Genomic DNA, 57,671 nt, shown 5'->3' with positions numbered 1-57,671 from the left:
GCCTGGACATGCACACCAAGGACGCGCTCGCGGCCGGTGAGCGCGTCGAGCGGATCGTCCAGCTCGGCGCGTGGGAGGAGTCGAGGCACTTCTACACGGAGAAGGAGCTCGCCGCCCTGGAGCTGACCGAGGCGGTCACCGTGCTGACCGACGGCTTCGTCCGGGACGAGGTGTACGAACACGCCGCCAAGCACTTCGAGGAGCCCGAGCTGGCGCAGCTGATCGCCGCGATCACGGTGATCAACGCGTGGAACCGGTTCGGCGTGACCTGCCGCATGGCTCCCGGCCACTACGAGGCGGGACAGCACAAGTGAGCCGTACGTCATGAGCAAGGTGGATGTCTTCCGTGCGCTGCACAGGCGCCGCACCCCGGACGACCCGCTCGTCCTCCCCGGACCCTGGGACGTGGTGAGCGCCCGGGTTTTCGTCGAGGCCGGTTTCCCCGCGCTCGCGACGCCCAGCGCGGGGATCGCCGCTTCCCTCGGACACGAGGACGGGTCCACACCGACCGAGGAGATGTTCGCTGCGGTGGCGCGCATCGCACGGACCGTGGACGTGCCGGTGTCGGCGGATGTCGAGGACGGTTACGGGCTCGCGCCCGAGGAGCTGGTGGAGCGGCTCCTGGAGGCGGGCGCCGTGGGCTGCAACCTCGAGGACTCGAACGGAGGTGTCCTCAAGGACCCGCACGAGCACGCCGAGTGGCTCGCCGGGGTGCGGTACGCGGCGGGCGACCGGCTCTTCGTCAACGCCCGCGTCGACACCTTCTGCCACGGGGACGGCGACCCCGAACGGGCCATCGAGCGGGCCGCGTTGTACGTCGCCGCGGGCGCCGACTGCATCTATCCGATCGGTGCCCCGGCGGACGTGCTGCCGCTGCTGCGGTCCGGGATCCAGGGGCCGATCAATGTGCACGGCACGCTGGACGGCAGGGGCCCCTCGCCCACCGAACTCGGTGAACTCGGGGCCACCCGCGTCACGTTCGGGCCCGGGCTGCAGCGCTGGGCTGCGCTGGCACTGCAGGGGATGGCCGAGCAGCTGAGGAAGCGGCAGTGATCAGGACAGCCACGCCTTCCATGTCGAAGCGTGGCTGTCCACCCACTTCTTCGCCGCCTGTTCCGGGGTCAGCTTCTGGTCGGCGATCATCAGGGAGACCTGGTTCTGGTCCTCGGTCGTCCACTTGAACTTCTTCAGGAAGGCCGCCGCCTTGCCGCCCCGCTTCGCGAAGTCGGCGTTGAGGTACTTCTGCAGCGGGGTGTGCGGGTAGGCGCAGGCGACCTTCGCCGGGTCCGTGTCGCAGCCCTCCTTGTACGGCGGCAGCTTCACCTCGGTCATGGGGACCTTCTTGAACAGCCACTGCGGCGCGTACCAGTACGTCAGGAAGGGCTTCTTCTCCTTGGCGAACTGTTTCATCTGGGTGATCTGTGCGGCCTCGGAGCCCGCGAACACCACCTGGTAGTCCAGCTTCAGGTTCTTCACCAGCGCCTTGTCGTTGGTGACGTAGGACGGTGAGCCGTCCATCAGCTGGCCCTTGCCGCCGCTCTCCGCGGTGCGGAACAGCGACGAGTACTTGTTGAGGTTCTTCCAGTCGGTGATGTCGGGGTGCTGCTTGACCAGGTACGTCGGCACATACCAGCCGATGTGGCCGGTCACTCCGAGGCCGCCGCCGCGCGCGATGGTCTTCTTGTCGTCGACGTAGCGCTTCTCCTGGTCGGGGTGGCCCCAGTCCTCCAGGATGGCGTCGACGCGGCCCTGGCTGAGCGCGTCCCAGGCGGGGACCTCGTCGACCTGGACGGTGTCGACGCGGTAGCCGAGCTTGTGCTCCAGGAGGTACTGGGCGACAGCCACGTTGGACTGCGCACCCACCCACGACTGGACGGACAGGGTCAGGCTCTTGGCGCCCTGCGCGTTGGCGAACGGGGACGCCTGCTTGGTCATGTCGGCGGCGCCGCAGCCGGTGAGCAGCACCAGGGAGCCCACCACGGCGGCCGTACTCAGAGCCGTACTCGTCTTCGTACGAAGTCGCATGTCACGCTCCCTTCTTCGCGCGGCGTTCGGTCGGCTGGGTCACCCGGTCGAGCATCAGGCCGAGGCAGACGATCGCGGCGCCCGCCACCAGGCCGGTCGCCAGGTCGCCCTGGGCCAGGCCGAAGACGGTGTCGTAGCCGAGCGCGCCACCGCCGACCAGGCCGCCGATGACGACGACGGCGAGGACGAGGACCACGCCCTGGTTGACGGCGAGCAGCAACGCCGGGCGGGCGAGCGGGAGTTGTACCTGGCGCAGCTGCTGGGCGGGGGTCGCGCCGAGCGAGCGCGCCGACTCCAGGGCGGCCGGGTCGACCTGGCGCAGGCCCTGCGTGGTGATGCGGGCGACGGCGGGCAGCGCGTAGACGACGGCGGCCGCCGCGGCGGGCGCGCGGCCCACGCCGAACAGCGCGACCACCGGGATCAGGTACACGAACTGCGGCATCGTCTGGAAGACGTCCAGGACGGGCCGGAGCAGACGCTCGAACCGGTCGCTGCGGGCCGCCGCGACACCGATGGCGAAGCCCAGGACCAGGGTGACGGCGACGGCCGCCAGCACCTGGGAGAGCGTGTCGAGCGAGGGCTGCCACACGCCGAGCACGCCGATCGCGGCCATGGCGAGGACCGCGGTGAGCGCGGTGCGCCAGGTGCCGATCAGCCAGGCCAGGGCGGCGACGACGAGCAGGACCGACCACCAGGGCAGCGACTGCAGGCCGCTGCGGACCGGGTTCAGCACCCAGGTGGTGAAGTGGCCCGCCCAGTCGGCGGTGCCGCCCACGACGGGCACGCCCGAGTACAGGTGCGCGGTCATCCAGTCGACGGCACGGTTGACCGGCGCGGCGATGTCGAACGTCCAGGAGTCGGGCCAGTCGAGGCGGCCCGCCAGCCGTCCGGCGAGCGCGACGGCCACGGCGGCGGCAGCGGCGTAGAGCCACGGCCTCAGGCTTCCGGGCTCCTCGCCGGCCAGCTCGCCCGCGGCGCCGGTCACCCGGTCCAGTACGACGGCGAGCAGCACGATCGGGATGCCGGCCGCGAGCGCCGCGCCCACGTCGACGGAGGCCAGCGCCTGGTAGACGCGGTCACCGAGGCCGCCCGCGCCGATGACGGAGGCGATGACGGCCATCGACAGCGCCATCATGATCGTCTGGTTGAGGCCGAGGAGGAGCTCCTTGCGGGCCAGCGGGATCCTGGCGGTCAGCAGGCGCTGGGGCGCGGTGGCGCCGAGCGAGTCGACGGCCTCCAGGACCTCCTTGTCGGCGCCCTGCAGACCGAGGGCGGTGAGGCGGGCCATCGGCGGGGCGGCGTAGACGACGGTCGCGAGGACCGCGGCGGGCACGCCCATGCCGAAGACCAGCACGACGGGCAGCAGATACGCGTAGGCGGGCAGCACCTGCATGGTGTCGAGGACCGGGCGCAGGCCGCGGTCGAGGCGGTCGGAGAGCCCGGCGGCGAGCCCGAGGACCACGCCGACCGCGACCGAAACGAGCACGGCGACCACCATCAGTGCCAGCGTCTGCATGGTCGGCACCCACATACCGAGCAGACCGCAGGCCAGGAACGCGGCGCCCGTACCGAGGGCGAGCCGCACTCCGGCGACGCGCCAGGCGACGAGGGCACCGATGGCCGTGACGCCGGCCCAGCCCGCGGCGAGGAGGACCAGATAGACGGCGCGTACGGAGATCACGACCGCGTTGCTGATGTAGCCGAAGAAGTAGAGGAACAGCGGGTTGCTGTCCCGGTTGTCGATGATCCAGTTGCTGGCGCCGGTCAGCGGCTTGGACAGGTCGACGGTGAGGGCGGCGGGCCAACTGCCGCTGGCCCAGCGGGCGTTGGCGAGCGGGACGAGGATCGCGGCGGCGAGGGCGAGGAGCAGCAGCTTCTGCACCGCACGGTGTTTCAGCAGACCGCCGGGCAGTGCGCGCGGGGCGGATGCGGTGACCGTGGCCATCAGGCCGCCTCCTTCCGCGGCTCCGTTCCGGCGACGACGCCGAGCAGCCTCTCGTGGTCGACGACCCCCAGGCAGCGGCCGTCGTCGACCACACACGCCGGCTTGCCGCTCGCGGCCACGACCTTGATCGCGTCGGCGACGAGCTCGCCGGGGGCGAGCGCCCCGGGATGCTCCGTGCCGCCGCAGTCCCCGGGCCGCATGGCCGTGCGTACGGTCATGACCTGCTCACGGGAGACGTCCCGGACGAACTCGCGGACGTAGTCGTCCGCCGGGCTGCCGACGATCTCCTCCGGAGTGCCCAGCTGGACGACTCGGCCGTCGCGCATCAGGGCGATGCGGTCGCCGAGCTTCAGGGCCTCGCTCAGGTCGTGGGTGATGAAGACCATCGTGCGGCCCTCCTCGCGGTGCAGGCGGACCACCTCCTCCTGCATGTCCCGCCGGATCAGCGGGTCGAGGGCGCTGAACGGCTCGTCGAACAGCAGGACCTCGGGGTCCACGGCCAGGGCGCGGGCGAGACCCACGCGCTGCCGCTGGCCGCCGGAGAGCTGGCTCGGACGGCGCTGCTCCATGCCGTCCAGGCCGACCTTGGCGACGACCTCCTGGGCGCGTGCCCGCCGCTCGGACCTGCCCACACCCTGGATCTCCAGGCCGTACGCCACGTTGTCGAGGACCGTGCGGTGCGGCAGCAGGCCGAAGTGCTGGAAGACCATGGCGGCGCGGTGGCGGCGCAGTTCGCGCAGCCGGGACTTGTCCATGGCGCGGACGTCCTCACCGTCGATGGCGATCGTGCCGGCCGTCGGCTCGATCAGCCGGGTCAGACAGCGCACCAGCGTGGACTTGCCGGAGCCGGACAGGCCCATCACCACGAACACCTCGCCCTTGCGCACGTCGAAGGAGACGTCACGGACTGCGGCCGTGCAGCCCGTACGGGCGCGGAGTTCGGCGGGTTCCAGCGAGGTCAGTCCGGCATCGGCGGGGACCCGGTCGGCCTTCGGGCCGAACACCTTCCACAGCCCCTCGACGGAGAAGACCGGCTTGTTCTTGACGTTCATCACGCACCACTTCCGATCAGGTCGACGGCTTTCTCCCCGACCATCAGCACTCCGATCATCGGGTTCACGGCGGTCATGGTCGGGAACACGGAGGCGTCCGCGATGCGGATCCCCTCCAGACCGCGGATCCTCAACTGCGGGTCGACGACGGCCAGTTCGTCGTCGCTCGCCCCCATCCGGCAGGTCCCCGCCGGGTGGTACACGGTGTGCGCGACACTGCGGGCGTACACGCTCAGCTCCTCGTCGCCGGTGATGTGCGGGCCGGGCGCCACCTCGCGCTTGAGCCAGCTCGCCAGCGGCTCCGTCCGCGCGATCTCGCGGGCGAGGCGGATGCCGTCGACCAGGGTGCGGCCGTCGTAGTCGTCCTCGTCCGTGAAGTACCGGAAGTCGAGGGCGGGCTTGGCCGACGGGTCGGCGCTGGTCAGGTACAGCCGGCCGCGGCTCTTCGGCTTCGGGATGTTGGGCGTCATCGAGACGCCGTACCTGGGCCGCTCGTATCCCAGCCGCTCCGGATTGTCCGTGAAGGGCACCTGGTAGAAGTGGAACATCAGGTCAGGGCCCTGGTGTTCGGGGTCGCGGCGCACGAACAGCCCGGCGTCGCTGTCCATCGCGGAGTTCTCCGGGAGGGGGCCGTGGGTCTCCCAGACGATCACCGACTCGGGGTGGTCGAGGAGGTTCTCGCCGACGCCCGGCAGGTCGAGCGCCACGGGTATGCCGAGCGCCTCCAGATCCTGCCGAGGACCGATGCCCGAGTGCAGCAGCAGCCGCGGGGAGTCGACGGCACCGGCACAGAGCAGCACCTCGCTGCGCGCCCGTACGAGGATCTCCTCGCCGTCCTTGGTGCGGACGTGCACGCCCTCGGCCCGGGTGCCGTTCAGCTCCAGCCGGTACGCCCAGGTCTCCAGGAGGATCGTCAGGTTCTCGCGCTCGTCCATCACCGGGTGCAGATAGGCCACCGAAGCCGACGACCGCTTGTTGTTCTCGGGGTGGTAGGCGAGGTCGAAGAAGCCCACGCCCTCGGTGAACGGCGAGCGGTTGAAGCCCTCGATCCGGGGCACGCCGAGCGCGTGCTGCGCGGCGTCGACGAAGTCGTTGGCGATGTCGTTACGGTCCTTCTCGTCGACCGGGACGATGTTGTTCAGCAGCCGGGCGAAGTACGCCTCCATCGGCACCGCGCCCCAGCCCTTGGCGCCGGCCTCCTCCCACTCGTCCCAGTCGGACGGCAGCGGCTTGAAGGCGATCAGAGTGTTGTGCGAGGAGCAGCCACCGAGCACCCGGGCCCGGCTGTGCCGGATGTGCGAGTTGCCGCGTGGCTTGCTCGGTGGTGGGGTAGTCGTAGTCCAGCTCACCGCCAAGAAGGCCCATCCAGCGGCGCAAGGTCAGTACGTCCTCACGCCCGACGTCACTGGGGCCGCCCTCGATGACGGCGACGGTGACATCGGGGTTCTCGGTCAGCCGGGAGGCGATGACGGAGCCGGCCGTTCCGCCTCCGATGACGACGTAGTCGTAGATCTGGGTGTTCTCGGACATGGGGTGTGGTAACTCCAGGTAATAAGTTCGAGGGGACGCGCCCCTTAAGGGGCGCGGGGAACTGCGCGACCAGCCACGACGCAGCCGCAGACAACCGACGGCCTACAAACGGCACCCAGCGGCGCGCAGCGCAGTCTCAGCCGCGGAACCAGCGCACAGCCCTGGGCGCCAGGTTCTGATACACGTGCTTGCTCTCGCGGTACTCGGCCAGCCCCGCAGGGCCCAGCTCACGCCCCACCCCGCTCTTGCCGAACCCGCCCCACTCCGCCTGCGGAAGATAGGGATGGAAGTCGTTGATCCACACGGTGCCGTGCCGCAGACGACCGGCCACCCGCCGGGCCCGCCCCGCGTCGGCGGTCCAGACGGCACCCGCGAGGCCGTACTCCGTGTCATTGGCGAGGGCGACGGCCTCGTCCTCGGTACGGAACGTCTCCACCGTGAGGACGGGCCCGAAGACCTCTTCGCGCACCACGCGCATCTCGCGGTGGCACTGGTCGAGGACGGTCGGCTCGTAGAAGTAGCCGCCCGCGGGGCGCTCCTCGGACGGCTCGGGGCGCCTGCCGCCGGTCCGCAGCACCGCGCCCTCGGCCAGCGCGGAGGCGACGTACGACTCGACCTTGGCGCGCTGCTGCGCGGAGACGAGGGGACCGCACTCGACGCCGTCCTCGGTGCCGCGGCCCAGGCGGATCCGGGCGGCCCGGCGGGCGAGCTCGGCGACGAAGCGCTCCCGTACGGACTCCTCGACGATGAGGCGGGAGCCGGCCGAGCAGACCTGGCCGCTGTGGATGAAGGCCGCGTTCAGGGCCTGGTCGACGGCGGTGTCGAACCCTTCGTCCGTCGCGCAGGCGTCGGCGAAGACGACGTTGGGGTTCTTGCCGCCGAGTTCCAGGGCGACCTTCTTGACGCTCGGGGCGGCGGCCTGCGCGACCTTGGTGCCGCTGACCAGGCCGCCGGTGAAGGAGACCAGGTCGACGTCGGGGTGCTCGGCGAGCCGGGCACCGACCGTGTGGCCGGGGCCGGTGACGATGCCCGCGACGCCGGTGGGGAGCCCGGCCTCGGAGAGCAGGTCGATGAGCGCGATGGTGGTGAGCGGGGTGATCTCGCTCGGCTTGATCACGAAGGTGTTGCCCGCCGCGAGAGCCGGAGCGATCTTCCAGCTGGCCTGGAGGAGCGGGTAGTTCCAGGGCGTGATCAGTGCGCAGACCCCGACCGGTTCGTGTACGACGACGCTGTGGATGTCGGGCGAGCCCGCGTCGACGACCCGGCCCGGGGCCTCGCCGGCCACCAGGTCGGCGAAGTAGCGGAAGGCGTCGGCGACGCAGTCGATGTCGACCCGGCCCTCTTCGACGGTCTTGCCGGCGTCGCGGCTCTCCAGCAGCCCGAGCCGCTCGCGGTCGCGCACGAGCAGGTCGGCGACGCGGCGCAGCAGCGCGGCGCGCTCGGCCACGGGGGTGCGGGGCCAGTCGCCGTGGTCGAAGGCGCGCCGGGCGGCAGCGACCGCCAGGTCGGTGTCCTTCTCGTCGCCCTCCGCAACCAGAGCGAAGCCCTGGCCGTCCGCGGGGTCGATGATCTCGCGCGTGGCACCGGAGACGGCTTCTCGCCACTCGCCTGCCACGTGGATGGTCGCCTGCGCGTCCAGCCCCTGGGTTTCCGCTCTCTCCGCCATGCCGTATTGCCTTCCGTTCCTGTTCGGTGCCCCTGAGTGACACGTGTGTCCCTCACGAGGACCGTGAGCGCCTGCCCCCCGCCTTCGGTTGCATGCGCAATCCATGGCGGAAAGTGCGCTGCGTCACTGAAAATGCGGGCAAAAGGTGCGAAAGAGGAGCGGATCGGAACGGAGAGCGGTCAGCCTGTGCCCGACTTCGCGTCACAGGTCGTGTAGGGCGGGCAGAACCAGGCCAACGCCGTGGTGAGCTGGGTGAGTTGGTCCTCGTGGCTGGCGGAGTCGGGGCCGTAGGAGGCGATGGCGTAGATGTTGCCGTCCGCCGCGACGAAACGCTCGTCGTAGACGTGCCAGGTGCCGATGTCGGGTTCGCCCTTGAGCGCGTCGGCCTGGTACTCCAGCCGTGAGCCGGTGAAGGCGCCGTCGTCGAGCTTCTGCAGATCGAGCTTCTTGAAACCGGCGGGCTTGGGCGTCTGGTCGGACAGATACAGCTGGAAGGAAGCGTCGGGGGACGACTCCTGCACCTGGTACACCTGCAGCCGGTGCTTCTGGTCGGCGCTGCGGTAGTTGACCACGGCCATCCCATACACCGAGGCGACGCTGCTGCGCGACCACCCCTCGGGTATCGCGATCCGGAACCCCTCGGTGTCGTCACGCAGCTCGTACCCCGCGGGCGGCGCGGAGGCCGACGGGGACGGCGACGCCGTGCCGTCGGCGAACGGCGACTGCGACACGTCCGGCGACGCGGAGGCCGTCGAGGACGGGACGGGACTCGCCGCCACGTGCTTCTTCCCCGACCCGTCGCCCTTGCCGACCACCAGGGTCAGTACGAGGCTCACGGCGACCCCGACCACGGCGGCACCGACGACCACGGACCAGACGAGCCGCCGGTTGAGCCCTGCGGCGGGGGCGGGTGAAGGGAGCGGCTCGGGGGGCGGCCAGGAGACATCACTGGACCACTCCGGCGCGGTGCCCTCGGCCCCCGGAGCGTGCCAGGCGCTGTCCACACCACTGCCGGGCCAGCCCTGCGCACCGACGGTGGGTGTCTCCGGCCCGACGGTGGGAGTCTCCGGTCCCACGGTGGGAGTCGATGTCGGAGGCTCCGGGTATTCCGGGGCCGTGACCGGCGCCCCCTCCTGCGCCGGCGTCGGCAGCGTCGGTTCGGCCGCCTGCGGGCCGCCCGTGCCGGCCTCCCAGCGCTGGGTGTCCTCGTTCCAGTACCGCTGTCCCCCGCTCATCGTGTCCCGCTCACCGCCCCAGGAGGCCGGCCAGGGCGCCGGCGGAGGAGAGGAAGGTGACCAGGGCCTGGGAGTCGGTGAGCAGTTCACGCAGACGCTGGCGGCGCGTGGGCGCCACCTGGCCGGTGCGGGTGATCTCGGTCTCCGTGTCGGCGAGCGCCCGACCCAGCGCGACCGTCTGGTCGGTGCTGTTCACCAGCGCCAGGTCCTCCCGCAACTTCCGCACGGCCACGAGGAGTTGCCGGGTCTCCTCGTCCGGCTGCGCCCCCGTGCCCTGGTGCACATGGCTCTCCGCGCTTGCGCCCCGGCCGGCGGCGACCGCGTTGTTGCTGCCCGAGATGTCACCGATGTTGATGCTCGGCTGTTCACTGGCCATTGCTGTCGGCCCCCTTCTGCGGCGCCGCGCCGCCCGAGACATTGGAACCGGAGGAGTAGGACGACGAGGCGGAGTTCTGCATGCCCGCCGCGATCGAGTTGTTGCTGCCCGAGATGTTGCCGATGTTGACGTCGCCGTTGCTGATGTTAACGATCTTCTGCATGAACTCGCCGGTCTCGTAACCGGCTTCGGCGAGCGCCGCCCGCACCCCGTTGGCGACCCGGTCCTGCACGCTCTTCAGATAGCGCGCCACGTCCATCTCCTGGAAGAGCGAACCGGTCTGCACCGAACCCAGTTCGCGCACCGACAGCGCCGGGCCGTCGGGCAGCGCGCCCGCGTACCCGCCGGTCAGCAGCCGCCACACGTAGACCAGGCCGCGGCCGAGCTGGGCGAACGAGCGCCCCGCCGAAGCGGGCACCAGCACGACGGCGCCGGCCGCCTTGCCCAGCACGTTGTTGTTGCGGAACCGGTGCGCCGTACGGTCGGCGTCCTTGAACTCCGTACGCACCGGCGTCAGCACATGCGGCGCGATCTCCAGCATCAGCATCCGGCCCTGGGTGTGGATGCGCACGAAGACCGCGACGACCAGCTCCTCCTCCCAGCCGCCGACGCGGATCCGCAGGAAGTGCCGCCGCTTCTCGGCGCCCTCCTCGACCGCCCGCGCCCGGTGCTCCTCGAAGGCCTGCGGGGTGTACGGCGCCTGGTCCCGGGTGAGCAGTCCCTCCGCGGGCAGGAACACGCACTCGTCGATCTCCAGCCAGCGCAGCCGGTCGCGGACGCCGGGGCCCGCGTACTCGGCCGGGACGCGAAGCTGTTCGAGCAGCGGGCGGACCCGCTCCAGAACCGCGCGGTTGCTGAGCGGCTGCTGCTTCTTCAGCTCGTCCCGCCGCAGTTCGACGGCGAGCACCCAGGTGTTGTACGCCGCTCCGGCCCCGCAGAACGGACGCGCCTCGTGGTACATGACCAGCGGCGCGTGCTGCTCGATGCGGATGCGCTGCTTCAGCCGCTGGAAGCGGGGGTTCTCGGCCTGCTCGGCGGGGTCGGAGGCGGCGTCCGGGAAGCGCTGCGGGGAGAGCTCGGCGGCCAGTGCGCGGCTGAACTGGTGGCGCTGGGAGTGCACACACCAGGCGATGAGCGCGAACACGGCGAGCGTGAGCCAGGCCTGCCACGGCTTGATCGCGTCGGCGAGGCTGGTCGGCGAGAGCGCTTCGCCGACGCTCGGCGAGTTCGAGTAGCCGTAGCCGTAGTCCGAGCTGTACGAACCGTAGGAGGAGCTGTTGTCCGAGCCGCCGCCGAACGCGGCGACGACCATCAGGACCAGTATCGTCGCGAAGAACGTACGGCCCCACCAGCGGACGAGGAACGCGGCGATCCGGCGGTACAGCGGCGGCTGTTCGCCGCGCCCCCTGACCCACGGCGCGAGGGCGAGCAGCACGCTCGGCCAGAGGAAGAAGAGCAGCAGCCCTCCGCTGAGGGCCGAGCCGACCACCCACAGCCCGAGGATCGCCCCGGCCCACAGCAGCTCCTGGCGGCGGGCGCGCAGGGCGTGCGCGAGGACCCGGGCGGCGTCGAAGCCGAGCGAGGGCGCCACGATCCGCTGCTCGTTGAGGTGCAGTTCCTCGATCACGCGGTCGCGGTAAGCGGAGTCCAGATAGGTGCCCGCGCACAGCAGCCGGGTCGCCTCGCTGGCGTGCGGCGGAGTGGGCGGTGGTGTGGGTGGCGCGCCTGCGGGCGTCGTCGGCTGTGGTTGCTGTGGCACAAATGCGGTGCTCACGCGAACTCCCCCGATGCGTGGAAAGACCGTTGTCAGACGTTCAGTTGACAAACCATCAGCATAGAGGGGCCGGTGGTGCGGGTGGAAGCGGAATGCCAAGGGACGGACACGGAGAGCAGGGATGGACGCCCCGATATTCTTTGACTAAGGTCAAAGAATGGAGCCAGGACATACGGAGCCGGTGTCGACGGAGCAGGTGGCGGCACTCCGCCGGTTCAACCGCTACTTCACACGCCGCATCGGGGCCCTGGACGACCACTACCTCGGCCAGGACCGCCCGCTCGGTGAGGCCCGTCTGCTGTTCGAGATCGCCGAGAACCCGGGCGGGGTCTCACTCCGGGAACTCAGGAGCCGCCTCGGCCTCGACGCCGGCTACCTCAGCCGCATGGCGAAGGCGCTGGAGACACAGGGCCTGGTCCGGCTCAGTGTCCACCCGGACGACAACCGGCTGCGCATGGTGGAGCCGACGCCCGCCGGACACGTCGAGGTCAAGGAGCAGAACCGCCGGGCCAACGCCCTCGCCGCCGGCCTGCTGGACGCCCTCGACCCCGGCCGGCGCGCGCAGCTGATCGAGGCGATGACCACTTCGCAGCGTCTGCTGCGCCTGGCCGCCATCACCGTCGAACTCGTCGACGGCGCCGCCCCGGACGCCCGCGCCTGCCTGGACGCGTACGCCGCCGACATCGACGCACGCTTCCCGGAGGGCTTCGACAAGTCCGACCTGGTTGGCCCGGAAGAGGTGTCCGGGGAGGCGGGCGCGTTCTTCGTCGCGTACGAGGAGGGCCGCCCGGTGGGCTGCGGCGCGCTGCGCCGCCTGGAGCCCGGCGTCGGCGAGATCCGGCATGTGTGGGTGCACCCGCAGGCCCGGCGCCTCGGCCTCGCCCGCCGGATCCTCGGCGCCCTGGAGCAGGCGGCGGCCGCGCGCGGCTGCACCGTCGTACGCCTCGACACCCACGCGACCCTCACCGAGGCCCAGGCGATGTACCGGGCGTCCGGCTACACGGAGATCCCCGCCTACGTCGATCACGTCTACGGCGACCACTGGTTCGAGAAACGGCTGTCGGACCCGGCCGGCTGACCACCGGGCCGGCAGCTCGCGCACGGTCCGCCGCAGCCAGGCGGGTGCCGGGCGAGGCCGAGGCGGGTGGCGACCGCCCCCACCACCCGCCGTTTCAGGCCGAGTTCGGCGAGGGCGGTGTCCACGGGCCCGTGCAGCTTGCCCCGCCGAGACACGGTCGGGTGCCGGTCCTCGTGCAGGGCCTCCACATGCACCTCGGCGGCCGTCGTGTCCACGACCCCGAGTCGAGATCGGCGGTCCTTTCGCGCAGGACCGGTGCGTCCACCCACCCCGAGCAGCCCGTCGCGTGACCGCGAGACTCCATCGAGCAGGCACCCGCACAGCGGACCCGCTGGAACGGATCGCACAGAGCGTCCCGTCAGCCGCCCGAAAACACCGGCCGACGACCTGACGGGCCGGCCGGAGATCCACCCCGAAGACACGCCGCGCGCAGCCACACAGCACTCAACACCGCGCCCCGGACGAGCAGAAGGAGCGCATCGCCATCCTCAGCGGCGGATCGCACAGAGCGTGCCGTGGACCGCCCGGAAACGGTGGTCGACGACCTCACGGGCCGGGCCCGTCGAGTAGGCCGGGTGAGGTCCGCCACGCAGGCGCGCGCAACCCGCAAAACACTCAACACCGCGCCCCGGCCATCCTCAGCGGCGCCCGGACCGGCTCCGGGTCCAGGGCCGCGGACCCGCTGGAACGGATCGCACAGAGCGTCCCGTCAGCCGCCCGAAAACACCGGCCGACGACCTGACGGGCCGGCCGGAGATCCACCCCGAAGACACGCCGCGCGCAGCCACACAGCACTCAACACCGCGCCCCGGACGGGCAGAAGGAGCGGACGGCCATCTTCAGCGGCGCCCGGACCTGCTCCGGGGCGAGGTTCGCGGGTCCGCTGGAGCGGATCGCGTAGAGCGTGCCGTCGGCTGCTCGGAAGCGGTGGTCGATGACCTGGCGGGTGCCCTTGTGCTGGTCGTCGTAGCGGTACGACAGCTCCGCCCAGGTGTCGCCGTGGTCGCGCTCGACGACCTGGTAGCCGGGCTGCTTGGCGAAGCCGTAGCCGGGGTCGGTCTCGGCGCGGGTCAGGGAGTCGTACGGGGTGGACTCGGTGACCTCGAAGATCTGCAGCTGACGGCCGTCGGCGGGGGCGTCGTAGTAGACGATCCGGGCGAGCTTGCCCTGCTCCTCACGCCGGGTCCAGCCCTTCGGGACGTCGACCGAGTAGCCGACGGGGTCCTGGGCGCGGCGGTAGCCGACCGACGGGGACGAGGACGTCAGGAGCGAGGCGGACGCGGTGGGGGTGGGCGTCGGACTCTGCGGCGGGGTCGTCGTGACCGTGACGCTCACGCTCGTCGCGGGCGCGGCCCCGGTGCCGGGCGCGTGGTCGCGGTTGACGTACCAGGCGCCTGCTCCGGCGCCCGCGCCGAGGACGAGCGTGGCCGCAAGGACGGCCAGGACACGGCGGGCTCCGGCGCGCGGCTTCGCGGGAGGCGGAGGTGGCGGCCAGGTCGGCGGCAGGACACCGCCCGTGCGGGTCGGCGCGAAGGCCCAAGGCGGCGGCGCCTGGCCCGTCTGCGTCTCGGCCGACGACCACGGCGGCGGAGTCGCCGGCTGCCGGGCGGCCCAGGCCGCCTGGCCTCTGTCCTCGCTCGGTTCACGCTCCGGCCCGGAACCGGAGCGACCGCCGTCGTAGCCGTCCCAACCGCTCATGACACGCCCCCCGAATCACCCCATTGGGTACCGCTTCTGACGGTAGCGGCGAAAACGGCCACGGGCCCCGTTCCGGAAGGAACCGGAACGGGGCCCGTGCAGGGTCGTGACAGAACCGTGAAGCCGTGCGGCTCGGTCAGATGAGGCCGAGACCGCGGACCGCCTCGCGCTCCTCCTCGAGCTCCTTCACGGAGGCGTCGATGCGGGCGCGGGAGAACTCGTTGATGTCCAGGCCCTGGACGATCTCGTACTGGCCGTCCTTGGTGGTGACCGGGAAGGAGGAGATCAGGCCCTCCGGGACGCCGTAGGAGCCGTCCGACGGGATGCCCATGGAGGTCCAGTCGCCGTCCGCCGTGCCGTTGACCCAGGTGTACACGTGGTCGATGGCGGCGTTGGCGGCCGAGGCGGCCGAGGACGCGCCGCGGGCCTCGATGATCGCCGCACCGCGCTTGGCGACGGTCGGGATGAACTCCTCGGCCAGCCACTTCTCGTCGTTCACGGTCTCGGCAGCGTTCTTGCCGGCGACCGTGGCGTGGAAGATGTCGGGGTACTGGGTGGCCGAGTGGTTGCCCCAGATGGTCAGGCGCTTGATGTCGGCGACCGTGGTGCCCGTCTTCTTCGCGAGCTGGGTCAGCGCACGGTTGTGGTCGAGCCGGGTCATCGCGGTGAAGCGCTCGGCCGGTACGTCCGGCGCGGCGGCCTGCGCGATGAGCGCGTTGGTGTTGGCCGGGTTGCCGACGACGAGGACCTTGATGTCGTCCGCGGCGTTGTCGTTGATGGCCTTGCCCTGCGGCTTGAAGATGCCGCCGTTGGCGGAGAGCAGGTCGCCGCGCTCCATGCCCTTGGTGCGCGGGCGGGCGCCCACGAGGAGGGCGACGTTGGTGCCGTCGAAGGCGACGTTCGGGTCGTCCGTGATGTCGATGCCCTGCAGGAGCGGGAACGCGCAGTCGTCGAGCTCCATGGCCGTGCCCTCGGCGGCCTTCAGCGCGGGCGTGATCTCCAGCAGGCGCAGCTTGACCGGCACGTCCGCGCCGAGCAGCTGGCCGGAGGCGATGCGGAAGAGGAGGGCGTAACCGATCTGGCCGGCCGCGCCGGTGACGGTGACGTTCACGGGAGTGCGGGTCATGGCGTTCTCCGTATGACAGCTGGCGGTGGGCGTCCTTGCCCTGGGGTGCGGACGGACGTACAAATGATCGATCTCTTGGTATCAAGAGAGATCCACCGGTCAGGCTATCGCGCATCCGGGATCCCGGACGTCCGGGTCCGTGTGGCCCGTCCCACAGAGTGGACCGGCGACTCAACCGGCTCAGAAGAAAAGCGGGACGGGAGGAATAGTCGTCCCCATCCCGGGCACGCGAACCGTACCCCCACGGGAGTCCGGCACGGTCGGTCCCCCCACGGCGGCCGCCTCAGTCCCCCCTCTCCCGGACGGGGCGGCCGCCCCTTTTTCTGCCCTACTCGGTGCCGGCTACTTCGTGCAGCCCTTCTGCCCGGACGCCAGCGTCGCGCACGCCGTGGCCTCGCCCGCGTCCTTGACCGCGACCATCGGCGTGTAGGCGATGTTGTCCCCGGTGGCCGTGATGCTGTCGTTCTCCTTGGCCTTGCCGGCGGTCACCTGCACGGAATCCCCCTGGGTGGCCTGGGTGACCCGGCCCCACGCCGCACCGCACGTCTTGCTGTACCGCACCTCGACCGTGGAGGTGCCGACGACGGCGGTCTTGGCGGTGGTGACCGAGGCGGCGTCCTTGGTGCAGCCCATCGCCTCCGCGTCCTTGCCGGTGCAGGAGGCCCCGCTGCACTTCACTCCGGCCGGCAGGTCGGCCGGGGCACTGACGGACGGGGACGGCTTGGCCCCGCCCTCGTTCTTCTTGCCCGAGCCGTTGTCGGTCAGATAGAACACGGCCGCCATCACGACCAGTACGCCGACGAGACCCGCGAGGAACATCGTCAGCTTCCGCCTGCCGCCGCCCGGGGAGGAGCCCCCGCCGGAGCGCGGGCCCTGCGGCGGCTCACCGAACGGACTCGGCTTCGTCTCCGGCGTCCGGCCCTGACCGCCGGCCGCCGGCTGCGGCGCCGGAGCCGCTGCTGCGGGAGTACGCGCACCGGACGGTGACGGGCCCTTGTAGCCCGCCAGCCCCCACGAGTTGGCACCCGAGGAGCTCTCGGGCGCGTCCGCGGCGGGCGAGGCGCCGCTCTCCCGCACCGCGGCCGCCGCGTCCCGCACATCCGGCCCCACCGGCTGCGGCGGCACCGTCGGTGCCACGCCCGCCGGTCCCGCGATCCCGGGCATCGCCGTCGCGCTGCCGGACCTGCGGGCCGCAGAGCTGCTCTTGCTGCTCGCCTTGCCGCTCGCCTTGGCATTGGCGGGAGGCGCCCCGAACTCACCGAGCGCGGCGCGCGCCTGGGAGATGCGGATGGCCTCCATGGTCATGTCGTGGCGCATCTCCGAACGGCTCCAGGCACGCTCGGCGAGCTCCCACATGGTCGTCAGATGGATCGGGTTGGTACCCGTGACCTCGGCCAGCGCCACGATCGCGCCCTTGGGTGCGAGCAGCCGGCCGTTCAGGTACCGCTCCCAGGACGTCTTGCTGTAGCCCGTGCGGTCGGCCACCGACGCGATGCTCAGGCCACTGCGGTCCACGAGCCGGCGCAGCTGGCTCGCGAACTCCCTGACCTGCGGATCGAGTTCGTCCGGCAAGGCCCTCCAACGAGGCATTGCTTCCCCCCTCTTCCCCCCGGTTGGTGCTGGTGTTCCTCGCGTTCCCCCGCGCGTGGTACCCGTTCTGGCTACCCACAGGGATGCGCCCGGTAAGGATCTCGGTTCCCGGGATGGGGGCGCACGGGAGCGTTGGGGTCGTCCGACATGCACCGTTGCACGCCGACGCGACCGCGGTCCAATGTCCCACCGGCGGCCCCCTCCGCCGTCCGGCCGGACCCGCCCACACTAGGGCCCTCATCGAACAACCCCGTGTCAATTCCGCAAACTTGCCAATACATCGACACCGGAGACACACACGGACAACCTCGCCCGTCACGGTCGTATTCACCCCGCCCAGGGGCACCTCATCCGAGAGCGAGGACGCGCACGACCGCGATCACCAGCATGAGGAGCAGCAGCAGTACGGCGTACAGCAGCAGCCGCCCGCCCGGCCGCCGCCCGGTCTGTTCGGGCGTGTCCCACCAGGGCAGGGTGGGATCGTCCTCGTACTCCTCACCGCCCGGCCCTTCCGCTTCCCCCAAGCCGTCGGCGGGTTTCGCGGGAAGGGCAGCCTGGCGCGGCCAGGCCTGCACCGCCAGTTCCCAGCGCACCCCGAAGCGCTCGGCCTCCGTGTCGGCGAGGCCCGCGATCCGGCACAGGGCGGCGACCGCCTGCCGGGGCGGCGGCTGGGTGGCGTTGAGATAGCGGTGCCAGGAGGACTTGCTGTACGCGGTGCGGGCGCCGAGCGAGACGAGGCTGAGCCCCGTCCGGTCCTTGAGGAGCCGCAGCTGCTCCACGAAGTGCCGCACCTCCGGCGGCAGATCGTCCGGCAGCGGCTGCCAGCCGCCCATCGCGCACCTCCACGGCGTCCCTGGTGAGTCCCGGTCGCGTCGTCGCCCGGTCTGAGCAGGTGACGAAGCCGGCCGCCCGTTGGTTCCCGCGTTGCGGAACGGTCACCTCCGTGCCACAGCGCACTGACAGGCGATGAAGGGGCCGTTCACCGTGCAGGAGGGTTGCTTTCGGCGACGGCCCGTCCTTGCTCGGGGGAGAGGACGGGCCGGCGTCGTGAAAAGTTCCGCACGAGGACGGTCCGTGCGCGAACTAACCGTTCACCGTGAGATGCAGCGTGTCCTTCAGGAAGGGGATCTGCAGCCACGGGTGCGGCTGCACCATCATCGCCAGCAGCACGATCGCCAGGCCCAGCACGCCGTACGTCACGATGTCCGTGAAGCGGGAGCGTACGGCGAGCATGCCGACATCGGGCAGGATCCAGCGCAGCGCGGCCCCGGCCACCAGCGCGATGCCGATCAGCAGCGTGCCGTACCGGAAGACGTCCAGCGCGGTCAGCAGCAGGCCGAGCCCGACCAGGCCGAGGACGGCGAGGATCGGCCACTGCCGGGCGGGCGCGGGGGCATCGCTGGGAGCGGCCCGGCCGCCGCCCTCGGGACGTGCGGTGTCCTTCGTGAACAGCGGGAAGCGGCGCGTCACGCGACGCGGCCTGCCCTCGGCGTCGGGCGCGCTGATCGCGTCGCGGACGGTCTCCTCCGCCTGCCGCTCGGGGTCCTCGACCGCGCGCTCGGGCTGCTTCGCCGCGCCCTCGGGGCGCTTCGCCTCAGCCGGCACTGCGCTCCGCCGCCTCGACCACGTTGACGAGCAGCTGGGCACGGGTCATCGGGCCGACACCGCCGGGGTTCGGCGAGATCCAGCCGGCGACCTCGGCGACGCCCGGGTGGACGTCGCCCACGATCTTGCCCTCGGCGCTGCGCGAGACACCGACGTCGAGGACGGCGGCGCCCGGCTTCACGTCCTCGGGCCGGATCAGATGGGCCGAACCGGCGGCGGCGACGATGATGTCCGCGCGCTTGAGGTGGGACGAGAGGTCGCGGGTGCCGGTGTGGCACTGGGTCACGGTCGCGTTCTCGCTGCGGCGGGTGAGCAGCAGCGGCATCGGGCGGCCGATGGTGACACCGCGGCCTACGACCACGACCTCGGCGCCCTTGATCTCGACGCCGTACCGGCGGAGCAGGGTGAGGACACCGTTCGGGGTGCAGGGCAGCGGGGCCGGCTCGTTCAGGACGAGACGCCCCAGGTTCATCGGGTGCAGACCGTCGGCGTCCTTGTCCGGGTCCATCAGCTCCAGGATCCGGTTCTCGTCGATGCCCTTGGGCAGCGGCAGCTGGACGATGTAGCCGGTGCACGCCGGGTCCTCGTTCAGCTCCCGGACGACCGTCTCGATCTCCTCCTGCGTCGCCGTCTCCGGCAGCTCCCGCTGGATGGAGGCGATGCCGACCTGGGCGCAGTCGCGGTGCTTGCCGGCGACGTACTTCTGGCTGCCGGGATCGGTCCCGACGAGGATCGTGCCGAGGCCGGGCGTGACGCCCTTCTCCTTCAGCGCCGCCACGCGGGCGGTCAGATCGGACTTGATCGCGGCTGCGGTGGCCTTGCCATCGAGAATCTGGGCGGTCATGCCCCCATCCTCGCGGATGACCGCCCCCCGGTTCCAATCCGGGTGCCGTACCGGCGGCACGGCCATGATCGGCAAGATTGCACTTGCACAACACATGCGAAATGCCACTGGACAAGGCGAGCAGCCGTAAAGAACGATGAACGGCGCAGTATCGCGGTTCGTGTTCGGGGGGCAAACCGCTCACATCGTGTGATTCCTCCGTGCAATCCGCAATGTCCCCATATGCGCAACGGAGGAATCCCGCCATGAGTTACGGCGACCCGAACAACCCCTACGGCCAGCCCCAGCAGCCGCCGCCGCAGCCCGGTTACGGCTACCCCCAGCAGGGCGGCCAGCAGCCCTACGGCTACCCGCAGCAGGCCCCGCAGGGCGTGCCGCCGCAGCAGCCGGGCTACGGCTACCCGCAGGCGCCGCAGGCCCCCGCCGGCTACGGCTACCCGCAGCAGCCGGGTTACGGCGTGCAGCCGCCGTACGCGAACTGGGGCCAGCGCTTCCTGGGCACGCTGGTCGACGGGCTCGTGTTCCTGGTCCCCTACATCATCGTCATCGTCGGCGGGGTCTCCAAGACCTGGGCCGTGGCGATCATCGGCTACCTCGCCATCATCGGCCTGGCGATCTGGCAGCTGATCAAGGAGGGCCAGACCGGCCAGACGGTCGGCAAGAAGGCGGTCGGCATCCGCCTGGTGCGGGAGGCCGACGGGCAGCCCCTGGGCGTCGGCATGGCCTTCGTGCGCCGGCTCGCGCACTTCCTGGACAGCCTCGCCTGCTACCTCGGCTGGCTGTGGCCGGCCTGGGACGCCAAGCGCCAGACGTTCGCCGACAAGGTCTGCTCGTCGATCGTGATCCGTACGAACTGAGCGCTGCGTCACCCCATTTCCCGGAGGAACATCCCCCATGAGTTTCGGCGGCCCCAACAACCCCTACGGCCCGCAACAGGCCCAGCAGCCGGCCTACGGCTACCCCACGGCTCCCCCGGTGGGCCCCTACGGCGACGCTCCCGTGATGACCACGATGCCGGGCAGCGTGAGTGCGGGTCGCGTGCTGCTGTGGGTGATCGTCCCGCTGCAGCTCATCGGAGTGGCCCTGTTCGCCTTCGTCGCGGGGGTCGTTCGCAGGACGTCGAACGCCGGCGTCGAGAACGACGCCTCCTTCGAGAAGATCAAGGAGTACTCGTCCGGCGTGCTGTGGGCGCTGGTGGTGTTCGCGCTGGCCTGGGCGGTGTTCGCGGCCGTGCTGGCGCTCAAGTTCAGCGACGGCGGCAACCGTGTCCGGGTCACGGCCATCGTCTTCGGCGTCATCACCGCGATGCTCGGGATCTACCCCTTCGTCGTCGTGGGTCTCCTCCACACGGTTCTCGGCATCCTGATAGCCGTGTTCGCCGGCAACGCGAACGGAACCGCCTGGTTCAACCGCGTACGCCGGTGAACCCCCGGGCGCCACTGAACAGTTCGCGCCAATAAATCGCCAAGGGCCGTGTCTCCCCGTCCGAGGGGGACACGGCCCTGGTGCGTCGCCCTACTCTGACGTGGGTAGCCGGCAGGCACGGGAGACGCACCTTGTACAGCATCATCGTGGTACCTCCGCCGACCACGGAGAACCAGTCCACTCGCACCCAGCTCAGGCTCGCGCCCGGCGAGCGGCTGACATTCGGGCGCAGCGCCGACTGCGACGTGGAGATCCCCCACAAGGGCGTCTCCCGCAGGGCCGGTGAGATCACCGCGCAGGGCGCCTTCTGGATACTGAGCAACCTCAGCCGGGAGCAGACGTACGTCGTGGAGAACCCGGAGGGCGCCGGCGAGCACGTGAAGGTCGGCCCGGGCCGCCTCGACGCCCCCGTCCCCTTCGAGTTCTCGCGGATCGTGCTGCCCGCCGCCGGCGACCTCCTGGCCGTCGAGGTGTGGGCGCCGCGCCACGACTACCTCCACTCCGAGGGCGGCCTCGACGGCGCGACCACCGCCCCCGCCTTCTCCGTCGACCGCACCAAGCGCTACTTCGCGGTCCTCGCGGCCCTGTGCGAACCCCGTCTGCGCGGCGAACCGCACGCGCCCCTGCCCACCGTCGACCAGGTCGTCGACCGGCTGCGCCCCAACTGGCCGGCCGCGTCCCGCACTTCGGTGCAGTGGAACATCGACTACCTGGCGGTGAAGCTGCGCCTGAAGCCGGGCCCGGACGAGGCGGACACCGGCCCGCGCCTCAACGGCAAGAAGGAGTCACTGGTCTCGCTCGCACTCCGTTTCGACCTCGTCCGCGAGGACGACCTGGTGGTCCTGGCCGCCACCCCGTCCGGCCGGGTGGTCCGGTGACCGAGCCGTACGCCGTGCCGGTGCCCAAGGGATACCGGGTGGGCGTCTGGGAGGTGCGGGACCCGATCGCCACGGGCGCCTTCGGGAGCGTGTACGAGGGCCGCCGCACGGGCGACGACCTGGCGGGCACCGGCGAGGAGCTGCCCCGCACGGCTGCCCTGAAGTTCCTGCCGACCGGCACCGGAACCCCCCGCCAACTCGCCCATCTGCGCGAACTCATCGACCGCGAGGTCGAGTTGCACCGCCGTCTGAAGCAGCCGCGCCTGATCCGGATGTACGGCACCCTCACGGTCGACGACCCCGGTCGGCCGGAGTTGGACGGTGCCACCGTCCTCGTACTGGAGAAGGCGGAACGCTCCCTGTCGGCACTGCTCGCGCACTCGCCGAGACCGGAGGCCGGGCCGGCGCTGCTCGCGCAGATCTGCGAGGGCCTGGCCCAGCTGCACCGGGCGGGCTGGGTGCACGGCGACCTGAAACCGGCCAACGTGCTGCTGATGAAGGACGGTTCGGCACGGCTCGCCGACTTCAACATGGCGGCGGAGCTGGAAGGCACGCACGCGTACACCCCCGCCTTCTCGACGCCCGACTACACCCCACCCGAACTCCTGTGGTCGGAGATCGGCACCCGCGGCCGCCAGATCCGCCCCTCCGCCGACGTCTGGGCCTTCGGCGTCCTGGCGCATCTGGTGCTGACCGACTCCTTCCCCCTTCCCGGCGGCACCCCGACCGCCCGCCGCGACGCGGCCGCCGCCTACGCCCGCGGCACCGACGAGCTGCGCCTCTCGCCCGAACTCCCGGACGCCTGGCGGCAGATCGTCCGCGACTGCCTCTCCCGCACCCACGCCGACCGCGTCGGCACGGACACACTGCTGCGCCGGGTGGCGGAGGCGGCAGGCACGGACCGCCCGCCCCGCCTCCCGCGCCTCAGACGCCGGTCGGCGGTGGTCGCGAGCGCCACGGCGGCCACCGTCGCGATCGCGGCACTCGGCTACGGCATCAGCACCTGGGCGGACTCCGGCAGCAATCCGCCGACCGTCAAGAGCGCCTCCCCCACGACGAAGATCACCCCGGCCACCTACGGCTCCGCCGAACTCCGCACGGACCGTGGCATCCCGGAGGCCTACCGTCCGTTGATCGTCGACGCGGCTCACCGCTGCGACCAGGCGGACGTCACACCCGCGCTCATCGCGGCCATGCTCAAGGCGGAGAGCGACTTCGACCCGAAGCTCTCCGACCCCGGCAAGGACGAGTACGGCATCGCACGCTGGACCCCGAGGCTTCTGCGCTGGTGGATCCGGGCGGACGGCCAGCCGGTGAAGTCGATCCCCAAGCCGCCCCTCTCCGTCCCCGACTCGATCGCGGCCCTCGGCCACTACCTCTGCTACATCGAGCCGAACCTGACACCCAACCTGCCCGGTGACAAACGGGTGCTGATCGCCGCCGCGTACCGGACCTCGTACAGGCGGGTGAATGCCGCACGCGGTATTCCCTCCGAATACCGCGACTACTGCAAGCGGCTCACCCAGTACCTCAAGGAGTACACGCCACCCGGAAGCTGGTGACCCTGAGACTTCCGAGGTACCGGCCGGCGGGCGCCGACGGCACGGTGGAACCACTCCGCCACGGCGGAACGACCACCAGAGTTCATGGGGGAAACAACGTGAACATCGCCAAGCCCGCCGCGCTGCTGCTCGCGGCCACCGCCCTGCTCGCCGGCTCCACGGTCGCGGCCACCGCGGCCGACACCCCGGACGGCACCCGGGTGACCTCGACGCCGGACGGCATCCGCGTCAACAGCCTCCAGCAGACCGCCGACCTGGTGCTCGCCGGCCACCCGAAGGCCCTCAAGTCCACCGCCGACGAGGTCAAGTACGACGGCCTGACCCTGACCCGCGCCCCGAAGAGCAGGCTCGGCGCGCAGGACCTGGCCTGTGACTACGGCCACCTGTGCATGATCGTCAGGGGCACCAAGTTCGACTTCTACAAGTGCCAGACCTGGACCGTCAGCAACTGGACCGGTGACGGCCCGTTCACCAACAACCAGACGCCCGGCACGGTCGCCAGGTTCTACAACCAGGACGGCAGCGTCCGCTGGACGTCCACGGCGTACGAGGCGGGCACGGCCGGCTGGGACCCGATCTGGTCCCTGCGTCCCTGCTGACGGGCGCCACACAGCTGCGGTCTCCGGCTCCCTCGGGGGAGGGTCGGAGGCCGCGTACACGTGGGCGGGGCATGCGTCGCACAACGCGGTCCGGCGACCCGATAGTCTCTCGTCAACCGGCGGTGCCCCAGGGCACGTTGGGGTGATCGAGGTCGACAGAGAACACGTCGGGGGATCCATGTCAGACGCCGCCCTCGCAGAGACGTGTGCGAGGCTCCTGCGGCCCGCCGATCCGGTGCGTATCGGGCCGTACGTGCCGTTGGGACTGCTCGGCAGCGGTGGCATGGGGCGGGTCTATCTGGCGCGGTACGGCGACGGGACCCCCGGGCTGGCCGCGGTGAAGGTCGTCCGGCCCGAGCTCGCCGAAGACCCGCGTTTCCGGCGGCGGTTCGAGCGGGAGGCCACCGTGCACGCGCGCGTGGGCGCGCCGTACACGCCGGAGCTCTTCGGTACCGGGTTCGAGGCCGACAGCGAGTTGCTGTGGATGGCGACCGCGTACCTGCCCGGCCTCAATCTCGCGGACGCCGTGCGCGAGTGCGGGGTACTCGAACCGTCCGGGGCGTGGCGGCTCGTCGCGGATCTCGGCCGGGCACTGGGTGCGCTGGCGGCCGTCGGGATCGTCCACCGCGACTTCAAGCCGTCCAACGTGCTGCTGACCCGACAGGGCGCGCACGTCATCGACTTCGGCATCGCGCAGGCCGTGGACGCCAGCGCGATCACCACCACCGGCAGCCGGGTCGGCACCCCGGCCTTCATGTCGCCGGAGTACCTCAGGGACGGCCGCTGCGACACGGCGTCGGACGTGTTCTGTTTCGCCAGCACCGTAGTCCACGCGCTCACCGGACACGCCCCGTTCGGCGACGGCACCGGCATGGACGTCCTCCACCGCGTCGCCTCCGAGCAGCCGAACGCCGAGGTCATGGCCCGGGTCGCGGCCACCGACCCCGCCCTGGCCGCGCTCCTGACGGCATGCCTCAACAAGGACCCCGCGCTTCGGCCCGGCCCACAGGACCTCATCGACGCCGCTGCCGCACACCCACGGGCCGGCTCCTGGCAGGAGCCCCTGGGCGGCCGCCTCTTCGCTCGGCAGCAGGCGTACGACGTGCTGCGGAACAGCCCCACGGGGCGCGAGCAGGCTCAGCAGACGCCGACCCAGCGGGTCGTGTACCCGGCGGCTGGACCGGGCTGCGGGCCGCCGGTGCCTCCGTCGGCGACGCCGACCGCACCCGTCCGGCCCCGTAGAAAGCGGTACGTCGCCCTCACCGCCGTACTCGCGGTGTGCGCCGTAGCCGTGACCGCCTTCCTGCTCACCCGCCCGTCGTCCTCCGACGCCACCGCAGGCGCCGCCTCCACCGCCACCACGGCCGACGACGGCGGCGGGCCCTCGGCGCCCCCCTGGCATCCGAAGGGGAAGGGGCAGCACAAGCCGAGGGGCCAGGGGCAGGGGCAGCTGGTGGACACCGGCGCCTCCGCCGCCCCTTCCCCGTCCGGCGGCAGCACTCAAAGCGCCGGCCCCACTCCCCACCCCACCTCCAGGACACCCGGCACCCCGGCCCCCGTCCCCTCGAAGTCGACCCCCGCCCCCGCGAAACCACCGTGGCTCACCGACTGCACCTACTACTCCGGCACCGAACAGACCCAGCTCGGGGACCGCGGCCAACGCGTCGTACAGGTGCAGTGCATGCTGACCAAACGCGGCTACAGCGTGGGCGGTTCGGGCGTGGACGGCGACTTCGGCAAGGACACCGACGCGGCGGTACGAAGCTTCCAGACCGCGAAGGGACTGGAGGTCGACGGCCAGGTGGGCCCCAACACCTGGGCGGCACTGCGTAGTTCGACCTGAGGCGCCTTACGGGTGGTAGGGCGTGTAGGTGATCGAGGAGACCTTCAGATACCTCGCACCGTCTCCCGTGGCCCAGGTCGAGTCGTTGGGGTTGCCCGGCCAGTCGCCGCCCACGGCGGTGTTGACGATGAAGTGCATCCCCACACCCGCGGGAGTGGTGTACCACTTGGTGCCGGTGATGGTGCCGTCCACGGCGAAGTCGATGTGATCGGGCCACCAGGTGAACGAGTACGTGTGGTACGCGTTGGTCCAGCCCGCACCGTTCGTCTTCGAGAACTGGGTCTGGGCGTTGTTGGTGTCGTGGGAGGTCTGGTAGACGGTGTTCGCGTTCTGGCCGACGATTTCGGCGGCGTCGAACTCGGGCAGCCACGGGTTCAGGTACGCCGCCCACACCGCGGGCAGGAGGCCCTGGCCGTTGGGCATGTTCGCGGTGAAGCTGTAAGTGCCGTAGCCGTAGAGCGCCTTGGACTCCACGCGGCCCGAGTAGTACGTGCCGCCCGACTTGTAGGTCTTGATGACGAGGGTGTTGCCCTCGTACCAGACGCAGTTCGGGGTGTAGGTCTCCAGCTCGTTGTTGGCGGTCCACCGTGCGTTGATGACGTTCCACGAGTTGACGGCCTGGGGGGCTCCCCAGGACGCGGCGTGGGCTTGCGGCTGTCCCAGGAGAAGCAGGGACAAGGCCGCCAGGGCGGCCATTATGAGGCGTCCCGGCCGGAGAAGTGCAGCTGACATCGCGGCTCCATCGCTCGGATGACGTGGGGGTGTGGGAGCGGTCCCACTCCCATCATCCGGACTGTAGGAGTCCGTTCAACGTTTGACAAGATACGCGGTGCAGATCACTTCCTGGCTTCTGGACTTGAAGCCACGGCACAGGGCCCGGCTAGCCGAGCCCCGGAACGACCGGGGATGTCGAGAAGGTCAGAGTCGGGCCGTAGGAGCCGTCCTCCTCGTCGCTCACCGTGACGGTGATCTCCCGGTCGGGGTAGCGCGCGGACAGGACACCCTGCCAGCACTCGCCCAGCGCGAGCGCGAGTTGCGGGAGCTCCTCGCCGAGCCGATCGTCGTCCGTCAGGGGGGTGCTGCCGAAAACCGTCCACAACTCGACGTGGTTGACGACGGCTTCGATGCGCTGCCGGTCGCCGCCCAGGTTGGTGAACCAGTCGTCGACAGTCCCGTGGCTGAAGCGCTCCTTGAGGAACACGCCACCGCGGTACTCGACGGTCTCGGGGCAGAACAGCCACGCCGCGGCCAGGACGAAGCGCAGGCCGCCCTCGTAGTCGAGGTAGTCGCCCGGGGAGAGCTTTTCGTCCTTCCATTCGGTGCGCCAACGCCTGAAGAACGCCAGCAGTTCACGCTCGGACCACGCCGGTCTGCTGGTCACGGGTCTCCCAAGGGGCCTGCGGAAGAACGACCGCCCGTACGCGGCGGGAACCGCGTACGGGCGGAGGAAGCAGCGGCGAATGCGCCGCCCTGTGAGGACCGCTCAGTGGAAGAAGTGCCGCGTCCCCGTGAAGTACATCGTCACGCCCGCCTTCTTCGCGGCCTCGACCACCAGCTCGTCGCGGACCGAACCGCCCGGCTGGACGACCGCCTTCACGCCGGCCTCGATGAGGATCTCCAGACCGTCCGGGAAGGGGAAGAACGCGTCCGAGGCGGCGTACGAGCCCTGGGCGCGCTCGGCGCCCGCCCGCTCGACGGCGAGCTTCGCGGAGTCGACGCGGTTGACCTGGCCCATGCCGACGCCGACCGAGGCGCCGTCCTTGGCGAGCAGGATCGCGTTGGACTTGACGGCGCGGCAGGCCTTCCAGGCGAAGGACAGCTCGGCCAGTTCGTCCGCGGAGAGTGCCTCGCCCGTGGCCAGCGTCCAGTTGGCCGGGTCGTCGCCCTCGGCCTGGAGACGGTCGGTGACCTGGAGGAGCGCACCGCCGTCGATGGGCTTGATCTCGGCGGGGTGGGAGGGCGCGGCCGGGGCCTTCAGGACGCGGAGGTTCTTCTTCTTGGCGAGGGCCTCCAGCGCGCCGTCCTCGTAGTCCGGCGCGACGATGACCTCGGTGAAGATCTCGGCGACCTGCTCCGCCATCTCCTTCGAGACCGGACGGTTGACGGCGATGACACCGCCGAACGCCGACAGCGGGTCGCACGCGTGCGCCTTGCGGTGCGCCTCCGCGACGTCCGAACCGACCGCGATACCGCAGGGGTTGGCGTGCTTGATGATCGCGACGGCCGGCTCGTCGTGGTCGTACGCGGCACGGCGCGCGGCGTCCGTGTCCGTGTAGTTGTTGTACGACATCTCCTTGCCGTGCAGCTGCTCGGCCTGCGCGAGGCCGCTGCCGCTGCCGTCGACGTACAGGGCGGCGGGCTGGTGCGGGTTCTCGCCGTAGCGCAGGGTGTGCGCGCGCTCCCAGGTGGCGCCCAGGAAGTCGGGGAACTGCGACTCGTCCACGGGCGCGTAGGAGGAGGCGAACCAGGAGGCCACCGCGACGTCGTACGCCGCCGTGTGCTGGAAGGCCTCCGCCGCGAGCCGCTTGCGGGTGGCGAGGTCGAAGCCGCCGTCGCGCACGGCGCTCAGGACGTCGGCGTAGCGGGCCGGGCTGGTGACCACGGCGACCGACGGGTGGTTCTTGGCGGCCGCGCGGACCATCGACGGGCCGCCGATGTCGATCTGCTCGACGCACTCGTCGGGAGACGCCCCCGAGGCGACGGTCTCGCGGAACGGGTAGAGGTTGACCACGACCAGGTCGAACGGCTCGACGCCCAGCTCGGCCAGCTGCTCGCGGTGGCTCTCCAGACGCAGGTCGGCGAGGATGCCCGCGTGCACCCTGGGGTGCAGGGTCTTGACCCGGCCGTCCAGGCACTCGGGGAACCCGGTGAGCTCCTCGACCTTGGTGACGGGGACGCCCGCGGCGGCGATACGGCCGGCGGTGGACCCGGTGGAGACGAGCTCCACGCCCGCCTCGTGCAGGCCGCGTGCGAGGTCCTCGAGGCCGGTCTTGTCGTAGACGCTGACGAGCGCCCGGCGAAGGGGCCGCTTGTTGCTGTCGGCGGTCACTGGATAACTACCTTTCGTCCCTCAATGCGATAGCCGTTGCGGGCGAGCCGCCCCACGACATCGACGAGCAGCCTTCGCTCGACTTCCTTGATGCGCTCGTGCAGCGCACTCTCGTCGTCCTCGTCCCGGATCTCCACCACGCCCTGAGCGATGATCGGTCCGGTGTCGACGCCGTCGTCGACGAAGTGGACGGTGCAGCCGGTGACCCTGGCGCCGTACGCGAGCGCGTCGCGCACACCGTGGGCTCCGGGAAAACTGGGGAGGAGGGCCGGGTGCGTGTTCACGAACCGGCCGCCGAAGCGGGCCAGGAACTCCTTGCCCACGATCTTCATGAACCCGGCGGAGACGACCAGGTCGGGCTCGTACGAGGCGACGGCCTCAGCGAGCGCCGCGTCCCACTCCTCGCGGCTCTCGTAGTCCTTGACCCTCGTCACGAAGGTCGGCAGCCCGGCGCGCTCGGCCCGGGCGAGTCCCTCGATGCCGGCGCGGTCGGCCCCGACGGCCACGATCTCGGCGCCGTAGGCCTCGACGCCGGTCGTCTCGATGGCGTCCAGCAGCGCCTGCAGGTTGGTGCCGGATCCGGAGACCAGCACGACGAGGCGCTTGGCCACGGGCTTGGCGGCCACGGTGGGGCCCTTTCTCGGGGAAGCGGTTCCGTACAGTCGGCCGTATGTACGTTCGTACGAATGCTTCGCGCCCCGGGATACGGGGAAGTCTACGAAGCGGCCGAACGTCAGCAACGATACCGGCACTCCGGGCAGCCCCCACGGGACGGGGGCGCGGCCGGAAGGTAGCGTCTGGGAGAGCCCGGGTCGGGAACGTGGTCGTGATGCTGTGCGTTTCCGAAGTGGAAGCTCGTGCAAAGACAGCTGTACGAACGCCTGATCATTGCTTGATCAACGCCTGCTCACTGCCGTATCGCCTAGGGGAAGACGCTCACTTGATGCCGGACCGCAGCCTGCGACTGCTCACGCTCCCCCCGCAGTCGGTGGAGGGAGGGGAGCACCGCGGCGTGCTGCTGCGGGAGCGCCCCGCCTCTCCGCCCGACGCACCCTCGGACCGGAAGACCGGCGACTCCCCCGAGGACGACAACCCCTTCGCCCCGCCCCCGGAGGGCACCCCGGACCGCCCGTGGCGGCCGCGCCGCCCGGCCGAGGGGGAGAACGGCGACGGATCCGGCGGGTCCGGTTCCCCCTGGGGCAGCCAGTGGAGCGACCGCCAGCCGGGCCGCTCCCCCGGCGGTTTCGGTGAGCGCCCCGGCAGCCCGCCCCCCGGCCCCGAGGGCCAGGGCGGGAACACTCCGGGCTCCGGCATGCGCTGGGACCCGACGGACCCCTCGCAGCGCCGCGCCCGCTACGCCCTGCTGTGCGGCATGTGGGCCTTCTTCTTCGCCCTGTTCGGCTGGCCGTACGTGGCCCTGCTGCTGGGCGCCCTCGCCCTGTACTGGGGGATCAGCGCCCTGCGCGCCAGGTCCGGCGCCGAGCCCGCGGAGGACCCCGGCGGCCGGCCGCAGACCACGGCGGCGGTGACCGGCCTGGTGACGGCCACCCTGGCGATCGCGCTGGTGGCCGCGACCTTCACCGCGCAGATGGTGTACAGCGACTACTACAACTGCACCAACGACGCCCTCACGAACCAGGCGAAGCAGTCCTGCACCCAGCTGCTGCCGAAGGAACTGCGGGGGCTGCTGGGCACGAACGGCTGAGGAACGGCCGTTGCGGGCGGCCGGCGCTCACGGCCCGTCCGGCGCGTCGGGTGCATCCGGCGTCCGAGGCGGGTCGGACGCGTCCTTGAGGGCTGCCCAGCGGGACTCGCGGGTGGCGTCGCCGGGCCATGAGGCCGCCGGCCGGGACGACGGATCGGCGGGCAGGAAGTCGTACGGTCCGAACCCCGACTCCTCCTGGTCGCGCAGCGCGCCGTACGCGTCGTCCTGGTCGTAGGGGGAGGAGGACGTCCCGGCGTCCGCCGGATTCTGCGCCCCGCCGGAAGCCGACTTCTTCTTCCAGAACCGGCCCCTGCCCTTCGCCTTCTCCGCCTTCTCCGCCTTCTCCGCCTTCTCCGCCTTCTTCGACTTCTTCGACTTCTTCGACTTCTCCTGCTGGGAGTCCGCGGCCTCCGGCCTCGGCTCGACGATCTTCGCTTTCGGGTCGATGGTCTTCGGCTTCAGATCGAGGGTGTTCGACCCGGGTTCTCCCCCACGTCCCCGGCGCGTCCGGCAACGCCAGGCCCGCACACCGACCGCCGTCGGAATCGCCGCGACCGCCGTCCAAACGACCGCTGCGCCCCCCGTCTCCCACCACACCGGCCCGAACCTGGCCAGCTCCCCGATCCCGAGCCGCCCGCCCGCCATCGTCGCGAGTACGGCCATGGCGGCCCCGCACAGCAGCGCCGCCAGCAGGGCGGTGCCGGCAGTCTGCCGGGCAGCGGAGGTTCCGGCGTCGGCCGAGGGGGCTGCACCGCGCGCTTCCGCCCCGCCCACGAACCACCCCACCGCGAGTCCGGCCGCCACCGGCACCGTTCCCGCGACCCAGTTCGGCCATCCGCCGGCCCCCGCGTCCGGCACCGCGGCCAGCAGCGGAAACGGTGGCAGCAGCGGGGCCGGTGCCGAGGACAGCGGGTTCACCACATGTCCCGTGCCGAGCACGAACCCGGGCCCGAGGGCGTACGCCGCCCCCCACACCGCCGCGTTCGGCACCAGCACCAGGCACAGGAACAGCACGGCGAAACGGCCCGACCAGCCCTCCGTGAGCTGCAGGAAGGAGACCCGCGCCGTCCCTCCGTGCCACACCAGCGACACGGCCACCAGCGCCGCCCCGCCCCCGACGAGCACCGCCGCCCCGGCCCCCGCGGACCGCGCCGCAATGCCCAGGCGGGCGTGGGAGCCCGGCCCGCGGACGAAGCTCCGCAGAGCGGACGGCAGCAGCTTCAGCACACCGTCGAACGCCCGGCGCGGATGCCCGTACGCCGTCCACACCCCAGCCCCCGCCATCACCATGACGAGCACCGGCAGGCACAGCATGGCCCGCCCCCACGAGGGCCGCAGCTCTCCGCCCGAGGCGTACAGGGCCGCGGCCGCGCCGACGCCGAGGTAGCCGAGGACCACGCCCGCCCAGGCCGTACGGCCGGACAGCAGCGGCCCGTCCTCCTCGCCGCCGTACACGACGTCCCGAGCCGCCCGGTGCACCAGCAGCACCGGCACCGCGAAGAGCAGCAGCGGAGTGACCCCCACCGGGGCGGGGACACCCGAGAGCGTGTGGGCGCGGAGCAGTTCGGTGCCGTGCGCCAGCAGCCACAGTGCGGCGGCGACGTGCAGCGCACCGCCGGGCCCGCTGTCGGGGTACGGCGAACTGATCCAGAACACCATCACCAGCACGGTGATCGCCCCGAGCCCCAGCCCGGCGGCCACCGCACCGCCCGCCACGCCGGCGCCCAGCCCGGGCGATCGGTCCCGCATCCTGGCCCGGATCCGGGCACGCAGGTACGGCAACGGAGCTCGGCGGGCAGTCGTCTGGATCACGATCGCCATGCTCCCAACGACACGCGCTTTATCGCCGTAATAGGCAAACCGCCGAAGTGTCGCTCAATATACGTTTATGTACTTTTTCGTACGAAAGGGCGCCCCGTGACGTCGACCCCTGCGAGCCCGCCGGCGCTCGAGCTGACGCCCGCTCAGGCCTTCGACGCGCTGTACGCGTTCTGCGCTCCCGCCCTCGTACGGCAGACGTTCCTGCTCACCGGGCGGCGCGAGCTGGCGCGCGAGTCGGTCGAGCGGGCCTTCCAACTCGCCTGGCAGCGCTGGCCCGAGGTGGCCGTCGACCGGGATCCGGCGGGGTGGGTGCGGGCGACGGCGTACGAGTACGCGCTCTCGCCCTGGCACCGGTTCCGCCCCGGCCTGCGGCGGCGCCCCGAGCCGCCGCTCGTCGACCGGCGCGACCGCGAGCTGATGAACGTACTCATGGAACTCCCGCCGTCGTACCGCCGGGCGCTGCTGCTCTACGACGGTGTCGGCCTCGATCTGCCGGAGACCGCGGCCGAGGCGGAGGCGAGCACTCCGGCGGCGGCGCACCGGCTGCTTCACGCGCGCGAGGCGATCGCCGCACGCCTGCCGGAGCTTGCCGACCCGTCCGAGTTGAACCGCGGGCTGGTCGAACTGGCCTCCACGGAGCGGCAGCCCGCCCCAGGACCCCCGACGGTCCGCAGCCGAGGCGAACGCAGCGCCCGCTTCTGGACACGGGCCGCCATCGCCTTCACCACGGCCCTGATCGGCACGACGGCCCTGGCCCTGCGAACGGCCCCCACACACTACGAACCCCCGGTACCACCGGGCGCCGCCGTCCAAGGAGTCCCACCCCGAGTGACCCGCGGCGCCCTGTCGGCCCCCCAGGCCCAACTCCGGGCAAAGCTACGCTCGGAGACGGCACATGGCCCGGAACGGCTCGTACCGCTGCAGCAATAGCGGGCGGCACCCGCCTCAGCACGGCCGGCCACAACGCCGGTGGGCCCGCCCCCACCCCGGGGAACGGGCCCATCAGCATCCAGCCAGGAAACCGTTCAGCCGGCCAGGATCTCCCGCGCCAGCTTCGCCGTCTCGGTCGGCGTCTTGCCGACCTTGACACCGGCGGCCTCAAGGGCCTCCTTCTTGGCGGCAGCCGTACCGGACGAGCCGGAGACGATGGCACCCGCGTGACCCATGGTCTTGCCCTCGGGCGCGGTGAAGCCCGCGACGTAACCGACGACCGGCTTCGACACGTTCTCCTTGATGAACGCAGCGGCGCGCTCCTCGGCGTCGCCGCCGATCTCACCGATCATCACGATCAGGTCGGTGTCGGGGTCGGCCTCGAACGCGGCGAGCGCGTCGATGTGGGTGGTGCCGATGACCGGGTCGCCACCGATGCCGACGGCGGAGGAGAAGCCGATGTCACGCAGCTCGTACATCATCTGGTACGTCAGCGTGCCGGACTTCGAGACCAGGCCGATGCGGCCCGGCTTGGTGATGTCGCCCGGGATGATGCCGGCGTTCGACTGGCCCGGGGTGATGAGACCGGGGCAGTTCGGGCCGATGATCCGGGTCTTGTTGCCCTTGGACACGGCGTACGCGTAGAACGCGGCCGAGTCGTGGACCGCGATGCCCTCGGTGATGACGACCGCGAGCGGAATCTCGGCGTCGATCGCCTCGACGACGGCGGCCTTGGCGAAGGCCGGCGGTACGAAGAGGACGGATACGTTCGCGCCCGTCTTCTCGATCGCCTCGGCGACGGTGCCGAAGACCGGGATCTCCGTGCCGTCGACGTCAACGGTCGTGCCCGCCTTGCGCGGGTTCACGCCACCGACGATGTTCGTGCCGTCGGCGAGCATGAGCTTGGTGTGCTTCATGCCCGTGGAGCCGGTCATGCCCTGGACGATGACCTTGGAGTCCTTGTTGAGGAAGATAGCCATGGCTGTTCTGTCCCTCGTCCCTTACTTCGCAGCCGCGAGCTCGGCGGCCTTGTCGGCCGCGCCGTCCATGGTGTCCACGCGCTGGACCAGCGGGTGGTTGGCGTCGGTGAGGATCTGACGACCCAGCTCGGCGTTGTTGCCGTCCAGACGCACGACCAGCGGCTTGGTGACGTCCTCGCCGCGGTCCTCCAGGAGCTTCAGCGCCTGGACGATGCCGTTGGCGACCTCGTCGCACGCGGTGATGCCGCCGAAGACGTTGACGAAGACGGACTTGACGTCCGGGTCGCCGAGGATGATCTCCAGGCCGTTCGCCATGACCTGCGCGGAGGCGCCGCCGCCGATGTCGAGGAAGTTGGCGGGCTTCACGCCGCCGTGGTTCTCACCGGCGTACGCGACGACGTCCAGGGTGCTCATGACGAGACCCGCGCCGTTGCCGATGATGCCGACCTCGCCGTCGAGCTTGACGTAGTTGAGGTTCTTCTCCTTGGCGGCGGCCTCGAGCGGGTTGGCCGCGTCCTTGTCCTGGAGGGCCTCATGCTCCGGCTGACGGAACTCGGCGTTCTCGTCCAGCGAGACCTTGCCGTCCAGGGCGATGACGTCACCGGAGGCGACCTTGGCGAGGGGGTTGACCTCGACCAGGAGGGCGTCCTCCTTGATGAAGGTGTCCCACAGCTTGACGAGGACGTTCACGACCTTGTCGGCGACCTCGGCCGGGAACTTGGCGGCCGCGACGATCTCGCGGGCCTTCTCCTCGGTCACACCCTCGTTGGCGTCGATCGGCGTCTTGGCGACGGCCTCGGGGCGGGTCTCCGCCACCTCCTCGATCTCCATGCCGCCCTCGACGGACGCGATGGAGAGGAAGGTGCGGTTGGCACGGTCGAGGAGGTAGGAGACGTAGTACTCCTCCACGATCTCCGGGGCCGTCTCGGCGATCATCACCTTGTGGACCGTGTGGCCCTTGATGTCCATGCCGAGGATGTTGGTCGCGTGCTCGACCGCCTCGTCCGGGGTGGCGGCGAGCTTCACGCCACCGGCCTTGCCACGGCCGCCGACCTTCACCTGGGCCTTGACGACAGACTTGCCACCGAGGCGCTCGGTGGCTGCGCGGGCCGCCTCAGGCGTGTCGATGACTTCACCGGCCAGCACCGGTACATCGTGCTTGGCGAAGAGGTCCCTCGCCTGGTACTCGAACAGGTCCACGCGCTTCCGTCCCTATCAGTGATCTCGCGGTTCGTTGGATGCGTGGGCGTGCCGCGAAGGGCAACGTGACGTCCGCTAGTCACAGGGGAGGCGCACACGGTGTCCGAGCGCGCGGCATGTCCGTCTCGCAGGTTATCGCTGCTTGCGGAGGGCCTCTAAATCGAGGGTCACACCTGAGCGGTGATACCTGTCACATGATGCCGCGCTCACTGGCACGGCGTGCCGGATGTGAGGGGCGGGCCCGGTTCACAAGGGCGTGTGGGACACGTACGGGGAAGGGCCTCACCGGGCTGGGGTTGACCCGGTGAGGCCCCATCTACAGCCCCGAAGGGGGGCTCGGAGCAGTTGATCCCCACCCCAATGGGGATCACCTGACTCCACCCGCGGGGTTCGGGCCGGCCGGTCCGACGGCTTTCGGCCGTCCGGGTCCCTGGGTCCGCGGAGTCGGTCGAGCGTCAGACGCCGTACTGCACGTTCTGCACGTAGCCCGGCGTGATCGACTCGGTGACGCCCTGGACGCCGGTGACCGCATGTCCGGCGAGCGGGCCGCCGGTCGACCGGACGGTGTCGGTCAGGTCGCCGGCGAAGGGCGCGACCTGGCCCACGACGCCGTGGGCGAAGGGGTCGACGTCCCCGAGGACGCCGTACGCGAAGGGCGTGACATCACCCGCGACGCCGTACGCGAGCGTCGTCGCGCTGCCGCCGACGCCCTGGACCACCGGCTCGACGAGGTCGACGAGGGGCTGGGCGGCCTCGGTGACACCCTGCGCGAACTGCGGCACCTGCCCGGCGACGCCGTACCCGAGGCCGGTCGCGTGACCGGCCACGCCGTACCCGAGCGGCGCCACGTCGGCGGCGATCCCACCGGCGAACGGCCGGACGTCACCCGTGACGCCGTACGCCAGCCCGCCCGCGTCCGCCACGGCCTGCCCGGCGACCGGCCGCACTCCGTCCACGGCGGTGTGCGCGACCGGCGGCAGCACGGCGCCCGTCGCGTCCTCGGTGACCTGACCGACCAGACCGGTGGCGTACGACGGCACGTCCGCTACGACACCGGCGGCGACCGGCGCCACGCCGTACACGGCACCACCGGCGACGGACTGCACATCGGCCGGCGCCCCCGCGGCAACGGGAGTCACACCCTGGAGCACGCCTCCCGCCACCGGCTGCACGCCCTCGACGACAGCGCCCGCGACCGGCTGGACATCGGCCACCACGCCGTACGCCGTCGCCGTCGCGGCGCCGACCGCGTGACCGGCGGTCTGTCGGACCCCTATCACGGCGCCGCCCGCGACAGGCAGCACGCCGTGCACAGCGCCCGTGGCCACCGGCGTCACCTCGTCCACGGCATGGGTGGCGGTGGGCGCGACCCCGCCGACGGTCCGCTGGGCGACCGGGACGACGCCCGCCACCGCCTGGCCGGCGACCGGCGTCACGCCCTGCACGGCGTGGGCGGCGAGGGGCGGGACGGCGGCCGCTGCCGTCTCCTCGACGACCGGGGTGACCGTGCCGGGAACGCTCTTCACGGTGCCGACGACCCTCTGCTCGACCCCGCCGACCGTGCCCGTGACATGGCCGGGGACCCCGGCCACGGCGGCCTGGGCGGCACCGGCGACGACAGCGGCCTCGCTCTGCGCGAGGGCCGCCACGCCTACGGCACGTCCCTCAACACCCGCCGCGGCACGGCCCGCGCCCGCGACGGTCTGCTGCGCCTTCGTCCGTACGACACCGTCGACGCCCTGCGCCTGGGTGCGGGCCGCCGACTGCACGCCCTGCAGCTTCGTCTGGGCGGCGGCCAGCGCCTGCTCCAGCTCCGGCGCGAAGGCGGCGAGGGGGCCGAAGAGGTAGTCGACCTCGCCCTGCGGCGAGGAGGTCGTGTCGGTGACGACGGTGGCGCCCTGGGCGGCCGCGGCCTTCGCCTCGGCCTGCGCGGCACGGGCGGCCTTTGCGCCCTGGATGGCGGCGGCGCCCTTGACCCTGGACGCCTTCTTGACCGCCTGCGGGGCGGACACCTTGGCGTCGACGTACCTACGGGCCTGCTCGGCGGTGCCGCCGGGCGTCGTCTTCCCCGCGCCGGTGACCGTGGCGGTCGCCTTGGCCACGGGGGAACCGGCCGTCCCGGTGACACCGGAGACGGTGTGCTGGACGCCGGTGACGACGCCGTCGACCGTGCCGGTGACGGTGTCGGTCAGCGCGCCGAGGGTGCTGCCGGAGTCGACGGTCGCGTCGGTGGCCGGATCGGTGGTCGGATCGGTGGTCGTGTCGGACACGGACAGGGAGGAAGAGGGCAACTCGTCAGCGCTGGCGACGGCTGAACCGAGCGCCCATGCGCCGGTGACACCGGCGGCTATGACGATGGAGCGGCGGATGTTCTTGTTCATGCGTGCGTCAGATCCTTAGATCCCTGGAAGCTCCGCGCTCCTTGATCTCAGGGGAGATCCGGGGAGATCCGGGGCTTCTTCGAAAGGCTTGGGGACAATTCCGGCGCCGTGTCCGGTCCTGGTCCGGGGAGTCGGGACCAGCGGAGTCGGCGGCTTGCGTCCGGAGAACGAAGGGGTGTCCGGACGGGCGGGCAGACCTGCTCCGCCCCCGCGCGGCAGGTCCGTGGCGGGGGAAGGGCCTGCCCTAACCAGGGAATACGGGAATGTCCCGGTGCCGGTCCCGGGTACCGGCCGCGGCTGCGCGAACGGCGTCGCCGGGCACCAGCCGCACGAACTGCCGGTGGTTCAGGGCTACGGCGTGTGCGTCACCGTGCCTCGGGGTGCCGTTGTCGACCGCCGCCCGGTTGGCCGGAACACCGGCCGGGTCGCCGTCGGGGGCATGGTGCGCCGGGGTGTACCCGGCACCGCCCCGCCGGTTGCTGCCCTGCACGGCGGTGGCGTCGCCCGCGGTCACGTCCACGACGAGCCGCGGCCCGTACGCCGTACCGCTCGCGGCCGCTGCGGAGCGCCTGTCGTCGACGGCGCCCTCCGTACCCGGGTGCCCTGCGACACCCGGCTGCGGCGCCTGCGCGACCGGCGCGGGAAGCATCCGGCCCGGCGACGAAGGGAAACCGGGCAGTTCGGGCAGGCCCGGCATCGACGGGGACCCGGCCGGCCCCGGCAGGGACGGCAACGACGGCGGCGGTATCTGCGCGGTCACCCTGCCCAGTCCGGCGGTCACGCTCTCCACCAGGCCACCGACCGGCTGCACGACGCGCTCGCCCGCTGAGCGGACCAGCTCACCGGTCAACGGAGTGAGGACCTGACCGGCTGCGCCCGGTGTCGCGGCAATGGCGCCGGGATTCGGGGCGGGCTTGGGGTCGGCCGGTACCGGTGCGGCTGGAGTCGTTGGCTTGGACAGGTCCGGAGCGGCCGGCTGGGGTTGGGGCGCCTGCGCCACGAGCGCCGCCGAAGTGCTCGTCTGCCGACCGGCCGTAGCGGTCGACGTGTTCGTGAGCCGAGTGACCGTGGCGGCCGTGGTGCTCGTCAACGACGCCCGGACGTCGTCTGCCGGAGCGGTCGGGACGACCTCGGACGAGGACGCGGCCGGCACCCCCTCCGCCGCGTGCGCCTGTTCCCCGCAGAGGAACCCCAGCGCGAACAACCCGCCCACCAGCAGAACCACTTGCAGCGCACGCCGTCCGGCCGCCGTGCGCATCACGCGCAGAGCGGCACCGGGCAAGGCTGCTGGCCAGGTCAAGAGGGGGCGGTCCTCCCGTGCGGCGGAACGAATTTCATGTAACGAGCCGTAACGAGCTACGAGTCGGCGCGACGCGGTGCGATACGGACGAGGCGACGCAACGGCGCGCCGCTGATGAGGCGTCGATCCTCGCACGGCCCTCCCGAGGTTGCGCAAGCCCCCTGTTACCGATGGGTAGGCATGTCCGTTTTGCTGGACGAAGTCGGACGACGATGCATCGACAAATCGTCAGTGACCGTTCCCTGTCAGCGGTGTCGGGCTGTTTCCGGTCATGCCATGTCGTGTCCGGTCATGCGGTGTCAGGTATGGGCAGCGGTCGCTTCTCGATGGCCGCCGCCATCACTTCCGGGAACAGATCGGGCGTGCACGCGAACGCCGGTGCCCCCAGCGCGGCGAGCGCGGCCGCGTGCTCCCGGTCGTAGGCCGGCGCCCCTTCGTCCGAGAGCGCAAGCAGCGTGACGAACTGCACCCCTGACGCCTTCATCGCGGCGACCCGCTTGAGCATCTCGTTCCGTATCCCGCCTTCGTAGAGATCGCTGATGAGCACGACCACGGTCGCCGCGGGCCGGGTGATCTGCGACTGGCAGTAGGCGAGTGCCCGGTTGATGTCCGTGCCGCCGCCCAGCTGCGTGCCGAAGAGCACGTCCAGCTGGTCGGTGAGGTCGACCACCGCCGTGTCGAACACGACGAGTCGCGTGTTGATCGACCGCATGGACGCGAGTACCGCCCCGAAGACGGACGCGTAGACCACGGAGGCCGCCATCGACCCCGACTGGTCGATGCAGAGGACTACTTCCTTCTTCACGGACTGGGACGCCCGCCCGTAGCCGATGAGCCGCTCCGGCACGATCGTCCGGTACTCGGGCAGGTAGTGCTTGAGGTTGGCCGCGATGGTGCGGTTCCAGTCGATGTCGTGATGGCGCGGCCGGCTGATCCGGGCGCTGCGGTCGAGGGCGCCGGTGAGGGTGGCCCGAGTGCGGGTGGCGAGCCGCTTCTCGAGGTCCTCCACGACCTTGCGCACGACGGCCCGTGCCGTCTCCTTGGTCGTCTCCGGCATCGCCTTGTTGAGCGAGAGCAGCGTGCCGACGAGGTGGACGTCGGCCTCCACCGCCTCCAGCATCTCCGGCTCCAGCAGCAGCGCGGACAGCCCGAGCCGGTCGATGGCGTCGCGCTGCATGACCTGGACGACGGAGGAGGGGAAGTACGTCCGGATGTCCCCGAGCCAGCGCGCCACCGACGGCGCCGAAGCCCCGAGCCCCGCCGACCGGTCCCGCCCCGCCTGCCCTTGCTTGTCGCCCTTCCCGTAGAGCGCGGCCAACGCCCCGTCCATCGCGCTGTCCTGCCCCGACAGAGTGCATCCCGTGCCGTCGGCGGCGTCGCCACCGAGCACCAGCCGCCAGCGCCGCAGCCGCTCCTGCTCCGGGGCTGCCGGATCCATCGCCCCGGCCGTCATCGGCACACCCCCGTGCAAGGCCGGTCCCAGAGCGGCATCACGGCGACGGCGACCGCCGGACGGTCCTTCGCCCCTCCCCCGTACCTGGTGCAATTCCTGTTGCCGCTCCCGTTCCTGCCGACGGCCGTTGCGCCGACGTCCTCCTGGGCTTCCGTCAGTCCGTCCTTCGTCATCCCGCCACCCCCGCAAGGTCGTTGTCGATGTCCTTTTCCGCTCCGCCCGGGCCGCCTGGTCCGTCCAGGCCCAGCAGCAGCCGGACCACCGGCAGCACGGCGTCCGCGCGCCCGGGGTCGAGGTCGGCCGCGAAGCCCGGTACGCCGGAGCCGGCGGCCGTCACGCTCCCCCGCTCCCCCGGCCCGCGCCGGACCAGCTCGCCCAGGGTCCGGCGCACCCCCGGCTCATACGCCGAGAACGTCCGCCGCAGCAGCGGCAGTACGTCCGTGAACGCCTCCCCCGGCACCCCGGTCAGCCAGGCGTCGACCAGCCCGAGCAGCCGCTCGTCGTGCACGAGGAGCATTCCGCCGCCGGACCCTCCACCGACGAACCCCTCGATCCAAACGGCGGCATCCCCCGGCGGAGTCCCCGGCGACAGCACGAGACCCATGAGCCGCGCCGCCTCGTCCTGCCCCAACTCCCCGTCGTCCAGCAACAGCCGCACGGCCCGCCCCCGGACCACGCCGGGCCCGATATCCCGGACGGACAGCACGCGCAGAACCGAGTGCCAGCGGCCCCGCAGGTCGCGGTGGCCAGGCGTGGGCGCGTCGCCCAGCAGCCCCACCGCCCCGTGCACCGCGTCCACATGGCGTCGCATCTCCTCGGCGGCGTCCGCGTCCAGGGCCGCGCAGGCCGGGGGCAGGCCGACGAATATCCGCTCGGCGAGACCCGCGGCGACCCCGGCCAGCGCCCCTGTGTCCGTGCCGCGTACATCGCCGTACCGGAGGGAGCGGACCAGGGCGGGCAGGGCCTGCGCGAGGTGGCCGACATCCGTGTCGAGCGCCGCCCGGTCGGCTAGTACCTGCATCACCACCGGTAGCGCTTGGGGGAGTTCGGCCAGCAGACAGCGCTCGGCGAGTCCGGTGACGTCGGACAGGGCCTGTAGCGCGACGGCGTCCGCCTCCGCCTTGGCCGTCGCCGCGGCGAGCACCGTCGTGCCCCACACCCCGGCCTCCGCCACCCGCACGGCCAGCTCCGGCTCCCAGCGCAGCCGCCATGTCTCCCGGAACGTGCCCGTGCTCCCCCGCGAAGCCGCCGGTTCACCCCACGCCACACCCAGCAACCGCAGTCGGTGCAGCAGCCTGCTGCGCCCTGCATCGGTCTCCTTGCGCAGGTCGAGCTCCAACTCCCGCTCCTGCGCCTCCGGTTTGAGCCGCAGCCGTCGCTGGATCCGGTCCAGGTCCCTCTGCAACGGCACCGCCGGCGCCGACTGCGGCACCTCCCCCAGCACGTCGCCGACGACCAGTCGGTCGTGCACCAGCGCCAGCGGCACGTCCGAGCCCTCGCACATCACCGCGCGCACGGCATCGGTCGTCTCGCCGAGCCCCGGCAGCGGGCGGCCCCGCATCGCCGCGAGCGTCTCCGCCAGCCGCACCGCCTCGATGACATGCGCCGAGGAGACGATCCGGTCCTCGCCCCGCAGCAGCCCGGCCACCTTGGTCATCCACCGCTCGACCGGCCGGTCCGGGGCGGCGAACAGATGCCCGTACCAGCCCGGCGAGTCGATTCCCGCCCCGTATCCGCTGACCCGCGACAGTCTCCGGTACGTCCACGGCACCCACGTCATGTCCGTTTTGACCTTGGGCAGCCCCTTCACCAGCGCCCGGTCGGCGGCGACGGCCGTCTTCTGCCGCAGCGCGGGCACATGCCAGGCCCCGCACACGACGGCCACCATGTGCCCGAACTCCCGCTGCGCAGCCCGCACCTGGAGCCGCATGTACGCCTCCCGTACGAGATCCCGGTCATGGCCCCCGCTGCCGTACTCCTCCCGCAGCGCCCCCATGGCCTCTTCGAGCACCAGGAACGGCGCGAACGCGTCCCCCTCTCCGACCCCCCGGTGCTCGACGACGTCCTCCCACCACCGTTCCGCGTCGTCGTACCCGGCGGCTTCGGCGAGCACGGCGAGCGGGTCGATACGGACGTCGGTCTCCATGGCCGGCTCGTCGGCAGCGGGCCGGCCATCGGAATCGGCACCGGCACGCCTGTCGGTGTCGGGGGCGGCCCCGACACCGGTGCCGGCTCCGGTCTCGGCCTCGGCGCCGGATCCGGCCGCAGCATCGGCTCCCGTGTCGGCCCCTGCGCAGGGGCCGACGTCTGGCCTGGCCCCGATCGATGCCACAGGACCGGTGCCGGAGTTGGCTTGTGAACCGGCCCCGGCCCCGGCCCCGAACCCTGCCCCGGCACCGGAGTCGGCGTCGCCCCCGCGCCCCGCCCTGGCACCGCCCACGCCTCCGTGCCCGGTGTCGGCACCGGACGCACCGCCCCCGGCCGTATCGACGTCGCCCCCACGTCCGTCACCCGCGCCACCGCCGGGTTCGCCCTCCGTGTCCCTGCTCCACGCCAGGGTGTGCGTCGCCGGCAAGTCGATGAAGCGCGCCGGTACGTCGTGCTCCAGGGCCCACCGGATCGCGACCCACTCCGGAGAGAACTCGGCGAGCGGCCAGAACGCCGAGCGGCCGGGCTCGTCCACCGCGTGGGCGAGTAGGGCGACCGGCGGCCGCATGTCCTCCTCTGCGGCCAGCGGGATCAGTACGTCGGCCTCGGGCGGCCCCTCGATCAGCACGGCCCGGGGCCGGGCAGCGTCCAGCGCCGCCCGTACCGCTCGTGCCGAGCCGGGTCCGTGATGTCGTACGCCGAGCAGCAGCGGTCCGTCACCGGCCGCGCCACTCCCGCCCCTCGCCGTCCCTGTCACGCCGTCCCCCTCGTCGTCCTGGTCATCGCGCCCCTCGAATGCGGCCGCCGGACGCCTTCCGGCTGCCGTCCGGGCCGCTGCCGTCCTCGTGCGCCATGTACACCGACCCGCCCGGTCCCTGGCCCCCGCCCGAACTCTTGTTCCCACTGTTTCCGCCGCTCCCGCCCACGCGGCCCCACCCCAGATCGTTCACGCGCTCACCTCACGACAGGCCCGGTAGAAGTCCTTCCAGCCGTCGCGCTCGCGGACGACCGCCTCCAGGTACTCCTGCCAGATGACGCGGTCGGCCGCCGGGTCGCGGACAACGGCACCGAGGATGCCCGCGGCGACGTCCCCGGCCCGCAGCACGCCGTCCCCGAAGTGGGAGGCCAGGGCGAGTCCGCTGGTCACGACCGAGATCGCCTCCGCCGTCGACAGCGTGCCGCTCGGCGACTTGAGCTTCGTACGCCCGTCGGACGTGACCCCGTCGCGCAGCTCGCGGAAGACGGTCACGACCCGGCGGATCTCGTCGATGCCGTCGGGCGCGGCCGGCAGGTCGAGCGAGCGGCCGATCTGGTCGACGCGGCGCGAGACGATGTCGACCTCGGCCTCGACGCTCTCCGGCAGCGGCAGCACCACCGTGTTGAAGCGGCGGCGCAGGGCGCTGGAGAGGTCGTTGACCCCGCGGTCCCGGTCGTTGGCCGTGGCGATCAGGTTGAAGCCCCGGACGGCCTGCACCTCCTGCCCCAACTCCGGTATCGGCAGCGTCTTCTCGGAGAGGATCGTGATGAGCGTGTCCTGGACGTCGGCGGGGATACGGGTCAGCTCCTCCACCCGTGCCGTCATCCCCTCCGCCATGGCCCGCATGACGGGGCTGGGCACCAGGGCGGCCCGGCTCGGGCCGTTCGCCAGCAGCTGCGCGTAGTTCCAGCCGTACCGGATCGCCTCCTCCGGCGTACCCGCCGTGCCCTGCACGAGCAGCGTGGAGTCACCGCTGACCGCCGCGGCCAGGTGCTCGGACACCCAGGTCTTCGCGGTGCCGGGCACGCCGAGCAGAAGCAGTGCGCGGTCGGTGGCGAGCGTGGTGACGGCGACCTCGACGATGCGGCGCGGGCCCACGTACTTCGGTGTGATCACCGTGCCGTCCGGCAGGGTGCCGCCGAGCAGGTATGTCGCCACCGCCCACGGCGACAGCTTCCAGCGCGCCGGGCGCGGGCGGTCGTCCTGCGCGGCCAGCGCGGCGAGCTCACCGGCGAAGGCGTCCTCGGCATGCGGCCGCAACGCCTCTGCCGGCTCCTTCGCGGGTACTTCGGCTGCTTCGACGATCGTCGGTTCCACGGACACAGACATGGCTGAGGCCCCCTCCAGCTCGGCCGGTTCGGATCTGGCACCCACGTTGCACTACGCCACTGACAATCCGTCCTGACCTGCGAAAACCCCTGCGCGAGTGTGCTCGCAGGGCCGATTGTCAGTGGCGGGATCTACCTTCGATGACATGACTCAGCAGGGGGTGCGCTGGAGCGCGGATCAGGTGCTGGCACTGGCACCTGACGCCGCGTCACGCAAAGCGGGCAGCAAACTCGGCGCGGCGGGGCCGTGGTCCGAGACGGGGAGTTCCGACGAGGGGACGGTGTGGGGGCAGTGCAAGGGCAGTGGCAGCAAGCCGTATCAGACGGTCGTGGACATCGCGGATGCGGCGGGCCCCGCGTACAAGTGCAGTTGCCCGAGCCGCAAGTTCCCGTGCAAGCACGCGCTCGGGCTGCTGCTGCTCTGGGCGGGTGGGGACGGTGCGGTGCCGTCGGGCCAGGCGCCGGACTGGGCGGAGCAGTGGATAGAGGGGAGAAGGCAGCGCGCCGGGCAGAAGCGGTCGGCGGACGCGTCCGGATCAGCGTCCGGGTCCGGTGATCCGGAGGCCGCGCGGCGCCGGGCGGAGCGCAGGGCCGAGCGGATCACCGCGGGTGCGACCGAATTGGAGCAGCGCCTGGCGGATCTGCTGCGCGGCGGTCTGGCGAGCGCGGAGCAGGCGGGGTACGGGCTGTGGGAGGAGACTGCGGCCCGCATGGTCGACGCCCAGGCCCCTGGGCTGGCCGCGCGGGTGCGGGAGTTGGGGGTGATCCCGTCGTCCGGGCCGGGCTGGCCGGTGCGTCTGCTGGAGGAGTGCGCGTTGCTCCATCTCCTCGACCAGGGCTGGCTGCACCGCGAACGGCTCCCGAACGGCCTGGCGGCCACGGTCCGCTCCCGGATCGGCCTGCCCGGCTCGGCGGACGGCCCGCCGCTGCGCGACCGCTGGCTGGTCCTGGCCCAGTACGACACTGCGGACGCACGCCTGACGACCCGCAGGATCTGGCTGCACGGCACGGACTCGGACCGCACCGCGCTCCTGCTCTCCTATGGCGCCGCGGGCCGCGCCCCGGAGTTGGCGCTGCCGGTCGGACTGACCCTGGACGCCGAGGTGTCCGCCTATCCGGGTACCGGACAGCTGCGGGCGGCCCTCGCCGAGCAGTTCGCGCCACCGGCCCCGTCGGTGACACGGCCGCCGGGAGTGACGACGGCCGTGGCGGCCGCCCGCTACGGCGAGGCCCTGCGGGACGACCCCTGGCTGGACTCCGTCCCGGTCACGCTGGACCGGGTCGTACCGATCCCGGACGGCGACTCCTGGCAGCTGGCGGACGCCGACGCGGATGCGGCGCTGCCGCTGACTCCCACTGCCCGTACCCGCCCCGGTCTGTGGCGCCTGGTCGCCCTCTCGGGCGGCGCTCCGGTCAAGGTCTTCGGGGAGTGCGGCCACCGGGGCTTCACGCCACTGACGGCGTGGCCGGAGGGGTCGGGAGAGGCGGTGCGGCTGTGCTGACCCAACAGTCCGGGGACCGCCGTACGACGCCCACAGGGGGGTGGGCCCTCACGGAAGGGAACCGCATGAACAGGACGTCCACACAGGTGGATACGCACTCCTCGGGCGCCTGGGAGGAACTCGTCACGGCGGCACTCCTCGGCACGGAGCGGCGCATCCCGCCGGGCACATCGCCGGGGCGGGAGGCGCCGGTGGCGCTGCTGGACGCGGCGGCCGCGGAGACAGTCCGTCGGCGGGCCGGGCTGCGGGCGGCGCGCGCGGCCGGACGGCCCGAGCCGGCTGCCGAGGACCCGCGGCCCGTGCTGCCTCCCGCGGCGGCCCGCAGGCTGGCGCTGCTGCTGTCCGACCGCCCAGGCACGGGCGGCGGCGGCCGCCGGGGCACGGCGCCGGACCTCATGGAGCTGCTGCCGCAATGGCTCGCGGCGGCGAACGCCCGCGGTTTCGCGGCACCCCCTCAGGCGCTGCCCGCGCTGCTGGACGCGGCCCGGGGGCGTACGGATCTGCGGCCGGCGGCGCTGGCGTTCGCAGGGCCGCGCGCCGTGTGGCTCGCCCGGCTGAACCCCGACTGGCGGTTCGCCCTGCGTGCCACCCCGGGCGGGGGCGCCGCCCTGCCGCGCCCCGAGGACACGGAGCAGACCCTGCGCCTGTGGGAGGAGGGCCTGTTCGCCGAGCGGGTCGCGCTCCTGTCCGCCATACGCGCCCGCGAGCCCGCCGCCGCCCGCGAACTGCTCACCACGACCTGGTCGACGGAGCGGGCCGAGGACCGCCTGATGTTCCTCGACTCGCTGCGCACGGGACTCGGTCCCGAGGACGAGCCCTTCCTGGAACAGGCGCTGGCCGACCGCAGTCGCAACGTGCGGGCGACGGCGGCAGAGTTGCTCTCCGCACTGCCGGGTTCGGCGCTCGCCGCGCGGATGGCCCTGAGAGCCGCGGCCTGTGTGGCCGTCGACCACACGGGCGACTCACCGGTGATCAGCGTGGAGGCTCCGCACGAGTGCGATGCGAGCATGGAGCGCGACGGTGTCGTGGCCAAGGCTCCGGCAGGGCGGGGTGAACGGTCTTGGTGGTTCGGCCAGTTGGTGGAGGCGACACCGCTCGGGAGCTGGTCCACGCGGCTGGGCGGGCGTACGCCAGGGCAGATCGTGGCGCTGCCGGTGACGGACGACTGGCAGAGCGAACTGCACGCGGCCTGGTGCCGGGCCGCCGTGCGGCAGCGGGACCCCGAGTGGGCCCGGGCGCTCCTCGGAACCCCGTCCGCCCCGGAGGCCGGCGGTCCGGGCGCGGTGTCGCTGGCCGAGCGCGCCAAGCTGCTCGGCACGCTGAGCGCCGCCGAACGGGCCGACTGGGTGGCCGGTTTCATCGCGGCCCATGGCCTGTCCGAGGCGTTTCAGCTGCTCGGGGTGTGCGCGGTGCCCTGGTCTGCGCCGCTCGGGCGGGCGGTGGTGGACGCGCTCAACATCGCGCGGGACGCGGGAAGTTACCCATGGAGCTTCAGCGGAGTGATGGGCCTGGCCGAACGCTGCCTCGACCCCTCCGAGGCGAGCCGCCTCGACGGCCTGCTGGCGATACCCGACGAGACGGAGGACGCATCACCGGGGGCGGGCGGCTACTGGGCGGAGGCGTTCCAGCGCCTGGTCACGACCCTGCGGTTGCGGGCAGCGATGACAGAAGAGCTGGAATCGGCGTAGGACTGCCCTGCGGCGGCAGACGCTCCTCGGAGCCGGTCGGTACCCATCAGCCCGTCCAGCATTTGCGGACTAGGCCGTTCAGGCCGACACGGGGGTCTGGGGGCAGAGCCCCCAGGCCCGGTCACCCAGGCCCACCCGCACAAGACAACCGCCCCACCGCGGGAGGCCTACGCTCCGGCAGGCTGACGGACATTCGCCCGCACCCAGTCCACGATCGACTGCGTCGTGGCCCCGGGGGTGAAGATCTCCGCGACGCCCTGCTCCTTCAGCGGAGCGATGTCCGCCTCGGGGATGATCCCGCCCCCGAAGACCAGGATGTCCTCAGCGTCCCGCTCCTTGAGCAGCTTGATCACCGCGGCGAAGAGCGTGTTGTGGGCACCGGACAGGATCGACAGCCCGATCGCGTCGGCGTCCTCCTGGATCGCGGTGTCGACGATCTGCTCGGGGGTCTGGTGAAGGCCCGTGTAGATGACCTCCATACCGGCGTCGCGCAACGCACGCGCGATCACCTTGGCCCCGCGATCGTGGCCGTCGAGCCCCGGCTTGGCCACCACCACGCGGATCGGACCGGCTGCCACACCCATCACTGCCTCCATGAAGCGACTGCATCCATCCCTACCGACAAGTACTGGGTACCCGAACCGGCCGGGAAAGTGAACGAACGTTATCGCCAGCATCCCGCAACCCGCAGTTTCGCGGTGAAGACAGAGGGGGAAATCACACGATGGGACACGTTCACCGCGCACCGTTCCGGCGGGAACACGCGCAAAGGGAGCCGCAAAGAGGTCGCCGCACCACCGCGCCGCAGGCCGCGCGCCGTGGCGATGCGGGGTGTCGGCTATGCCGTGAAGGGCCGCCGACCGCCTTCCTCGCGGCCTCCCACGAGGGCACACGGGGGACAGAGGCGTCCTCCTGCGTGCCGACAGGAGGTCGGCCATGAAGGTCACGAGGGCAACGCTGCCCTTTCTCCCGCTCTGCCAGCGACTGCTCCCGAGCAGACTGGCGGGACTCTCCCTGGCCCTGCTGAAGGCGACCGCCCTGGAACTCGCGATCCTCGCAGGACACCTCCTCCTCTATCCCTCCGGCGTCACACAGGAACGCCGAGGGTCGTCGATCCCGCTCCCGTCGGCGGACGGCGCCGCTCAGCTGCCGTCCGAGGCCAAACCCCCGGTCGTCCTCCTGCACGGCTTCATCGACAACCGCTCGGTCTTCGTGCTGCTGCGCCGCAGCCTCGTCCAGCACGGCAGGCAGCAGATCGAGTCGCTCAACTACTCGCCGCTGACCTGCGACATCCGCACCGCGGCCGAACTTCTGAGCCGGCACATAGAAGAAATCTGCGAGCGCACGGGCAGCAGGCAGGTCGACATCGTCGGACACAGCCTCGGCGGACTGATAGCGCGGTACTACGTGCAGCGCCTGGGCGGTGACATCCGCGTCCGCACGCTGGTGACGCTCGGCACCCCGCACTCCGGCACCCGGGTGGTGCCGCTGGCGAACGCGCACCCGATCGTCCGCCAGATGCGCCCCGGCTCGGAGCTGCTCGAGGAGCTGACCCGGCCCGCGCCGGGCTGCCGTACGCACTTCGTGAGTTTCTGGAGCGACCTCGATCACCTGATGGACCCCCTGGAGACCGCCTGTATCGACCACCCCGACCTGATGGTGCAGAACGTGAGGGTGAGCGGGATCGGACATCTCGCCCTGCCCGTGCACCCGGCCGTCGCGACCGGGATACGGCAGGCTCTCGACACCGAGCGGACAGGAGCAGAAGCCGCCGCGCACGCCGACGGCCTGACAGTTGCCTGACCACGTCCTTTTACAGCCGCGTCCGGTACGACCACATCCCGCACAGCCTGCCTACGGCCCTGGGACGGCGCCCGGACAGCGCCCGCACGGCTATGCGACAGCCATTTGGCCTCGAACATCCTTCGAACACAGGCCAAAGCCGTGCCCGTCGTCCCCCGAAACACGGCCGAATGCCCGTTTCCTGCGCGCACGAAACCTGTTGAAGATTGTCGAGCCCGCGTACCGCCGGGTACAGTCACCGCACTGCTCTGGCAGCCCCTGTTGTCGAGGCGAAAGAGAAGTTGGTGAACGACCGTCACCCGTCGGGGACCATGACCCCGGCTCCGGCTTCCGACGCCGCCTCGGCGCACTACGCGTCGTACGGCACGCAGGAAGCCCAGTACGGCGACTTCACCACGTACGGCGACTACGACTCCAACGGTTTTGCGACCGGCAGCCACGCCACCGCGACTTTCGCCGCAGACCCCCTGTTCGGCAGCCTCCCGGGCGAGAGCACGGGTTCGTACGACTCCGGACACTGGGCCACCGGCGGCCAGCAGACCCTGAACTACGACGCGTACGCGGCACAGCACCATGCCGCCTACGACACGGGCGTGTACGACACGACCGCCTGGACCGCCGGCTACCAGCCGCTTGCCGCCATCCCGCCGCAGGCCACCGGGCACGACGTCTCAGGTCAGTGGGATGCGAACGCCTGGCTGCAGCCCGACCATTCGGGCGGCCACGCCGACCAGACCCAGCAGTGGGAATGGGGCACCCAGGCCTTCGACACCGGCGCATACGACGCCACGCAGTGGAACTCGGAGGGCCCCGAGGCCGGTGACACCGCCGCGCCCGCCGGACCCGTCGACGACTACGAGCAGCAGGCCGAGCAGGGTCCGTACGACGAATCCGCTCCGGACGGCGGCCAGTCGAACGCCACCGGGGAGCTGCCCTCGGCGGCCCCGCTCCTCGACGAGCAGGAAGAGGCCACGTCGGCACCGGCGGCGCGCGCGGGCTCCCGCAGCGGGGCCCGTTCCCGCCGTCGCGCGCCCGCCAAGCGGTCCGCGCTGCTGACCATCGCCGTGCCCTCGGCGTGTGTGATGGGCGTGGCCGGTATCGCCGCCGCCTCCGTGGGCACGTTCACCGGCGACCAGGGCACCTCGACGACCGCGTCGGACGCACATGCGGTGAAACCATCCACCGCCAACAACAAGCTGGACACCCAGCTCCGGAGCCTCTCCGCCGGCGCCGACGACTTCGCCGACCGGGCGAGCCGTACCCAGGAGCGCATCGACCTCAAGACGCAGCAGGAGGCCGAGAAGAAGAAGGCGGCAGCGGAGGCGGCCCGCAAGGAGCGGCTGCGCCCGAAGTACGTCCTTCCGGTGACGCAGAAGGGGCTCAGCGCCTACTTCGGCCAGGCCGGCATCAACTGGATGTCCGTGCACACCGGCATCGACTTCCCGGTCTCGTACGGCACTACGGTGATGGCAGCGACCGACGGCACCGTCCGCACGCAATGGAACAGTGCGTACGGAAACATGATGATAGTGACCGCGAAGGACGGCACGGAGACGTGGTACTGCCACCTCTCCAGCTATCGCGTCGCCTCCGGTACGACGGTCAAGGCCGGCGACCCGATCGCGTACTCCGGGAACTCCGGCAACTCGACCGGCCCGCACCTGCACTTCGAGGTCCGCCCGGGCGGGGGCTCGGCGATCGACCCGCTGCCGTGGCTGCGGAGTCACGGGCTGGACCCGACGTAGGAGAGCTGGGGGCTGCGCCCCAGACCCCTCATCCGGCCTGAACGGCCTCGTCCTCAAACTCCCCCACTACGGGCTGTAGGTCACCGGCAGTTACAGCTTCTCGACCGGTGCGTACCGCAGCAGCAGGCGCTTCGGCTTGGTGTCGCCGAAGTCGATCGTCGCCTCGGCGTTGCCGCCCGTGCCCTTCACGGCCACGACCGTGCCGAGCCCGAACTGGTCGTGTGTGACGCGGTCGCCCACGGCCAGCGAGACCACCGGCTTCTCGGAGGCGCGGCTCGTGGCGAAGCCGGACGCGCCCGACGCCGACGAGCGCGATCGGGAGGACGACAAGGAGGCGGCCAGGCCCGACGCCGGGCCGGAGGAGACCGGGGCGGCGGCGCCCGTCCGCTTCCAGTCGACGTGCTGTGCCGGGATCTCCTCCAGGAACCGGGAGGGCGGGTTGTACGACGGCTGCCCCCACGCGCTGCGCAGCGACGACCGGGTCAGATACAGCCGCTCACGCGCGCGCGTGATGCCGACGTACGCGAGCCGCCGCTCCTCCTCCAGTTCCTTGGTCTGGCCGAGGGCGCGCATGTGCGGGAAGACGCCGTCCTCCATGCCCGTCAGGAAGACCACCGGGAACTCGAGGCCCTTGGCGGTGTGCAGGGTCATCAGGGTGATGACTCCGGAGCCGTCCTCCTCCTCGTCGGGGATCTGGTCGGAGTCGGCGACCAGCGCGACGCGTTCCAGGAAGTCGGCGAGAGAGCCCGGCTCCTCGCCTTCACCGGACTCCTGCTCGAACTCCAGGGCCACGGCGGCGAGTTCCTGGAGGTTCTCGATGCGGGTCTCGTCCTGCGGGTCGGTGGAGGCCTGCAACTCGGCGAGGTAGCCGGTACGTTCGAGGATCGCCTCCAGTACGGTCGCCGGGCCCGCGCCGGACTCGACGATCGTCCGGAGGTCCTCCATCAGTGTGTTGAACCGCTTGACGGCGTTGGCCGAACGTGCGGCCATGCCGTACGCCTCGTCGACGCGGCGCAGCGCCTGCGGGAAGCTGATCTTCTCCCGCTGGGCGAGGGCGTCGATCATCGCCTCCGCGCGGTCGCCGATACCGCGCTTGGGGACGTTGAGGATGCGGCGCAGCGGCACCGAGTCCTCGGGGTTGGCCAGCACCCGCAGGTAGGCCAGGACGTCCCGGACCTCCTTGCGCTCGTAGAAGCGGACACCGCCGACGACCTTGTAGGGCAGGCCGACGCGGATGAAGACCTCTTCGAAGACACGGGACTGGGCGTTGGTGCGGTAGAAGACGGCGACGTCTCCGGCCTTCGCCTCGCCGGCGTCCGTGAGACGGTCTATCTCGTCGGCGACGAACTGCGCCTCGTCGTGCTCCGTGTCGGCCACGTAGCCGGTGATGCGGGCGCCCGCGCCCGCGTTGGTCCACAGGTTCTTGGGGCGGCGGGACTCGTTGCGCTCGATGACGGCGTTGGCCGCGGAGAGGATCGTCTGGGTGGAGCGGTAGTTCTGCTCCAGCAGGATCGTCGTCGCGTCCGGGTAGTCCTCCTCGAACTGGAGGATGTTGCGGATCGTCGCACCGCGGAAGGCGTAGATCGACTGGTCGGCGTCGCCCACGACGCACAGTTCGGCGGGCTGGAGGTCGTACTCGTTCGGCGGTACGTCAGCTTCGTCGGCGCGCGTGCCGGTGCCGACGAGTTCCCGTACGAGCGCGTACTGGGCGTGGTTGGTGTCCTGGTACTCGTCGACCAGGACGTGCCGGAAGCGGCGGCGGTAGTGCTCGGCGACGTCCGGGAAGGCGCGCAGCAGGTTGACCGTCGTCATGATCAGGTCGTCGAAGTCGAGGGCGTTCGCCTCGCGCAGCCGCGACTGGTACATGGCGTAGGCCTGGGCGAGGGTCTTCTCGAAACCGTCGGCGGCCTGGGCGGCGAAGTCCTCCTCGTCGATCAGCTCGTTCTTCAGGTTCGAGATCTTGGCGCTGAAGGACTTCGGCGGGTAGCGCTTGGGGTCGAGGTCCAGGTCGCGGCAGACGAGGGCCATCAGGCGCTTGCTGTCGGCTGCGTCGTAGATCGAGAAGGAGGAGGTGAAGCCGAGCTTCTTCGACTCCCTCCGCAGGATGCGCACGCACGCGCTGTGGAAGGTCATCACCCACATCGCGTTCGCCCGCGGGCCGACGAGCTGCTCGACGCGCTCCTTCATCTCGCCCGCGGCCTTGTTGGTGAAGGTGATCGCGAGGACCTGGCCGGGATGCACGTTCCGCTCGCCCAGGAGGTACGCGATGCGGTGGGTGAGCACGCGGGTCTTGCCGGAGCCGGCGCCGGCCACGATGAGCAGGGGGCCGCCGGAGTGGACGACGGCCGCGCGCTGGTTCTCGTTCAGCCCGTCCAGGAGTGCGGCCGGGTCGATCGCCGGGCGGGGGGCGCCGTTGCGGTAGTAGTCCTCCCGGTCCGGGGGCACGTCGAACTTCCCGCCGAACAGATCGTCCGGAACCGGCTCCGGTCCGTGATCGTCCTCGGGCGGCGGCGGAGGTTCCTCCTCGTGCCCGCGGGGGGCCTGGAGGTTCGCCAGGAAGCTGTCGTCAAAGAGGCTGCTCATCGCTCTCCGAGTCTAGGGTGCCCCACTGACAGCCCGCCGCCGCCCTGAGAACATCGCCGGAATCCGCGGGCTCCCCTGGGCCTCCACGGGCGCAGAATCCCTGGTGCTTCCAGACCTGAACGCCAGACGTCCTCTGCTCTCCAGAACCGTGCCATCACGGACCGTAATCGAACAAGTCGAGGCGTGGACCGAAGCGAGTGGACGCTGCCGCTCCGACAGAAATACCACCAGGACGGCACATATCATCCCGAATTGACGAGCGCATGCGACCTGCTGACCGAAGGTCACGAAAATGTATCGGGCATATCGAACATCAACCTTCACAGGGGCCACACGAGTTGGCTACCGTTCCGGCAGGCCGCACGACCCCCACCGGCGAACGTCGCCGGGCCGCGCGGCCTCCGCCGAGTCCGGTGCGCCGCCGCGCATCCGGAGCCGGGGACCCACACCGACCTTGGGGTGAATCGGTCCTCCTCCCTTTCGGGGCACGGACCGTAGGGCAACCCTTCCGAACCACCCGCCCGAACCCGACAGCTAACTCGGTAGGCGGAGCATGGAAGGAGTCGCCTCCCTTGGCGTCGCACCGCAAGTCGCGCCCCGCGGGTTCGCGCGTAGCAGGTATACGCACCCCCGCCCTCGCCACGGCCGCCCTCACCTCGGTGGCCCTGCTGTCCCAGTCCGCGAACGCCGCCCCCGCCGCGGACGGCAAGCCCAGCCTCGAAGAGGTCGAGAAGAAGGTCGACGACCTCTACCGCCAGGCGGAGTCGGCCACCGAGAAGTACAACGCGGCCAAAGAGAAGACCACGAAGCAGCGCAAGAACGTCGACACCCTCCTCGACGACGTCGCCAAGCGCATGCAGAAGCTCAACGAAGAGCGTGACCGGCTCGGTTCCTTCGCCGCGGCCCAGTACCGGACCGGAGCCGCCGCACCCGACACGGCGACCTTCCTGCTCGCGGACTCCCCGCAGGACTACTTCGACCAGACGCAGCTGATGGGACGGCTGACCTCTCGCCAGAAGAGCGCGGTCGACGAGTACTTCACCGAGCAGTCCGCGACGATGAAGAAGCGTCAGGAGGCATCCAAGAGCCTTGAGTCGCTCACCGCGACACAGAGCGACCTGCAGACCGCCAAGTCCACGGTGCAGAAGAAGCTCTCCGACGCGCGCGAGCTGCTGTCGAAGCTGACCGCCGACGAGAAGGCGCGGCTCGCGGCGATCCAGAAGCAGCAGGAGGAGGCGGCGGCCCGCAAGGCCGCTGAGCTGGCGAAACAGCAGGCGGCGGCGGAGAAGGCCAAGGAAGAGGCCGCGGCCCGGGACGGCGGCTCCGCCTCGGGCTCGGGATCCACCTCCACCAGCGACTCCTCCTACGCCACCAAGGCCGAGAAGGCGCTCGCCTTCGCCCGGGCACAGATCGGCAAACCGTACGTCTGGGGCGCCACCGGCCCCGGCTCCTACGACTGCTCCGGCCTCACCCAGGCCGCCTGGAAGGCCGCCGGCGTCTCCCTCCCGCGCACCACCTACGACCAGGTCAACGCCGGCACGACGGTCTCGCTGACCGACGCTCAGCCCGGCGACCTGATCTTCTTCTACGACGACATCAGCCACGTCGGCGTCTACATCGGCAACGGCATGATGATCCACGCCCCGAAGCCCGGCGCGTACGTCCGCGAGGAGTCGATCTACTACGGCGGCGAATCGATCATCCACAGCGTGGTGCGGCCTGCCTGAGGCAGGAGAGCAGGGCACGCGCGCGTGGGGACAGTTTGTGATGCACGCGCGCGTGGCCCGGCCTCAACCCGCGCCGCACTCCTTGGCATCGGCCCCATGTCCGGCCCGACCTTCCGCCACGCCTGGTGGGCGCAGCGTTCGCCGGCGGCCGGGGCCGCCGTGCCGGCGACCGGCAGTGTGTCGCTCGGACTGCATCCGACGGGGTACGAGGTGCTGTCGCGGATCGTCCTGGGCCTGGCCTGTGTCGCCTGGGCGGTGCTTGCGGCGGGCTTCGGTGCCCGGCTGGTGCGGGAACCGGTGAGGTGGCGGGCGGAGGCGGGGCGCCGGGGGCGCTGACCGCCGTCGCGGCGACCACCGTCCTCGGAACCCGGTTCTGCGCCCTCGGACGGCAGACCCCAGCCGAGGCCCTGCTCGCGCCGGCTGCCGTGCTGTGGCCGCTGCTGCTGGTGCAGGTCGCACGGCACTGGCGGCGTCACATGCCGGGCGCGGTGCTCGGCGCCACACTCGCCGGGGTCCAGGCGACGGCACGGCTCGCGCGCGCGGCGCCGGCGCTGTTCTGACTCGGGCTCGTCCTCTACGCCTGCGTGCTGGCCCTCTTCGATCTGCGACAGGTGACGCAAGGGCTGGGCGACCAGTGGGTGGCGGGCGGTGCGCTCGCCATCTCGGCGCTCGCCGGAGCGAGGCTCGTCGCGGCGGACAGCGCGCGCCTGTACCTGTGGGACGACGACGACCGCGGTGTCCTGCGCGCCGTCACCGTGTCGCTGCTCGTGCTGGACCTGGCCTGGTACGCCGTACTGCTCGTCGCCGAGGCGGTCCGGCCGCGGCGCGGCTACGACGTGCGGCGCTGGGCGACCGTTTTCCCGCTGGGGATGACGGCGACGGCCGTGCTGTCCGTCGCCGCCGTCCTCGACGCGCCATGGCTGAAGGGACCCGGTCAGGTGCTGCTGTGGATCGCGGTGGCTGCGTGGCCGGCCGTCGCCGCGGGCTCCGTCGCCGCGGCCCGCGCCGGCATCAGGTCCACAGCACCGCGATGAAGACGTTCGCCGTGGTGAACAGGCCCACCAGCCCGAAAAGGCTCTTGTCGATCTTCTCGTCGTCCCGCTTCACATAGACCAGGCCGAGGATCACGATCAGCAGGGCCAGCTTGATCCCGATCTTGATGCTGTTGACGTGATGGTCGTCCGCCTGGTTGAGGCCGACCAGGATCGCGCCGGTGACCAGCATCGTCAGCGCGCCGTGCAGCATCGCCGGGACGAAGCGGGCATCGCCGCGGCCCATTGCCTTCATCTGGGTGAAGAAGCCGCCGAGGAGCGCGGCGATGCCGATGATGTGCAGGCCGACGAAGAGATGGATGAGTACGTCCATGAGGCCCGAGCTTAAACAGGGGCGCACGGGACGCCGGACACCGCCCCGGCCTTCATCGGTGGATCCTGCATATATGCGGCCCATAGCACTCCGCCACCCGCACCTGTCCCGGAACCGCCACATCGGTCAGCGCACTGCGTGAAGTCGACGGCGTGAGTCATGGATCACGGCCGCAAACGGTCACCCGGCGATCCGCCCGGGGCACTTCCGCACATCGCGTTACCGAGCCGATACAGACAGGTTTAGCGTCCTCCACCAGGTGACCGGCTCCCCACCGCCGCCCGGGCCAGGGGCGGCAGTCGGCCACCACCGCCGAGAAGGTCCGGCGGCGGCCCGCTCCCCCTGTGCGGGCCGC

43 protein-coding genes, 4 pseudogenes and 1 riboswitch (1 of these 48 running past the window's edge) are annotated in these 57,671 nt (G+C 71.5%); of the genes and pseudogenes, 17 read left to right on the top strand and 30 right to left on the bottom strand.

Going from position 1 to position 57,671, the window contains the following annotated elements:
* Both AB0N07_RS22140 and AB0N07_RS22135 read left to right on the top strand, forming a co-directional pair.
* Positions 1 to 314, top strand: partial view of a carboxymuconolactone decarboxylase family protein gene (locus tag AB0N07_RS22140; protein ID WP_365837532.1) — the 3' portion only. 184 nt of this gene lie to the left of the window's left edge; 314 of the gene's 498 nt are visible here — the last part of the coding sequence; its start codon lies off the left edge, out of view; the stop codon is at positions 312 to 314.
* Positions 315 to 324: 10 nt separating this feature from the next.
* Positions 325 to 1,053, top strand: a complete 729-nt coding sequence (locus AB0N07_RS22135) for an isocitrate lyase/phosphoenolpyruvate mutase family protein (RefSeq protein ID WP_365837530.1) — start codon at positions 325 to 327, stop codon at positions 1,051 to 1,053.
* Here AB0N07_RS22135 and AB0N07_RS22130 read toward each other — a convergent pair whose 3' ends face one another.
* The 8 genes and pseudogenes from AB0N07_RS22130 to AB0N07_RS22095 all read right to left on the bottom strand — a co-directional run bounded on the left by AB0N07_RS22130 (position 1,054) and on the right by AB0N07_RS22095 (position 11,603).
* The gene (locus tag AB0N07_RS22130) at positions 1,054 to 2,025 is read right to left on the bottom strand and encodes an ABC transporter substrate-binding protein (protein WP_365837528.1); all 972 of its coding nucleotides are present in this window, start codon (positions 2,023 to 2,025) and stop codon (positions 1,054 to 1,056) included.
* A gap of 1 nt (position 2,026) precedes the next feature.
* Entirely contained in the window at positions 2,027 to 3,970 is a 1,944-nt protein-coding gene (locus tag AB0N07_RS22125; RefSeq protein ID WP_365837526.1) for an ABC transporter permease subunit, read from the bottom strand.
* On the bottom strand, positions 3,970 to 5,022 hold the full coding sequence (locus AB0N07_RS22120; RefSeq protein ID WP_365837524.1) for a glycine betaine/L-proline ABC transporter ATP-binding protein: 1,053 nt from the start codon (positions 5,020 to 5,022) through the stop codon (positions 3,970 to 3,972). Before AB0N07_RS22120 ends, AB0N07_RS22125 begins: the two co-directional genes overlap by 1 nt.
* Positions 5,022 to 6,552: pseudogene (locus tag AB0N07_RS22115) on the bottom strand (GMC oxidoreductase). Before AB0N07_RS22115 ends, AB0N07_RS22120 begins: the two are co-directional and overlap by 1 nt.
* Positions 6,553 to 6,688: 136 nt before the next feature.
* Positions 6,689 to 8,218 carry an aldehyde dehydrogenase family protein gene (locus AB0N07_RS22110; RefSeq protein ID WP_365837522.1) on the bottom strand — a complete coding sequence of 510 codons (1,530 nt, stop codon included), beginning with the start codon at positions 8,216 to 8,218 and terminating at the stop codon, positions 6,689 to 6,691.
* Positions 8,219 to 8,397: 179 nt separating this feature from the next.
* Positions 8,398 to 9,453, bottom strand: a complete 1,056-nt coding sequence (locus AB0N07_RS22105) for a hypothetical protein (protein ID WP_365837520.1) — start codon at positions 9,451 to 9,453, stop codon at positions 8,398 to 8,400.
* Positions 9,454 to 9,463: 10 nt separating this feature from the next.
* Complete coding sequence (locus AB0N07_RS22100) at positions 9,464 to 9,829, bottom strand: hypothetical protein (protein WP_365837518.1); 366 nt, start codon at positions 9,827 to 9,829, stop codon at positions 9,464 to 9,466.
* Complete coding sequence (locus AB0N07_RS22095; protein ID WP_365837517.1) at positions 9,819 to 11,603, bottom strand: hypothetical protein; 1,785 nt, start codon at positions 11,601 to 11,603, stop codon at positions 9,819 to 9,821. The genes AB0N07_RS22100 and AB0N07_RS22095 overlap by 11 nt, the downstream gene beginning before the upstream one ends.
* A gap of 157 nt (positions 11,604 to 11,760) precedes the next feature.
* On the opposite strand from AB0N07_RS22095, the gene AB0N07_RS22090 reads away from it, so the two are divergent.
* Complete coding sequence (locus AB0N07_RS22090) at positions 11,761 to 12,681, top strand: helix-turn-helix domain-containing GNAT family N-acetyltransferase (protein ID WP_365837516.1); 921 nt, start codon at positions 11,761 to 11,763, stop codon at positions 12,679 to 12,681.
* A gap of 65 nt (positions 12,682 to 12,746) precedes the next feature.
* Here the strand turns inward: AB0N07_RS22090 and AB0N07_RS22085 are convergent.
* The 7 genes and pseudogenes from AB0N07_RS22085 to AB0N07_RS22055 all read right to left on the bottom strand — a co-directional run.
* A pseudogene (locus AB0N07_RS22085) lies at positions 12,747 to 12,946 on the bottom strand (LysR family transcriptional regulator); the annotation flags it as partial.
* Positions 12,947 to 13,476: 530 nt separating this feature from the next.
* On the bottom strand, positions 13,477 to 14,379 hold the full coding sequence (locus AB0N07_RS22080) for a hypothetical protein (protein WP_365837514.1): 903 nt from the start codon (positions 14,377 to 14,379) through the stop codon (positions 13,477 to 13,479).
* Between the two features lie 136 nt (positions 14,380 to 14,515).
* The gene (locus AB0N07_RS22075) at positions 14,516 to 15,505 is read right to left on the bottom strand and encodes a malate dehydrogenase (protein ID WP_365837512.1); all 990 of its coding nucleotides are present in this window, start codon (positions 15,503 to 15,505) and stop codon (positions 14,516 to 14,518) included.
* A 342-nt stretch (positions 15,506 to 15,847) separates the two neighbouring features.
* Positions 15,848 to 17,095: a DUF2690 domain-containing protein gene (locus AB0N07_RS22070; RefSeq protein ID WP_365837510.1), complete on the bottom strand. Its 1,248-nt coding sequence runs from the start codon at positions 17,093 to 17,095 to the stop codon at positions 15,848 to 15,850.
* Positions 17,096 to 17,442: 347 nt separating this feature from the next.
* Complete coding sequence (locus AB0N07_RS22065; protein ID WP_365837508.1) at positions 17,443 to 17,928, bottom strand: helix-turn-helix transcriptional regulator; 486 nt, start codon at positions 17,926 to 17,928, stop codon at positions 17,443 to 17,445.
* Between the two features lie 250 nt (positions 17,929 to 18,178).
* On the bottom strand, positions 18,179 to 18,601 hold the full coding sequence (locus AB0N07_RS22060; RefSeq protein WP_365837581.1) for a DUF3017 domain-containing protein: 423 nt from the start codon (positions 18,599 to 18,601) through the stop codon (positions 18,179 to 18,181).
* Positions 18,602 to 18,689: 88 nt separating this feature from the next.
* The gene (locus AB0N07_RS22055) at positions 18,690 to 19,544 is read right to left on the bottom strand and encodes a bifunctional methylenetetrahydrofolate dehydrogenase/methenyltetrahydrofolate cyclohydrolase (RefSeq protein WP_365837506.1); all 855 of its coding nucleotides are present in this window, start codon (positions 19,542 to 19,544) and stop codon (positions 18,690 to 18,692) included.
* A 245-nt stretch (positions 19,545 to 19,789) separates the two neighbouring features.
* Between AB0N07_RS22055 and AB0N07_RS22050 the strand changes: the two genes are divergently transcribed.
* The 6 genes from AB0N07_RS22050 to AB0N07_RS22025 all read left to right on the top strand — a co-directional run bounded on the left by AB0N07_RS22050 (position 19,790) and on the right by AB0N07_RS22025 (position 25,851).
* The gene (locus AB0N07_RS22050) at positions 19,790 to 20,401 is read left to right on the top strand and encodes an RDD family protein (RefSeq protein ID WP_365837504.1); all 612 of its coding nucleotides are present in this window, start codon (positions 19,790 to 19,792) and stop codon (positions 20,399 to 20,401) included.
* A gap of 37 nt (positions 20,402 to 20,438) precedes the next feature.
* Positions 20,439 to 20,969 (top strand): hypothetical protein, encoded by a 531-nt coding sequence (locus AB0N07_RS22045; RefSeq protein WP_365837502.1) that lies wholly within the window; start codon positions 20,439 to 20,441, stop codon positions 20,967 to 20,969.
* 131 nt (positions 20,970 to 21,100) lie between these two features.
* Positions 21,101 to 21,847, top strand: a complete 747-nt coding sequence (locus tag AB0N07_RS22040) for an FHA domain-containing protein (RefSeq protein ID WP_365837500.1) — start codon at positions 21,101 to 21,103, stop codon at positions 21,845 to 21,847.
* The gene (locus AB0N07_RS22035; RefSeq protein ID WP_365837498.1) at positions 21,844 to 23,409 is read left to right on the top strand and encodes a serine/threonine-protein kinase; all 1,566 of its coding nucleotides are present in this window, start codon (positions 21,844 to 21,846) and stop codon (positions 23,407 to 23,409) included. The genes AB0N07_RS22040 and AB0N07_RS22035 overlap by 4 nt, the downstream gene beginning before the upstream one ends.
* A 98-nt stretch (positions 23,410 to 23,507) precedes the next feature.
* Positions 23,508 to 24,008: a hypothetical protein gene (locus AB0N07_RS22030; protein WP_365837496.1), complete on the top strand. Its 501-nt coding sequence runs from the start codon at positions 23,508 to 23,510 to the stop codon at positions 24,006 to 24,008.
* A 178-nt stretch (positions 24,009 to 24,186) separates the two neighbouring features.
* The gene (locus AB0N07_RS22025) at positions 24,187 to 25,851 is read left to right on the top strand and encodes a serine/threonine-protein kinase (protein WP_365837494.1); all 1,665 of its coding nucleotides are present in this window, start codon (positions 24,187 to 24,189) and stop codon (positions 25,849 to 25,851) included.
* A gap of 6 nt (positions 25,852 to 25,857) precedes the next feature.
* On the opposite strand, the gene AB0N07_RS22020 is transcribed toward AB0N07_RS22025, so the two are convergent.
* The 4 genes from AB0N07_RS22020 to purN form a co-directional block, all read right to left on the bottom strand.
* On the bottom strand, positions 25,858 to 26,529 hold the full coding sequence (locus AB0N07_RS22020) for a glycoside hydrolase family 16 protein (RefSeq protein ID WP_365837492.1): 672 nt from the start codon (positions 26,527 to 26,529) through the stop codon (positions 25,858 to 25,860).
* A 202-nt stretch (positions 26,530 to 26,731) separates the two neighbouring features.
* The gene (locus AB0N07_RS22015) at positions 26,732 to 27,232 is read right to left on the bottom strand and encodes a hypothetical protein (RefSeq protein WP_365837489.1); all 501 of its coding nucleotides are present in this window, start codon (positions 27,230 to 27,232) and stop codon (positions 26,732 to 26,734) included.
* Positions 27,233 to 27,334: 102 nt separating this feature from the next.
* Positions 27,335 to 28,900, bottom strand: a complete 1,566-nt coding sequence (gene purH, locus AB0N07_RS22010) for a bifunctional phosphoribosylaminoimidazolecarboxamide formyltransferase/IMP cyclohydrolase (RefSeq protein WP_365837487.1) — start codon at positions 28,898 to 28,900, stop codon at positions 27,335 to 27,337.
* The gene (purN, locus tag AB0N07_RS22005) at positions 28,897 to 29,526 is read right to left on the bottom strand and encodes a phosphoribosylglycinamide formyltransferase (protein ID WP_365837485.1); all 630 of its coding nucleotides are present in this window, start codon (positions 29,524 to 29,526) and stop codon (positions 28,897 to 28,899) included. Before purN ends, purH begins: the two co-directional genes overlap by 4 nt.
* Before the next feature lie 317 nt (positions 29,527 to 29,843).
* Here purN and AB0N07_RS22000 point away from each other — a divergent pair, with 317 nt between their 5' ends.
* On the top strand, positions 29,844 to 30,605 hold the full coding sequence (locus tag AB0N07_RS22000; protein WP_365837483.1) for a hypothetical protein: 762 nt from the start codon (positions 29,844 to 29,846) through the stop codon (positions 30,603 to 30,605).
* A gap of 27 nt (positions 30,606 to 30,632) precedes the next feature.
* Here the strand turns inward: AB0N07_RS22000 and AB0N07_RS21995 are convergent, their stop codons facing one another.
* A complete protein-coding gene (locus tag AB0N07_RS21995) occupies positions 30,633 to 32,426 on the bottom strand; it encodes a DUF6350 family protein (protein ID WP_365837481.1) in 1,794 nt (597 codons plus the stop codon).
* Positions 32,427 to 32,558: 132 nt separating this feature from the next.
* Here AB0N07_RS21995 and AB0N07_RS21990 point away from each other — a divergent pair.
* Positions 32,559 to 33,356, top strand: a pseudogene (locus AB0N07_RS21990) (sigma factor-like helix-turn-helix DNA-binding protein); the annotation flags it as partial.
* Between the two features lie 95 nt (positions 33,357 to 33,451).
* Here AB0N07_RS21990 and sucD read toward each other — a convergent pair.
* The 7 genes from sucD to AB0N07_RS21955 all read right to left on the bottom strand — a co-directional run bounded on the left by sucD (position 33,452) and on the right by AB0N07_RS21955 (position 44,904).
* On the bottom strand, positions 33,452 to 34,336 hold the full coding sequence (gene sucD, locus AB0N07_RS21985) for a succinate--CoA ligase subunit alpha (protein WP_232647486.1): 885 nt from the start codon (positions 34,334 to 34,336) through the stop codon (positions 33,452 to 33,454).
* Between the two features lie 21 nt (positions 34,337 to 34,357).
* Positions 34,358 to 35,536, bottom strand: a complete 1,179-nt coding sequence (gene sucC, locus AB0N07_RS21980; RefSeq protein WP_365837478.1) for an ADP-forming succinate--CoA ligase subunit beta — start codon at positions 35,534 to 35,536, stop codon at positions 34,358 to 34,360.
* A 455-nt stretch (positions 35,537 to 35,991) separates the two neighbouring features.
* A complete protein-coding gene (locus tag AB0N07_RS21975) occupies positions 35,992 to 37,917 on the bottom strand; it encodes a hypothetical protein (protein WP_365837476.1) in 1,926 nt (641 codons plus the stop codon).
* Between the two features lie 244 nt (positions 37,918 to 38,161).
* On the bottom strand, positions 38,162 to 39,217 hold the full coding sequence (locus AB0N07_RS21970; RefSeq protein WP_365837474.1) for a hypothetical protein: 1,056 nt from the start codon (positions 39,215 to 39,217) through the stop codon (positions 38,162 to 38,164).
* 289 nt (positions 39,218 to 39,506) lie between these two features.
* A complete protein-coding gene (locus tag AB0N07_RS21965; protein WP_365837472.1) occupies positions 39,507 to 40,670 on the bottom strand; it encodes a VWA domain-containing protein in 1,164 nt (387 codons plus the stop codon).
* A 169-nt stretch (positions 40,671 to 40,839) separates the two neighbouring features.
* The gene (locus AB0N07_RS21960; protein ID WP_365837470.1) at positions 40,840 to 43,575 is read right to left on the bottom strand and encodes a DUF5682 family protein; all 2,736 of its coding nucleotides are present in this window, start codon (positions 43,573 to 43,575) and stop codon (positions 40,840 to 40,842) included.
* Between the two features lie 189 nt (positions 43,576 to 43,764).
* Positions 43,765 to 44,904: an AAA family ATPase gene (locus tag AB0N07_RS21955; protein WP_365837468.1), complete on the bottom strand. Its 1,140-nt coding sequence runs from the start codon at positions 44,902 to 44,904 to the stop codon at positions 43,765 to 43,767.
* Positions 44,905 to 45,049: 145 nt separating this feature from the next.
* On the opposite strand from AB0N07_RS21955, the gene AB0N07_RS21950 reads away from it, so the two are divergent.
* Both AB0N07_RS21950 and AB0N07_RS21945 read left to right on the top strand, forming a co-directional pair.
* Positions 45,050 to 46,405 (top strand): SWIM zinc finger family protein, encoded by a 1,356-nt coding sequence (locus AB0N07_RS21950; RefSeq protein WP_365837466.1) that lies wholly within the window; start codon positions 45,050 to 45,052, stop codon positions 46,403 to 46,405.
* A gap of 65 nt (positions 46,406 to 46,470) precedes the next feature.
* On the top strand, positions 46,471 to 48,093 hold the full coding sequence (locus AB0N07_RS21945) for a DUF5691 domain-containing protein (protein ID WP_365837464.1): 1,623 nt from the start codon (positions 46,471 to 46,473) through the stop codon (positions 48,091 to 48,093).
* A gap of 167 nt (positions 48,094 to 48,260) precedes the next feature.
* Here AB0N07_RS21945 and AB0N07_RS21940 read toward each other — a convergent pair whose 3' ends face one another.
* Positions 48,261 to 48,677, bottom strand: a complete 417-nt coding sequence (locus tag AB0N07_RS21940) for a cobalamin B12-binding domain-containing protein (protein WP_030930230.1) — start codon at positions 48,675 to 48,677, stop codon at positions 48,261 to 48,263.
* Between the two features lie 352 nt (positions 48,678 to 49,029).
* Between AB0N07_RS21940 and AB0N07_RS21935 the strand changes: the two genes are divergently transcribed.
* Entirely contained in the window at positions 49,030 to 49,896 is an 867-nt protein-coding gene (locus tag AB0N07_RS21935; protein WP_365837462.1) for an alpha/beta fold hydrolase, read from the top strand.
* 284 nt (positions 49,897 to 50,180) lie between these two features.
* Positions 50,181 to 51,641 (top strand): M23 family metallopeptidase, encoded by a 1,461-nt coding sequence (locus tag AB0N07_RS21930; protein ID WP_365837460.1) that lies wholly within the window; start codon positions 50,181 to 50,183, stop codon positions 51,639 to 51,641.
* A 90-nt stretch (positions 51,642 to 51,731) separates the two neighbouring features.
* Here AB0N07_RS21930 and pcrA read toward each other — a convergent pair whose 3' ends face one another.
* The gene (gene pcrA, locus AB0N07_RS21925) at positions 51,732 to 54,224 is read right to left on the bottom strand and encodes a DNA helicase PcrA (protein ID WP_365837458.1); all 2,493 of its coding nucleotides are present in this window, start codon (positions 54,222 to 54,224) and stop codon (positions 51,732 to 51,734) included.
* Between the two features lie 392 nt (positions 54,225 to 54,616).
* A riboswitch (cyclic di-AMP (ydaO/yuaA leader) is annotated at positions 54,617 to 54,788 on the top strand.
* An 8-nt stretch (positions 54,789 to 54,796) separates the two neighbouring features.
* Here pcrA and AB0N07_RS21920 point away from each other — a divergent pair.
* Together AB0N07_RS21920 and AB0N07_RS21915 are read left to right on the top strand one after the other, a co-directional pair.
* Complete coding sequence (locus AB0N07_RS21920; protein ID WP_365837456.1) at positions 54,797 to 55,951, top strand: NlpC/P60 family protein; 1,155 nt, start codon at positions 54,797 to 54,799, stop codon at positions 55,949 to 55,951.
* 96 nt (positions 55,952 to 56,047) lie between these two features.
* A pseudogene (locus AB0N07_RS21915) lies at positions 56,048 to 56,985 on the top strand (tellurite resistance/C4-dicarboxylate transporter family protein).
* Here AB0N07_RS21915 and AB0N07_RS21910 read toward each other — a convergent pair.
* Positions 56,963 to 57,316 carry a hypothetical protein gene (locus AB0N07_RS21910; RefSeq protein ID WP_365837454.1) on the bottom strand — a complete coding sequence of 118 codons (354 nt, stop codon included), beginning with the start codon at positions 57,314 to 57,316 and terminating at the stop codon, positions 56,963 to 56,965. The pseudogene AB0N07_RS21915 and the gene AB0N07_RS21910 overlap by 23 nt on opposite strands.
* Between the last annotated feature and the right edge of the window lie 355 nt (positions 57,317 to 57,671).

The organism is Streptomyces sp. NPDC051172, assembly GCF_040682555.1.
In the GTDB taxonomy this organism is placed as follows: domain Bacteria; phylum Actinomycetota; class Actinomycetes; order Streptomycetales; family Streptomycetaceae; genus Streptomyces.
The sequence above is the reverse complement of the archived record's forward strand: the minus strand, read 5'-3'. Positions and strand labels throughout refer to the sequence as shown.

Excerpts from the sequence above, each read along its gene's own strand:
- AB0N07_RS22090 (WP_365837516.1), top strand. The coding sequence starts at position 11,761 with ATGGAGCCAGGACATACGGAGCCGGTGTCGACGGAGCAGGTGGCGGCA.
- AB0N07_RS21955 (WP_365837468.1), bottom strand. The coding sequence starts at position 44,904 with ATGTCTGTGTCCGTGGAACCGACGATCGTCGAAGCAGCCGAAGTACCC.
- AB0N07_RS22080 (WP_365837514.1), bottom strand. The coding sequence starts at position 14,379 with ATGAGCGGTTGGGACGGCTACGACGGCGGTCGCTCCGGTTCCGGGCCG.
- AB0N07_RS21965 (WP_365837472.1), bottom strand. The coding sequence starts at position 40,670 with ATGACGGCCGGGGCGATGGATCCGGCAGCCCCGGAGCAGGAGCGGCTG.
- AB0N07_RS21910 (WP_365837454.1), bottom strand. The coding sequence starts at position 57,316 with ATGGACGTACTCATCCATCTCTTCGTCGGCCTGCACATCATCGGCATC.
- AB0N07_RS22105 (WP_365837520.1), bottom strand. The coding sequence starts at position 9,453 with ATGAGCGGGGGACAGCGGTACTGGAACGAGGACACCCAGCGCTGGGAG.
- pcrA (WP_365837458.1), bottom strand. The coding sequence starts at position 54,224 with ATGAGCAGCCTCTTTGACGACAGCTTCCTGGCGAACCTCCAGGCCCCC.
- AB0N07_RS22065 (WP_365837508.1), bottom strand. The coding sequence starts at position 17,928 with ATGGGCGGCTGGCAGCCGCTGCCGGACGATCTGCCGCCGGAGGTGCGG.
- AB0N07_RS21995 (WP_365837481.1), bottom strand. The coding sequence starts at position 32,426 with ATGGCGATCGTGATCCAGACGACTGCCCGCCGAGCTCCGTTGCCGTAC.
- AB0N07_RS21975 (WP_365837476.1), bottom strand. The coding sequence starts at position 37,917 with ATGAACAAGAACATCCGCCGCTCCATCGTCATAGCCGCCGGTGTCACC.
- AB0N07_RS22025 (WP_365837494.1), top strand. The coding sequence starts at position 24,187 with ATGTCAGACGCCGCCCTCGCAGAGACGTGTGCGAGGCTCCTGCGGCCC.
- AB0N07_RS21940 (WP_030930230.1), bottom strand. The coding sequence starts at position 48,677 with ATGGGTGTGGCAGCCGGTCCGATCCGCGTGGTGGTGGCCAAGCCGGGG.
- AB0N07_RS22120 (WP_365837524.1), bottom strand. The coding sequence starts at position 5,022 with ATGAACGTCAAGAACAAGCCGGTCTTCTCCGTCGAGGGGCTGTGGAAG.
- AB0N07_RS21945 (WP_365837464.1), top strand. The coding sequence starts at position 46,471 with ATGAACAGGACGTCCACACAGGTGGATACGCACTCCTCGGGCGCCTGG.
- AB0N07_RS22070 (WP_365837510.1), bottom strand. The coding sequence starts at position 17,095 with ATGCCTCGTTGGAGGGCCTTGCCGGACGAACTCGATCCGCAGGTCAGG.
- AB0N07_RS21950 (WP_365837466.1), top strand. The coding sequence starts at position 45,050 with ATGACTCAGCAGGGGGTGCGCTGGAGCGCGGATCAGGTGCTGGCACTG.
- AB0N07_RS22000 (WP_365837483.1), top strand. The coding sequence starts at position 29,844 with ATGCCGGACCGCAGCCTGCGACTGCTCACGCTCCCCCCGCAGTCGGTG.
- AB0N07_RS22135 (WP_365837530.1), top strand. The coding sequence starts at position 325 with ATGAGCAAGGTGGATGTCTTCCGTGCGCTGCACAGGCGCCGCACCCCG.
- AB0N07_RS22110 (WP_365837522.1), bottom strand. The coding sequence starts at position 8,218 with ATGGCGGAGAGAGCGGAAACCCAGGGGCTGGACGCGCAGGCGACCATC.
- AB0N07_RS22045 (WP_365837502.1), top strand. The coding sequence starts at position 20,439 with ATGAGTTTCGGCGGCCCCAACAACCCCTACGGCCCGCAACAGGCCCAG.
- AB0N07_RS22125 (WP_365837526.1), bottom strand. The coding sequence starts at position 3,970 with ATGGCCACGGTCACCGCATCCGCCCCGCGCGCACTGCCCGGCGGTCTG.
- AB0N07_RS22055 (WP_365837506.1), bottom strand. The coding sequence starts at position 19,544 with ATGACCGCCCAGATTCTCGATGGCAAGGCCACCGCAGCCGCGATCAAG.
- AB0N07_RS22075 (WP_365837512.1), bottom strand. The coding sequence starts at position 15,505 with ATGACCCGCACTCCCGTGAACGTCACCGTCACCGGCGCGGCCGGCCAG.
- AB0N07_RS21935 (WP_365837462.1), top strand. The coding sequence starts at position 49,030 with ATGAAGGTCACGAGGGCAACGCTGCCCTTTCTCCCGCTCTGCCAGCGA.
- AB0N07_RS22130 (WP_365837528.1), bottom strand. The coding sequence starts at position 2,025 with ATGCGACTTCGTACGAAGACGAGTACGGCTCTGAGTACGGCCGCCGTG.
- AB0N07_RS22100 (WP_365837518.1), bottom strand. The coding sequence starts at position 9,829 with ATGGCCAGTGAACAGCCGAGCATCAACATCGGTGACATCTCGGGCAGC.
- AB0N07_RS22050 (WP_365837504.1), top strand. The coding sequence starts at position 19,790 with ATGAGTTACGGCGACCCGAACAACCCCTACGGCCAGCCCCAGCAGCCG.
- sucD (WP_232647486.1), bottom strand. The coding sequence starts at position 34,336 with ATGGCTATCTTCCTCAACAAGGACTCCAAGGTCATCGTCCAGGGCATG.